The sequence below is a fragment of the Chelatococcus caeni genome, assembly GCF_014196925.1.
Lineage (GTDB): Bacteria > Pseudomonadota > Alphaproteobacteria > Rhizobiales > Beijerinckiaceae > Chelatococcus_A > Chelatococcus_A caeni.
This window is the reverse complement of the sequence record NZ_JACIEN010000008.1, coordinates 54790-111096: the sequence shown is the minus strand read 5'-3', so window position 1 is coordinate 111096 and position 56307 is coordinate 54790. Positions and strand designations below refer to the sequence as shown.

Annotated in this window: 51 protein-coding genes (2 of these 51 cut by a window edge); 25 read left to right on the top strand and 26 right to left on the bottom strand. The window is 69.2% G+C overall.

Features of this window, described 5'->3' with window-relative positions:
• The 13 genes from lptB to GGR16_RS23345 form a co-directional block, all read right to left on the bottom strand.
• A protein-coding gene (lptB, locus tag GGR16_RS23405; protein ID WP_019404258.1) for an LPS export ABC transporter ATP-binding protein crosses the window boundary here: on the bottom strand, positions 1-795 show its 5' portion. The gene continues 102 nt to the left of window position 1, outside the view; only the first 795 of its 897 coding nucleotides appear in the window; the start codon lies at positions 793-795; its stop codon lies off the left edge, out of view.
• A 37-nt stretch (positions 796-832) separates the two neighbouring features.
• Positions 833-1447 (bottom strand): LptA/OstA family protein, encoded by a 615-nt coding sequence (locus GGR16_RS23400; protein ID WP_183318519.1) that lies wholly within the window; start codon positions 1445-1447, stop codon positions 833-835.
• Positions 1444-2169 carry an LPS export ABC transporter periplasmic protein LptC gene (gene lptC, locus GGR16_RS23395; RefSeq protein ID WP_183318517.1) on the bottom strand — a complete coding sequence of 242 codons (726 nt, stop codon included), beginning with the start codon at positions 2167-2169 and terminating at the stop codon, positions 1444-1446. Before lptC ends, GGR16_RS23400 begins: the two co-directional genes overlap by 4 nt.
• A 183-nt stretch (positions 2170-2352) precedes the next feature.
• On the bottom strand, positions 2353-2967 hold the full coding sequence (locus GGR16_RS23390; RefSeq protein WP_183318516.1) for a ribonuclease D: 615 nt from the start codon (positions 2965-2967) through the stop codon (positions 2353-2355).
• 78 nt (positions 2968-3045) lie between these two features.
• Positions 3046-4359 (bottom strand): alpha/beta hydrolase, encoded by a 1314-nt coding sequence (locus tag GGR16_RS23385; protein ID WP_183318514.1) that lies wholly within the window; start codon positions 4357-4359, stop codon positions 3046-3048.
• Between the two features lie 104 nt (positions 4360-4463).
• Entirely contained in the window at positions 4464-4748 is a 285-nt protein-coding gene (locus GGR16_RS23380; RefSeq protein ID WP_183318512.1) for a hypothetical protein, read from the bottom strand.
• 9 nt (positions 4749-4757) lie between these two features.
• Positions 4758-5768, bottom strand: coding sequence for a WD40 repeat domain-containing protein (locus GGR16_RS23375; RefSeq protein ID WP_019404264.1), 1011 nt, complete (start codon positions 5766-5768; stop codon positions 4758-4760).
• Between the two features lie 193 nt (positions 5769-5961).
• The gene (locus GGR16_RS23370; RefSeq protein ID WP_183318510.1) at positions 5962-7011 is read right to left on the bottom strand and encodes a CobW family GTP-binding protein; all 1050 of its coding nucleotides are present in this window, start codon (positions 7009-7011) and stop codon (positions 5962-5964) included.
• Positions 7012-7154: 143 nt separating this feature from the next.
• A complete protein-coding gene (locus GGR16_RS23365) occupies positions 7155-8150 on the bottom strand; it encodes a metal ABC transporter substrate-binding protein (protein WP_183318508.1) in 996 nt (331 codons plus the stop codon).
• 40 nt (positions 8151-8190) lie between these two features.
• Positions 8191-9060, bottom strand: a complete 870-nt coding sequence (locus tag GGR16_RS23360) for a metal ABC transporter permease (RefSeq protein ID WP_019404267.1) — start codon at positions 9058-9060, stop codon at positions 8191-8193.
• Between the two features lie 6 nt (positions 9061-9066).
• The gene (gene aztA, locus GGR16_RS23355) at positions 9067-9840 is read right to left on the bottom strand and encodes a zinc ABC transporter ATP-binding protein AztA (RefSeq protein ID WP_019404268.1); all 774 of its coding nucleotides are present in this window, start codon (positions 9838-9840) and stop codon (positions 9067-9069) included.
• Between the two features lie 4 nt (positions 9841-9844).
• Positions 9845-10000 carry a hypothetical protein gene (locus GGR16_RS23350; protein ID WP_156332670.1) on the bottom strand — a complete coding sequence of 52 codons (156 nt, stop codon included), beginning with the start codon at positions 9998-10000 and terminating at the stop codon, positions 9845-9847.
• A gap of 364 nt (positions 10001-10364) precedes the next feature.
• Complete coding sequence (locus tag GGR16_RS23345) at positions 10365-11948, bottom strand: OpgD/OpgG family glucan biosynthesis protein (protein WP_019404270.1); 1584 nt, start codon at positions 11946-11948, stop codon at positions 10365-10367.
• 256 nt (positions 11949-12204) lie between these two features.
• Between GGR16_RS23345 and GGR16_RS23340 the strand changes: the two genes are divergently transcribed.
• The 3 genes from GGR16_RS23340 (at position 12205) to GGR16_RS23330 (ending at position 16065) form a co-directional block, all read left to right on the top strand.
• Entirely contained in the window at positions 12205-13167 is a 963-nt protein-coding gene (locus GGR16_RS23340) for a TAXI family TRAP transporter solute-binding subunit (protein ID WP_019404271.1), read from the top strand.
• A gap of 553 nt (positions 13168-13720) precedes the next feature.
• Positions 13721-15694, top strand: coding sequence for a TRAP transporter permease (locus GGR16_RS23335; protein WP_246373285.1), 1974 nt, complete (start codon positions 13721-13723; stop codon positions 15692-15694).
• A complete protein-coding gene (locus tag GGR16_RS23330; protein ID WP_063185547.1) occupies positions 15652-16065 on the top strand; it encodes a DUF1850 domain-containing protein in 414 nt (137 codons plus the stop codon). The genes GGR16_RS23335 and GGR16_RS23330 overlap by 43 nt, the downstream gene beginning before the upstream one ends.
• Before the next feature lie 11 nt (positions 16066-16076).
• Here GGR16_RS23330 and GGR16_RS23325 read toward each other — a convergent pair whose 3' ends face one another.
• Complete coding sequence (locus GGR16_RS23325; RefSeq protein WP_019404274.1) at positions 16077-16334, bottom strand: hypothetical protein; 258 nt, start codon at positions 16332-16334, stop codon at positions 16077-16079.
• Positions 16335-16550: 216 nt separating this feature from the next.
• On the opposite strand from GGR16_RS23325, the gene GGR16_RS23320 reads away from it, so the two are divergent.
• Positions 16551-17273 (top strand): DUF1045 domain-containing protein, encoded by a 723-nt coding sequence (locus tag GGR16_RS23320; RefSeq protein WP_183318506.1) that lies wholly within the window; start codon positions 16551-16553, stop codon positions 17271-17273.
• A gap of 43 nt (positions 17274-17316) precedes the next feature.
• Here GGR16_RS23320 and GGR16_RS23315 read toward each other — a convergent pair whose 3' ends face one another.
• Positions 17317-18861: a TRAP transporter large permease gene (locus tag GGR16_RS23315; RefSeq protein WP_183318644.1), complete on the bottom strand. Its 1545-nt coding sequence runs from the start codon at positions 18859-18861 to the stop codon at positions 17317-17319.
• A 29-nt stretch (positions 18862-18890) separates the two neighbouring features.
• On the bottom strand, positions 18891-19427 hold the full coding sequence (locus tag GGR16_RS23310) for a TRAP transporter small permease subunit (protein WP_019404277.1): 537 nt from the start codon (positions 19425-19427) through the stop codon (positions 18891-18893).
• Positions 19428-19629: 202 nt separating this feature from the next.
• On the opposite strand from GGR16_RS23310, the gene nthA reads away from it, so the two are divergent.
• Genes nthA through GGR16_RS23295 form a run of 3 tightly spaced genes read left to right on the top strand, consistent with a single transcriptional unit; the run spans position 19630 to position 21325 of the window.
• Positions 19630-20280 carry a nitrile hydratase subunit alpha gene (gene nthA, locus GGR16_RS23305; protein ID WP_183318504.1) on the top strand — a complete coding sequence of 217 codons (651 nt, stop codon included), beginning with the start codon at positions 19630-19632 and terminating at the stop codon, positions 20278-20280.
• The gene (nthB, locus tag GGR16_RS23300; RefSeq protein ID WP_019404279.1) at positions 20277-20942 is read left to right on the top strand and encodes a nitrile hydratase subunit beta; all 666 of its coding nucleotides are present in this window, start codon (positions 20277-20279) and stop codon (positions 20940-20942) included. The genes nthA and nthB overlap by 4 nt, the downstream gene beginning before the upstream one ends.
• Positions 20939-21325: a nitrile hydratase accessory protein gene (locus GGR16_RS23295; RefSeq protein WP_019404280.1), complete on the top strand. Its 387-nt coding sequence runs from the start codon at positions 20939-20941 to the stop codon at positions 21323-21325. Before nthB ends, GGR16_RS23295 begins: the two co-directional genes overlap by 4 nt.
• 6 nt (positions 21326-21331) lie before the next feature.
• Here GGR16_RS23295 and GGR16_RS23290 read toward each other — a convergent pair whose 3' ends face one another.
• Positions 21332-22357: a nickel/cobalt transporter gene (locus GGR16_RS23290; protein WP_019404281.1), complete on the bottom strand. Its 1026-nt coding sequence runs from the start codon at positions 22355-22357 to the stop codon at positions 21332-21334.
• Positions 22354-23004 (bottom strand): DUF1007 family protein, encoded by a 651-nt coding sequence (locus tag GGR16_RS23285; protein WP_245258955.1) that lies wholly within the window; start codon positions 23002-23004, stop codon positions 22354-22356. The genes GGR16_RS23290 and GGR16_RS23285 overlap by 4 nt, the downstream gene beginning before the upstream one ends.
• Before the next feature lie 313 nt (positions 23005-23317).
• On the opposite strand from GGR16_RS23285, the gene GGR16_RS23280 reads away from it, so the two are divergent.
• Positions 23318-26815, top strand: a complete 3498-nt coding sequence (locus GGR16_RS23280; protein WP_019404283.1) for an indolepyruvate ferredoxin oxidoreductase family protein — start codon at positions 23318-23320, stop codon at positions 26813-26815.
• Positions 26816-26822: 7 nt separating this feature from the next.
• Here the strand turns inward: GGR16_RS23280 and GGR16_RS23275 are convergent, their stop codons facing one another.
• Positions 26823-27236, bottom strand: a complete 414-nt coding sequence (locus tag GGR16_RS23275; protein WP_019404284.1) for a DUF2000 domain-containing protein — start codon at positions 27234-27236, stop codon at positions 26823-26825.
• A gap of 101 nt (positions 27237-27337) precedes the next feature.
• Between GGR16_RS23275 and GGR16_RS23270 the strand changes: the two genes are divergently transcribed.
• Complete coding sequence (locus GGR16_RS23270; protein WP_183318502.1) at positions 27338-28177, top strand: AraC family transcriptional regulator; 840 nt, start codon at positions 27338-27340, stop codon at positions 28175-28177.
• A 16-nt stretch (positions 28178-28193) separates the two neighbouring features.
• On the opposite strand, the gene GGR16_RS23265 is transcribed toward GGR16_RS23270, so the two are convergent.
• Positions 28194-28727 (bottom strand): isochorismatase family protein, encoded by a 534-nt coding sequence (locus tag GGR16_RS23265; RefSeq protein ID WP_019404286.1) that lies wholly within the window; start codon positions 28725-28727, stop codon positions 28194-28196.
• Between the two features lie 180 nt (positions 28728-28907).
• Between GGR16_RS23265 and GGR16_RS23260 the strand changes: the two genes are divergently transcribed.
• The 9 genes from GGR16_RS23260 (at position 28908) to GGR16_RS23220 (ending at position 38968) form a co-directional block, all read left to right on the top strand.
• Entirely contained in the window at positions 28908-29582 is a 675-nt protein-coding gene (locus GGR16_RS23260) for a Crp/Fnr family transcriptional regulator (protein WP_019404287.1), read from the top strand.
• 306 nt (positions 29583-29888) lie between these two features.
• Positions 29889-31856, top strand: coding sequence for an AMP-binding protein (locus GGR16_RS23255; protein WP_183318500.1), 1968 nt, complete (start codon positions 29889-29891; stop codon positions 31854-31856).
• Positions 31853-32656, top strand: a complete 804-nt coding sequence (locus GGR16_RS23250) for an ABC transporter ATP-binding protein (RefSeq protein WP_019404289.1) — start codon at positions 31853-31855, stop codon at positions 32654-32656. Before GGR16_RS23255 ends, GGR16_RS23250 begins: the two co-directional genes overlap by 4 nt.
• Before the next feature lie 10 nt (positions 32657-32666).
• Complete coding sequence (locus GGR16_RS23245) at positions 32667-33623, top strand: branched-chain amino acid ABC transporter permease (protein ID WP_183318498.1); 957 nt, start codon at positions 32667-32669, stop codon at positions 33621-33623.
• A gap of 13 nt (positions 33624-33636) precedes the next feature.
• Complete coding sequence (locus tag GGR16_RS23240) at positions 33637-34713, top strand: branched-chain amino acid ABC transporter permease (protein WP_019404291.1); 1077 nt, start codon at positions 33637-33639, stop codon at positions 34711-34713.
• 81 nt (positions 34714-34794) lie between these two features.
• Entirely contained in the window at positions 34795-36117 is a 1323-nt protein-coding gene (locus GGR16_RS23235) for an ABC transporter substrate-binding protein (protein WP_183318496.1), read from the top strand.
• A 125-nt stretch (positions 36118-36242) separates the two neighbouring features.
• The gene (locus GGR16_RS23230) at positions 36243-37082 is read left to right on the top strand and encodes an ABC transporter ATP-binding protein (protein ID WP_019404293.1); all 840 of its coding nucleotides are present in this window, start codon (positions 36243-36245) and stop codon (positions 37080-37082) included.
• 15 nt (positions 37083-37097) lie between these two features.
• Positions 37098-37727, top strand: a complete 630-nt coding sequence (locus GGR16_RS23225; RefSeq protein ID WP_026015497.1) for a LysE family translocator — start codon at positions 37098-37100, stop codon at positions 37725-37727.
• An 8-nt stretch (positions 37728-37735) separates the two neighbouring features.
• A complete protein-coding gene (locus GGR16_RS23220) occupies positions 37736-38968 on the top strand; it encodes a phenylacetate--CoA ligase family protein (RefSeq protein WP_183318494.1) in 1233 nt (410 codons plus the stop codon).
• Positions 38969-39274: 306 nt separating this feature from the next.
• Here GGR16_RS23220 and GGR16_RS23215 read toward each other — a convergent pair whose 3' ends face one another.
• The gene (locus GGR16_RS23215; RefSeq protein WP_183318492.1) at positions 39275-40801 is read right to left on the bottom strand and encodes a bifunctional metallophosphatase/5'-nucleotidase; all 1527 of its coding nucleotides are present in this window, start codon (positions 40799-40801) and stop codon (positions 39275-39277) included.
• A 206-nt stretch (positions 40802-41007) separates the two neighbouring features.
• On the opposite strand from GGR16_RS23215, the gene hemH reads away from it, so the two are divergent.
• The 3 genes from hemH (at position 41008) to GGR16_RS23200 (ending at position 43723) form a co-directional block, all read left to right on the top strand.
• Complete coding sequence (gene hemH, locus GGR16_RS23210) at positions 41008-42087, top strand: ferrochelatase (protein WP_019404297.1); 1080 nt, start codon at positions 41008-41010, stop codon at positions 42085-42087.
• Between the two features lie 151 nt (positions 42088-42238).
• A complete protein-coding gene (locus GGR16_RS23205; protein WP_026015498.1) occupies positions 42239-43246 on the top strand; it encodes an SPFH domain-containing protein in 1008 nt (335 codons plus the stop codon).
• Between the two features lie 15 nt (positions 43247-43261).
• On the top strand, positions 43262-43723 hold the full coding sequence (locus tag GGR16_RS23200; protein WP_026015499.1) for an NfeD family protein: 462 nt from the start codon (positions 43262-43264) through the stop codon (positions 43721-43723).
• Between the two features lie 18 nt (positions 43724-43741).
• Here the strand turns inward: GGR16_RS23200 and GGR16_RS23195 are convergent, their stop codons facing one another.
• Together GGR16_RS23195 and GGR16_RS23190 are read right to left on the bottom strand one after the other, a co-directional pair.
• A complete protein-coding gene (locus tag GGR16_RS23195) occupies positions 43742-44212 on the bottom strand; it encodes an aminoacyl-tRNA deacylase (RefSeq protein ID WP_026015500.1) in 471 nt (156 codons plus the stop codon).
• A gap of 204 nt (positions 44213-44416) precedes the next feature.
• A complete protein-coding gene (locus GGR16_RS23190) occupies positions 44417-45427 on the bottom strand; it encodes a KpsF/GutQ family sugar-phosphate isomerase (protein WP_019404301.1) in 1011 nt (336 codons plus the stop codon).
• A gap of 290 nt (positions 45428-45717) precedes the next feature.
• Here GGR16_RS23190 and GGR16_RS23185 point away from each other — a divergent pair, with 290 nt between their 5' ends.
• A complete protein-coding gene (locus tag GGR16_RS23185; protein ID WP_183318490.1) occupies positions 45718-47154 on the top strand; it encodes an outer membrane beta-barrel protein in 1437 nt (478 codons plus the stop codon).
• A gap of 409 nt (positions 47155-47563) precedes the next feature.
• Here the strand turns inward: GGR16_RS23185 and GGR16_RS23180 are convergent, their stop codons facing one another.
• Entirely contained in the window at positions 47564-48454 is an 891-nt protein-coding gene (locus GGR16_RS23180; protein WP_026015124.1) for a UTP--glucose-1-phosphate uridylyltransferase, read from the bottom strand.
• A 215-nt stretch (positions 48455-48669) separates the two neighbouring features.
• Between GGR16_RS23180 and galE the strand changes: the two genes are divergently transcribed.
• The 3 genes from galE to GGR16_RS23165 all read left to right on the top strand — a co-directional run bounded on the left by galE (position 48670) and on the right by GGR16_RS23165 (position 52333).
• The gene (gene galE, locus GGR16_RS23175; RefSeq protein ID WP_183318488.1) at positions 48670-49659 is read left to right on the top strand and encodes a UDP-glucose 4-epimerase GalE; all 990 of its coding nucleotides are present in this window, start codon (positions 48670-48672) and stop codon (positions 49657-49659) included.
• 100 nt (positions 49660-49759) lie between these two features.
• Positions 49760-51094 (top strand): lytic murein transglycosylase, encoded by a 1335-nt coding sequence (locus GGR16_RS23170; RefSeq protein ID WP_183318486.1) that lies wholly within the window; start codon positions 49760-49762, stop codon positions 51092-51094.
• Positions 51095-51136: 42 nt separating this feature from the next.
• Positions 51137-52333, top strand: coding sequence for an SGNH/GDSL hydrolase family protein (locus tag GGR16_RS23165; protein WP_183318484.1), 1197 nt, complete (start codon positions 51137-51139; stop codon positions 52331-52333).
• Positions 52334-52630: 297 nt separating this feature from the next.
• On the opposite strand, the gene GGR16_RS23160 is transcribed toward GGR16_RS23165, so the two are convergent.
• Both GGR16_RS23160 and gltB read right to left on the bottom strand, forming a co-directional pair.
• Complete coding sequence (locus GGR16_RS23160) at positions 52631-54055, bottom strand: glutamate synthase subunit beta (RefSeq protein ID WP_183318482.1); 1425 nt, start codon at positions 54053-54055, stop codon at positions 52631-52633.
• Positions 54056-54224: 169 nt separating this feature from the next.
• A protein-coding gene (gene gltB / locus GGR16_RS23155) for a glutamate synthase large subunit (RefSeq protein ID WP_246373275.1) crosses the window boundary here: on the bottom strand, positions 54225-56307 show its 3' portion. The gene runs 2618 nt beyond the window's last position; only the last 2083 of its 4701 coding nucleotides appear in the window; its start codon lies off the right edge, out of view — the gene reads right to left on this strand; it ends in the stop codon at positions 54225-54227.

Here is a 56307-nt window from a genome sequence, read left to right as displayed (position 1 = left end):
GTAGGCCCGGTCGATGAGGCCGAGCGTCTCGCGCACGTTGTGGTCGGTGATGAGCACGCCGATGCCGCGGCTGGTGAGGTGCCGCACGAGGTTCTGGATGTCGCCCACCGCGATCGGGTCGATGCCGGCGAAGGGCTCATCGAGCAGCATGAAGGACGGCTGGCCGGCGAGGGCGCGCGCGATCTCGCAGCGCCGCCGCTCGCCGCCCGACAAAGCGATCGACGGCGACTTGCGCAGCCGGGTGATGTTGAATTCCTCGAGCAGCGCGTCGAGCTCGCGCTCACGCTCGCGCTTGTCCCGGATGACGACCTCCAGCACCGCCCGGATGTTGTCCTCGACGGACAGGCCGCGGAAGATCGAGGCCTCCTGCGGCAGATAGCCGATGCCGAGGCGCGCGCGCCGGTACATGGGCAGGTGGGTGATGTCGTGCCCGTCGAGGGTGATGGTGCCTCGGTCGGAGGCGACGAGGCCCGTGATCATGTAGAAGATCGTGGTCTTGCCGGCGCCGTTGGGGCCGAGCAGGCCCACGGCCTCGCCGTTGCGCACGTTGAGCGCCGCATCCTGCACCACGGTACGCCCGCGATAGCTCTTCTGCAGGCCGCGCACGGAGAGAATGCCGGGGCCGCCATAGGCACCGTCCTCGCCCTCGTGCGAGCCGGCCGCATAGAGGGGGGCGAAATCGTCGGGGGCCTGGGGGCCGCCGAAGGGGGGCACGCCACCGGCAAACGGCTCGGCGGTCTCCAGCCCTTCCGGGCGGTGCGCGGCGCCGGCATGGCGCTTCAGGGAGAATTTCACGTCTGTGGTCCGTCCTCGGTCGACGAGCGGTGCGGCCTCAGCGGGGGCGCGCCGGCTTCTGCGGCTCGTTGCCGCCCGGCACGAACACGCCCTGCACGCGCCCGCCCGGCTTCGACTCGCACCGCGCGATGCTGGTGTTGAGGTCGTAGACGATGTGGTCGCACTGCTGCACGTTCTGGCCCTGGCTGAGCGCCACCTTGCCGGTCAGGAACACGCGGTTGGCCTGGCGGTCGAAGGTGGCGTTGTCGCCGGTCGCGGTCTGGTCCTTCGAGACCACCGTCACGGGCCCGGCGCATTCGAGCTTCTTGATGTTGTTTTCCGCCGGGGTGCCTCCGGCCTGCGCATCCGCCGGCTGGCCGGCGGCGGCCTGGTTGCCGCCGGTCTGACCGCCGCCCTGGGTGGCGCTCTGGTCGTAATGGACGACGAGCTGCGAGCAGCGCATGGTCGTGTCGCCCTGCACGGCGACCACGTTGCCCGAGAAGACGGCGCGCTGCTCCTTGTCGAAGATCTCGAGCCGGTCGGCGTCGATCTTGATCGGGTCCTTGCTGTTGCCGAGGCCGCCGAAGGGCGACGCGCTCTCCTGCTGGGCGAAGGCCGGGGCCGCCATCAGCGCAAGGGCAAGGAGGGCATAGGGCTGAAGCCTGATGGTCATGGACGGTCTTCTCGGTTGGATCCGGTCTCGGCGCCGCCGGTCGTCGGCGGGTTGGCTGCTTCGGGCTGGCGGGCAGCCTTGGCCTCGATCGTCGCCTGCACCCGTCCGGCGAAGGTGATGTGCTGCCCGTTGTCGGTGACGTCAAGCGTGTCGGCGGTAATGGTCGCGCCGGTGATGGCGACCTCGACCGGCTGCTTCGAGGTGACGGTGCCTGCCTTGAAGTCGACGGAGGCCGACTTGAGGCGTGCATCGTAGCCGCGCTCCGTCGTCACCCGCACGTTGCCGTCGAGCTCGAGCTGCTCGTTCTGGGAATCATAGAGGCCGCTGTCGGCGCTCAGATGCGCGCGTCCCTGATCCTTCAGCGTGACGTGGCCGTCGATGGTGGCGAGCTCGATGAGGTTGGGCTTGCGCGTGTCCTGGGTGGCGGCCGAGGCGGTGAGCTCGTAGGGCTGGGTGCCCTCGCGGAAGCCGCGCAGCTTGGGCGCGCTCATGGTGATCTTGGTGCCGGACAGGCTGACGGGGCCGAGCGACAGGCCGCCGATCGCTCCGAGCGGCGCGAGCAGGCTGATGCCGACGATGGTAAGGACGGCGAGAAGCGCGCCGACCGGGATCGCGCGCCGCAGGAAGCGCACCCGGCCCGAATGGCGCAGGGCCGCGCCATAGGCATCGCCCTCGCGCGCAACGCGGTGGCCGGTCCTGTTAGACGACACCCCGACGGACATGGGACAGGTTCTCACCCTCGCATGGCGAACGCGCAGCTGGGCGGATCATTCCAGCCCCGATAAGGCGCGCGATCGACGGCAATATCAAAACGCAAGATACCTCGGCATGCACGGCAATGCACGCCGAGGCAAGCCTCATGTAGTGATGCCGAGGCGCAAGGTCAAAGCTTTGTGCCAACCGGCTCACGAATGGGCGAAAATGTCGACTTCCGGCCAGCCCGCAAGATCGAGCCGCGCCCGCGTCGGCAGGAAGGCGAAGCACTGGCGCGCGAGCTCCGTGCGACCCTCGCGGGCGAGCAGCGCCTCGAGCTTGTCCCTCAATGCGTGGAGATGCAGCACGTCCGAGGCCGCATAGGCGAGCTGGGCCTCGCTCAAAGTCGGGGCGCCCCAGTCGGACGACTGCTGCTGCTTCGAGATCTCGACGCTGAGGAGCTCCCGCAGCACGTCCTTGAGGCCGTGGCGGTCGGTGTAGGTGCGGGTGAGACGCGAGGCGATCTTGGTGCAGAACACCGGGCCGGGCATGACGCCGAGATAATGCTCGATGACGGCGAGGTCGAAGCGGGCGTAGTGGAAGATCTTCAAGACCTTCTCGTCCGCGAGGAGGCGCGCGAGATTGTCCGGCCGCGGCCCGTCGGGGCGGATCTGGACGAGGTCCGCCGTGCCGTCGCCGCGCGACAGCTGCACGAGGCACAGCCGGTCGCGCTGGGGCACGAGGCCGAGGGTTTCGGTGTCGACGGCCACGGCGTCGCCGAAGTCGGCGTCGGCCGGCAGGTCACCGATGTGCAGGCGGATCGTCATGTCGCAGCGTCCTTCTTTCGCCCCGGGCTACCACCGCGCCTGCGGCAGGGCAAGGGGCCGGGAGAACGATGGCGACGGTCAGGGCGGCGGCAGTTCGGCCGCGGTGCCCCGCCTGTGGCCGGAGTTTTGCGGCACGATGAGGGTGCCGGTCGCCTCGGCCGTGTCGGAGAGCGAGCCGCCGAGGCGCTCGACGTGCGTGCCGTAGTTGCCGCGCGAGGTCTCGTCGAGGACCGAGACGGGTGCGCTGATGACGAGGCCGGCGGCGGTGCCGACCGTGCTCGCCGCACCCGCGGTCAGCTGGATGATGCGGTCGCCGAGCCCGACGCGCTGGTCCGTCATCGTCTGGCCGGCGACGAGGCGCTGGCCGATGATCTGCACGACCTCCGGGCTCTCGGCGAACTTGCCGTGGTTGAGCCGGTCGCCCGTCTGCAGCTTGGTGAGGTCGATGACGGTGATGCCGTCGCGTGGCAGGTCGGTGTGGTAGGGCTCCATCTCGGGGTCGATGGCGCCGAGCCGGGCCGAGCTGCCCCAGATCCGGCGCGAGACGGCGAGCGCCCGGTCGTCCTGCGAAACGAACAGGGTGACGTTGGGGCGCGGCGCCCGGATGGCGGCGAGCTGGGTGCGGAAGACGTCGACGTCCACGTCGGGGGCCGCCAGCATGACGTTGCGGATCTTCGGGGCCACGCGGCCGTTGCGGATGGCCATCTGGCGCAGCGCCTCCAGCGTCACCCAGTTGCCCATGGAATGGGCGAGCACCGAGATCTCGCCGACCGCCGGATCACGGGCGAGCGCGGTCAGCAGGGTTTCCAGCGCGTCGCGGGAATAGGTGCTGCTCTCGCGGTCGTAGCCGTAGGCGAGAATGCTGGCGCGCGACGGCCAGGTGAACAGCACCGGCACCACGGGCGAGCCCGAATCGTGGACGATCTGGGCGAAGCGGAAGACCGCGTCCTCGAAGCGGTTGTTGAAGCCGTGGATGAACACGAGCACGCGGCGCTTGGGCGTGCGCGCCACCGCCTTGTGGAACCAGTCGAGCGCCGCCTGGCGATCGAGCCTGTCGGCCCGTAGCGTGACGAAGTCGGTCGCGGGATTGCCAGGCACGCGGCTCGGCCATTGCACCTCGCCGGCGGTGCGGGCGCTGTCCGGCGGGATCGAGACGGTGATATTGGCGAAGGCCGGCTCGCGGCCACGCTCGCCCGTGAACATATCGACCGGGGTCTCGCCCGGGCTGCGGGTCGTGGCGACGATCATGTCGACGGTCGCGGTGCCCGGCGCCCGCTCGGCGACCGGCAACAGCACGCCCTTGGGCGGGCCGGCGCAGGCGGCGAGGCTCGCGCAGAGGAGAATGCCGGCCAGCGGGCTCAGCCATGACGCGCGCAAACCGCCAATGATCATTGCAAGACCGCTCCCCAACCCGCTGGCCCGGCATCGGCCGGCGCCGCAGCTTTGCCCGGCAGGGGCGGGAATGGCAAGGGACAGGGAGGAAATGGCCGATCGGCTCAGGCCTGCGGGGCTGTGGCTGCGGCGCCAAGGTCTTCGTCGGTCACCTCGGCGGCTGCCTTGGCGATCTTGAGCGCCCGGGTCCTGCGGCCGGGCTCCATGACGAGGACGACGGTCTCGAGGCCGGGGCAGGCGGGATCGGCGCAGACGATCTCGTTCACGGCGACGGTCGCCTCGTCGGAGAGGCAGAGCACGATGCGGGCCCGCTCCTTCAGGGCGGCGAGCGCGGCCTTGGCCCCGTCGTCGCCGTCCTTCCTGCCGAAGAGGCCGAAGCGCAGCGCCATGGCCGCTGCTCAGGGCAACGTGAGGATGCCGGCCGCCCCCGCGGCCGTGCCGAAGGCGAGGCGCTTGCCCTTGGCGTCCCAGGCGAGGGCCGTCACCGCCGCATCCTCCTGCGCTTCCACGCTCGCGCGGCGCACCAGCAGCTCCGTCGCGTCGGTGAGGCGGATGAGGAGGATGCAGCCGTCCTCGTAGCCGGCGGCGACGACGAGCGCGCCGGGGTGGAAGGCGACGCGCGAGACCTTGGCGTGGCGCACGCCGCATTCCCGCGGCGCGCGGCCCATCGGGCCGTCCTTGTCGAAGGGCCAGACGATGATGGCATCGGCGCCGGAGGTGGCGAGCCAATTGCCGTCGTGCGACCAGGAGAAGGAGCGCGTCTTGGCCGGATAGCCGGTCATGCGCATGTCGCGCCGGTCGGAGAGGCGCCAGCCGTGCAGGGCGTTCTCCTGCATGGAGGTGACGACGAAGCGGGCGTCCGGCGACCAGGTGACGCCGAGGTGCGAGCCCTTCCATTCGAGCTTTTCGGGCTCCGCGTCGGTGTTCGGGAACCAGAGGCTGACGGCATTGTAATGGGCGATGGCGAGGCGGTAGCCCTTCGGCGCGAACGCAAGGCCCTGGGCTGTCGATGGTGCCTCGAAATGGCGCAGGCGGCCCTTGCCGTCACGCGCCGTGACGCGCTTGCCGGCGCTCCAGGCGAGGGTGCCGTCGCGACCGGCGACGATGGCGTCGATCCAGCGGCCCTTCTCGTCGCCGATCTCCTCCACCGTGCCGTCGCCGGCGACGGCGACGATGCGGCCGTCGTCACCGCCGGTCACGAGCCGCCGGCCGTCGCTCGTCGCGACGAGCGCGGCCCCGTCCGGATGGGCCGCGACGCGTTTCTGGTCGTCGCCGGCGACGAGCAGCGCCGCGCCGTCGGCCAGTGCGAATGCGGTGGTGCCGCCGAGCCAGGCGAGGGCGGTGACATGCGCGCCGGCAGCGAGATCGGCGACATGGTCGGTGAGGGAGGAGATCGTCGGAGCGGCCATGGGATCTTTATGATCGAGCGTCGGTCGGAGACTCCCCTCCCCCTTGCGGGGAGGGGGTAGGGGTGGGGGTCGCGACGCAAGAGCACGACCGCCTGCGTGCTGCTCCACCCCCTTCCCTACCCTCCCCCACAAGAGGGGAGGGGACAAGAGGAGTCGTTCGGCAAGCCGGGGGAGCGAGCAATGGCCCGCCGCGTCACGCCGTACAGGCCAGGAAGCCCTCGCGGATCGCCTCCTTGTCGAGGTTGCGGCCGATGAAGACGATCTTCGACCGGCGCTCCTCGCCGGGCTTCCACTCGCGCTGCAGGTCCCCGTCGAGGATCATGTGCACGCCCTGGAAGACGAAGCGGCGCGGCTCGTCGCGGAAGGCGAGGATGCCCTTGGAACGCAGGATGTTCGGGCCTTCGCGCTGCACGAGGTCGTTGACCCACGGCAGGAACTTGTCGGGATCGACCTCGCCGTCGATGGTCAGCGCCACCGACTGCATGTCCTCGTCGTGATAGTGCTTCAGCCCGCCGTGATGGTGGTGGTGATCATGGTCGCAGTCCGGGCCGCAGGCATGGTCGTGGTCATGATCGTGGTGGTGATGGTGGTGGCCGTCGTCCTCGAGGAAGGCGGGCTCGAGTTCGAGAACGCGCTCAAGGTCGAAGGCGTTGCGGCCGAGCACCTGCGAGATGTCGACGGAGGCGCGCTCCGTCTTGTGGATCATCGCATAGGGGTTGATGGCGCGGATGCGGCCTTCCACCTCGGCGAGTTCCTCGGGCGAGACGAGGTCGATCTTGTTGAGGATGATGACGTCGGCGAAGGCGATCTGGTTCTTCGCTTCCGGCGCGTCCTTCAGCCGGTCGGTCAGCCACTTGGCGTCGGCGACGGTGACGACGGCGTCGAGCTTCGTCTTGTCGGAGACGTCCTGGTCCATGAAGAAGGTCTGGGCCACGGGCGCCGGGTCGGCGAGGCCGGTCGTCTCGACGATGATGGCGTCGAACTTGCCCTTGCGCTTCATCAGCCCGTCGAGGATGCGGATGAGGTCGCCGCGCACGGTGCAGCAGATGCAGCCGTTGTTCATCTCGAACACTTCCTCGTCCGCGCCGACGACGAGGTCGTTGTCGATGCCGACTTCGCCGAATTCATTGACGATGACGGCGAAGCGCTGGCCGTGCGGCTCCGTGAGGATGCGGTTGAGAAGCGTCGTCTTGCCGGCGCCGAGATAGCCGGTGAGGACGGTGACGGGAATCTTGTCGGCCATAGATGGGCTCCAAGGAACGCCGGGCGCAGCCCGATCCTGACGGACCCTGCCGCACGGGCGTGATCAGACCTCGCGAAAGGCGGTGCCCCGGATGCGGGGCTTTCCACCCCCTCCTAGCACCGCCGCCGGGCCGCCGTCGACCGTCACCGGGCGAGGGCGGCGTTCAGCGCCTTTATATTGTGCTGCATCATGGCGATGTAAGTCCCCGCCGCGCCGTTTTCATCCGACAGGGCATCCGAATAGAGGCGGCCGCCGATCTTGGCGCCGGTCTCCTTGGCGATGCGCTCGACGAGGCGCGGATCGGTGACGTTCTCGAGGAAGACGGCGGGGATCTTGTCGCGCTTGATCTGGCGGATGATGCGGCCGACGTCACGGGCCGAGGCTTCCGCATCGGTCGAGACGCCCTGGGGGGCGATGAAGGTGAGGCCGTAGGCCCTCGCGAAATAACCGAAGGCGTCGTGCGAGGTGATGACCTTGCGGCGGTTGCGCGGGATGGCCTCGACCGCCGCCTTGACCTCGGCCTCGAGCGCATCGAGCCTGGCGAGATAGGCCTCGGCATTGGCGGCATAGGCCTCCTTGCCCGCCGGATCGGCGGCGGCGAGCCCGTCGCGGATCGCCGCGACATAGAGCTTCGCATTGGCCACATCCTGCCAGGCGTGCGGGTCGAGCCCGCCATGCTCGTGGGCGTGCTTCTCGTCGTGTTCGTCGGCGTGGCCGTGTCCGTGGGCGTGGCCATGCGCGTGGCCATGACCGTGGCCGTCGTCCTCCATCTCCAGCGGCTTCACCTCGGCCGCGGCCTCGACGACCGTGGCCTTGGTGCCGGAGGCCTGAACCAAGCGGTCGATCCAGCCTTCGAACTTGAGGCCGTTGACGAAGATGACCTTGGCCTCGGCGAGGTTGCGGGCGTCGGCGGGCGAAGGGGAATAGACATGCGCATCGCCGTTGGGCCCGACGAGGACGGTGAGGTCGATGCGCTCGCCGCCGACCTCGCGCACGAGATCGCCCAGGATGGAGAAGGTGGCGACGACCTTCGTCTTCGAGGGCGCCTCGGCCTGCTGCGCGAAGGCAGCAGGAGCGAGCGGCAGCGCCAAGAAAGCGGCGGCGGTAAGTGCTGATATAACGTTGCGTCTGGTGCGCATGGTTGATCCTCCAGAGCCCGCCGCGGGGCGGCGGTGATTTTCAGGCTTCGAGATGTCGTCCCGGCACGAGGCGCCACAGGAGGCCGTCGACGGGGCCGACGAAGAGCGAGGCGATATAGGCGCCGCCCGCGACGAGGATGATGGACGGGCCGGCCGGCAGGCCGGTGTGGTAGGACAGGATGAGCCCGGCCGCGCCGGACAGCATGCCGACGAGCGTGGAGACGCCGATCATCACGGTGATGTCGCCGCTCCAGAAGCGGGCGCTCGCGGCCGGCAGCATCATCATGCCGACGGCGAGCAGGGTGCCGAGGGCGTGAAAGCCGCCGACGAGATTGATCACGACGAGCGCGAGGAAGGCGAGATGCGCGACGGCTCCCGCGCGGCTCACCGAGCGCAGGAAACCTGGATCGACGCATTCCAGCACCAGCGGCCGGTAGAGGACCGCCAGGGCGGCGAGGGTCACGGTGGCGATGCCGGCGACGAGCAGGAGCGTCGCATCGTCGAGCGCGAGCACCGTGCCGAAGAGGACGTGCAGCAGGTCGACATTGGAGCCGCGCAGCGAGACGAGCGTCACGCCGAGTGCGAGCGAGATGAGGTAGAAGGCGGCGAGGGCCGCGTCCTCCTTCAGCGCCGTCGTGCGCGCGACGAGGCCCGCGGCGAGCGCCACCGCGAAGCCGGCGGCGAGCCCGCCGATGGTCATCGCCGGCAGCGACAGGCCGTAGAGGAGGAAGCCGACGGCGGCACCGGGCAGGATGGCATGGGCCATCGCGTCGCCCGTCAGGCTCATGCGGCGCAGCATCAGGAAGACGCCGACCGGGCCGCCCGACAAGGCAAGGGCGGCGGCCCCGACGAGGGCCCGGCGCATGAAATCGAATTCCACGAAGGGGTCGATGAGAAGGTCGTAGAGCATCGCCGCTCAGGCCGCGTCGCGTGCGCAGATCGGCGCATGCGTGTCGAAGGCCTCGACGAGGTGGCGGGCCCGCAGCAGGTTCTCGGCCGTCAGCACCTCGTCCGTCTCGCCCCAGGCCACCGGCTCGCGCGCCAGCAGGAGCGTGCGCGGGAAGGCCTGGCGCACCATCTCCATGTCGTGCAGCACGGCGACGACCGTGCGCCCCTCGTCGTGCCAGCGGCGCACGAGGGCGAGAAGGTCCGCCGTGGTGCGGGCGTCGATGGCGGTGAAGGGCTCGTCGAGCAGGATGATGTCGGCATCCTGCAGCAGGAGGCGGGCAAAGAGCGCCCGCTGCATCTGCCCGCCGGAGAGCGTGCCGATGGTGCGCTTCTCGAAGCCGGTGAGGCCGACGGCGGCGAGCGCCTCCTCGATCCGCACCCGGTCCTTGCGGCCGATGCCGCCGAACAGGCCGGCGCGGCTCCACAGCCCGACGCAGACGAGGTCGTAGACGGTGATGGGGAAGCTGCGGTCGATGTCGGCCGCCTGCGGCAGATAGGCGATGCGGGCCTTGGCCCCGCGCGGCGTGCCGAGCGACAGGCGGATATGGCCGGACAACGGCGGCAGCGCCCCCACGATGCCCTTGAGCAGGGTGGACTTGCCGGCGCCGTTCGGCCCGACGACAGCCGTCAGGCTGCCGCTCGCCAAGGCGCCGTCGAGATGGTGCACGGCCGGATGCCGGTCGTAGCCGAGCGTCAGGTTCTCGAAGCGGATGGCGTCGCTTGTGCGCGCGGCATCGGTCATGGGCTCAATCCAGCACGGACAGGACGGCGATCCACAGCAGCACGAGCACCGCACCCGCGCCGGCAAGGCGCGTCAGCGCCGACATGCGCAGCAGCGACATGGTCGGCTGCGCCGCTTCGGCATGGTGATGGTGGTGGCGATGCGCGTGCGAATGCGTCATGACCATTGAATTAGATGTTCTACTATAACATTGCAAGCATGCGGGGCCGCGTCAGGGCGCCGCTGGGGAATGTTCCGGGGACATCATGGTTCGGCGCCCTCGGCGCGTTTCAAGCGCTGGATGCCGGCTCGCATTCCGCTCACGCTCCATGCGTCCGGCAAACGAGGCTGCGCTCGTCCGGCACGCGCTCCAGCCCCCCACACACCCTCGTGCCCCGGACGCACCGCAGCATGAAATGATGCGGTGCTGAGCCGGGGCCTATTCACACGGTGCCTTCGGCCGATCATGCGCTGGATCCCGGCTCGCATTCCGCTTCGCTCGATGCGTCCGGGAAACGGGGTTGTGCGGGGGGCCCCGCTGCCGCTCAGAACGGGTGGTACTGGTAGAGCCAGGTCTCGGTCAGCACCTGGTCGCCGAGCTTCAGGAAGCAGCGCATCTCGACCGGCTCGGTGCCCTCGACGGTGAGGTCGAACTGCACGCGCCAGTGGCCGGGCACGTCGTTGGGCAGGGCCTCGGCGAGGATGTAGGAGAAGCTGCCGCGCGAGGCCCAGAGCACGGGCTCGGGCTCCTCGCCGAAGGGAATGGTCGCGAGCGGCGGGCCGCGGAACTCGAGCATGAACTTGCGCACGCCCGCCGGGCGCGGCTGGCCCGGCTGGCCGCCGTTGCCGAGGCGCGTGGCGACGCAGCGGCCGAGGGTCGTCGGAAAGGGCTCGTCGGCGAGCCAGTGCAGGCGGTAGGAGAGGTCGTGGCGCGTGCCCGCCTTCGCAGGCTCGCGCGGCACCCACATGGCGACGATGTTGTCGTGGATCTCGTCGTCCGTCGGGATCTCGATGAGCTCGACGGCGCCCTTGCCCCAGTCGCCCTTCGGCTCCACCCACAGGCTCGGCCGCCGGTCGTAGAAGACGCCGTCGAGATAGTGGTCGAAGGCGCGGTCGCGCTGCAGGAGGCCGAAGCCGCGCGGGTTCTCGTCCTGGAAGGCGGAGGCGATGGTGCGCGGCGGATTGTTGAGCGGCCGCCAGATGTGCTCGCCGGCCCCGGTCCACAGGGCAAGGCCGTCGGAATCGTGGATCTCCGGGCGCCAGTCGACGGCCGTCGGCTTCACGGTCTCCGAGTACCAGTACATCGACGTCAGGGGCGCCAGGCCGAAGCGGGTGACGTCGCTGCGCAGGAAGAGCGTGCTGTCGATATCCATCAGCACGCCCTCGCCGCGCTGCATGACGAAGCGGTAGGCGCCGGAGATGCTCGGCCCGTCCAGCAGGCAGCAGACCGTGACCGTGTCGCTGCCGTCCGCCGGCGTGTCGAAATAGACGTGGGTGAAGGCGGGAAATTCCTCCGGCTTGCCGGCGACGGCCACCTCGAGCGCGATGCCGCGCGCCGACAGGCCGTACTGGTAGAGGGCGCCGATGGCGCGGAAGTAGGAGGCACCGAGGAAGGCGACCCAGTCGTTGCCGCGCCAGTCGCGCTTCGGATCGGTGCCGAAGCGGCTTTCCTGGAAGCGGAAGCCCGCGAAGCCCGATCCGGCCGGCAGTTCATGCGCCGGACTGTCCGCCGGCATGTCGAAATAGCGCTCGTCGTAGACGATCTCGCGCGCCTTGCCGTTGGCGACGACATGCATGCGCACCGGGCTCTGGAAGTAGCGGCCGAGGTGGAAGAAGGTGACGGGGAACTGGCCGGGCCCATCGGCGAAGAGCGCATAGTCGGGCTTGAAGCGGATCTTGCCGTGGGCGTCGTAGTCGATGCGCTCGAGGATGTCGGACGGCGGCGCCGGCGGGGCCTTGTAGGGGCGCTTGGCCATTGCTTCGGCCCGCGCCACGAGCGCGTCGAAGGAGAACGGTGCCTCGTTGCCGAACTTCAGGCCCTGGGCCGCGAGCGCGGCTGGGGCAAATCCCGTTGCCGCAAGGCCGGCGGTGGCGGCAGCGGAAGCAAGAAGCGTACGTCTGTCGATCATGCGTCGGGCGCTCGTTGTGGCGTCGTGGGTCGGGCTCTCAGGCCATGTGGTGCCGCGGTGCCGCCTTGTCATCCCCGCAAGGCGGCAACGGCATGATTGGGTTATCGCGGGGAAGATGGCGGGGGAATGGCGAAAACCGTGCGCTTCCGGCGCTGAAGACTTGAGCTTGCTGCCGTCGCCATGGATAACTCTGAACCCGATGGTGGCGCGGCCTCGCGAGGCCGCGTCCGCTCAACGCATTCCGGGAGGAGGGAAGATGCGTCGCTTCATGAAGACGATGACTGCAGGAGCTGCGGCACTCACGGCTGTGCTGATGGCTTCGAGCCTGCCGGCCCGCTCGGCCGAGTTCATCAACGTGCTCACCGGCGGCACCTCGGGCGTGTACTATCCGCTCGGCGTCGCCCTGTCGAAGATCTATGCGGAGAAGATCCCGGACACCCGGCCGTCGGTGCAGGCGACCAAGGCCTCGGTCGAGAACCTCAACCTGCTGCAGCAGGGCAAGGGCGAAATCGCCTTCGCGCTCGGTGACAGCGTCAAGCTGGCCTGGGAAGGCGATACGGAAGCCGGCTTCAAGGGCAAGCTCGACAAGCTGCGCGGCATCACCGCGATCTATCCCAACTACATCCAGATCGTCGCGTCCAAGGAATCGGGCATCAAGACCCTGGCCGACCTCAAGGGCAAGCGCCTGTCGGTCGGCGCGCCGAAGTCGGGCACCGAGCTCAACGCCCGCGCCATCCTGGAGGCGGCCGGCCTCGGCTACAACGATCTCGGCAAGGTGGAGTACCTGCCCTTCGCCGAATCGGTCGAGCTGATGAAGAACCGCCAGCTCGACGCCACGCTGCAGTCGGCCGGCCTCGGCGTCGCCTCGATCCGCGACCTCGCCGCCTCGGTCGACATCACGGTCGTGGAGATCCCGGCCGACGTGGTCGAGAAGGTCGGCGCGCCCTACATCGCCGGCACGATCCCGGCGGGCACCTACAACGGCCAGGCGGGCGACGTGCCGACCGCTGCGGTCGTCAACTTCCTCGTCACCCGCGAGGATGTCTCCGACGATCTCGCCTATGCGATGACGAAGACGATCTACGAGAACCTCGACCAGCTCGCGGCGGCCCACAGCGCGGCCAAGGCGATCAAGATCGAGGACGCCCTCGGCGGCATGCCGGTGCCGCTCCACCCGGGCGCAGAGCGCTTCTTCAAGGAAAAGGGCGTGTCCCAATAAGCCGTTCGACGGACGGCACGGTGGAAAAGCGGGCCCTGCGCCCGCTTTTTTCATGGCTTGTTTCGTGCTCCCCCACGCTGCGGCGATATTCGTTCGCGGCATCGGGCCCTTGCAAATTCGGCATGGGTGGTGTTGAGACGGCGCACGAAAACCGGCAGGCGCGGGCCGTGTCGGGAAGAAGGGTACTGGCGCTCTCCCACGGCCGCGGCACGCGCCGCGAACAGGGGCGGGTGCTTCGCTTCGGGAGTAGACAATGGCAGAAACGGCCGGCCGTGAGGCTGCAGCGACGGTGAACGCCGAACACGGGATGCCCGAGGGGTTCGGCGCCGGTGCGACGGCCCGGATCCTCTTCTGGATCGCCGTCGCGTTCTCCTTCTTCCAGATCGTCACGGCCTTCGGCATCCCGCTCGACCGCGATTTCCTGCCGGGCGTCGACCTCATCGTCGTCACCGGCGCCGTCTTCGCCCTGTGGGCCGTGAAGATCGCGGTCGATGCCGCGCGCGGCCGCCCGGTCGCCGAGGCGCTCTATGCCTTCGTGCCGCTCGCCCTGACGATGGTGCTGCTGTCGCGATTCGGCGGCGGCGTGCCGAGCCAGATCGTGCGCACCATCCACGTCGGCTTTCTCTGCCTCGTCGCCGGCGGCCTCCTCGCCATGCACCGCTCGCAGACGCCGTGGGGCCGCGCGATCGCCTGGGCGCTCGGCATCGGCGGCTTCCTCGTCGGGCTCTACCACTGGGTCTTCTATTTCGACCTCGTGGTGCGCGCGGGCGAGCTCATCCCGTCGGATTTCGTCGTCGGCATCGCCGCCATCGTCATCCTGTTCGTCCTCGTCTGGCGCGTGATGGGGCCGGCCCTGCCGATCGTGGCGGGGATCTTCCTCGCCTACTGCCTCTTTGGAAACTACCTGCCGGCGCCCTTCGACCATCGCGGCTACACGCTCGAGCAGGTCGTCGAGCACATGTCCTTCGGCACCGAGGGGCTCTATGCGGTGCCGACGGCCGTGTCGGCGACCTACATCTTCCTGTTCATCCTGTTCGGCTCCTTCCTGGAGCGGGCGGGGATGATTCAGCTCTTCACGGACGTGGCGATGGGGCTCTTCGGCGGCGCCCGCGGCGGTCCGGCCAAGGTGTCCGTCTTCTCCTCGGCGCTGATGGGGACCATCTCCGGCTCGGGGGTCGCCAATGTCGTCTCGACGGGGCAGTTCACCATCCCGCTCATGAAGCGCTTCGGCTACCGGTCCGCCTTCGCCGGCGGCGTCGAGGCGACGGCCTCGATGGGCGGGCAGATCATGCCGCCGGTCATGGGCGCGGTCGCCTTCATCATGGCCGAGACCATCGGCGTGCCCTATGCCGAGGTGGTGCAGGCCGCCGTCGTGCCCGCCGTCCTCTATTTCGCCTCGGCCTTCTGGGCCGTGCATCTGGAGGCCGGACGCTGCGGGCTCACCGGCATGCCGAAGGCGGAGCTGCCCAACGCCTTCAAGGCCTTCACCTCGAAGTGGTACCTGGTGCTGCCGCTGGCGGTGCTCGTCTACCTCCTCTTCGCCGGCTATACGCCTCTCTTCTCGGGCTCGGTCGGGCTTGCCCTCACGGTGGTGCTGATCCTCGGGGCGGCCGTCGCGGCCGGTCTCGTGCACGAGGTGGTGCGCGTCGTGTTCTGGGTCGGCCTCGGTCTTCTCGCCGCGACTTTCCTGATCTGGGGCGTCCTCGTCATCCTCGGCCTCGTCGCCGTCCTCGTGGTCGCCAGCCTCTTCGTGCGCGGCGGCGTCGAGACGCTGGCGGCGTGCCGCGACGCGCTCGCCGAGGGTGCCCGCCAGGCGCTGCCCGTGGGCCTCGCCTGCGCCGTCGTCGGCATCGTCATCGGCACGATGACGCTGACGGGCATCGGCACCATCTTCGGCAACTGGGTCGTGTCCATTGGCAAGGGCTCGCTCGCGCTGTCGCTGGTGCTGACGATGTTCGTGAGCCTGCTGCTCGGCATGGGCATCCCGACCATCCCGAACTACATCATCACCTCGTCGCTGGCGGCGCCGGCGCTGCTCGAGCTCGGCGTGCCGCTGATCGTCAGCCACATGTTCGTGTTCTACTTCGGCATCATGGCGGACCTGACGCCGCCGGTGGCGCTCGCCGCCTTCGCGGCGGCTCCCATCGCCAAGGACAACGGCTTCCGCATCGGCTTCCAGGCGCTGCGCATCGCGCTGCCCGGCTTCGTCATCCCCTACATGGCGGTCTACGATCCGGCGCTGATGCTGCAGCCGGTGGCGGGCCTCTCGGGCGCCGCCTACTGGCTCGACGTCAGCTACATGATCTTCAAGACCGGCCTCGCCATCGGCCTGTGGGGCATCGCCTCCATCGGCTACCTCTGGTTGCCGCTGCAGACATGGGAGCGCGTCGTCGCGACCATCGCCGCGCTGTCGCTCTTCGCGGCCTTGTCGATGACCGACGAGATCGGCTTCGCGCTCGCGGCCGTGGTGCTCGGCTGGCACTGGTGGCGCACGCGCCGCGGGGCACGGCCGGCCTCGGCCGCGTGAGCGGCCTGTGCCTCGCGGCGGCGGGGCTCGTCGTGCATCTCGGCACGGCCGCCCTGACGCTCGGCTGGACCCATTCGGTGGAAAAAACCGTGTGGGAGGAGGACTGGCGGCTGACGGAGCAGGGCCTCGTCATCGCGGAAGCGCGCGTCAAGGGTTCCGGCGCGGGCATGGACCCGGCGCCGGACGCCCGGCTGATCGATGGCTTCTGGCGCTGGACACCGTCGCTGCCGCCGCAGGACACGGTCGTCATGCGGCGCTCGCAGGCGGTGGCGGACTGGTATCTCTGCGTGGAAGGGGCGTGCAGGCCGCTCGAGCGGCTCGTGCCGCAGGCAGCCGATCCGGTGACGCTGCGGGCGTGCGACCGGCCCTGATCAGGCCATGATCAAGCCTTGTGGCCGCCGGCCCCGTGGGCACCCTCGGCTCGCGCGGCCTGGCGCATGAAGCCGACCATCGCCCACAGGCCGACGAGGGCGAAGAGGCCCATCAGCACATAGCCGACGGTCTGGCCGAGCTCGAAGATGCCGGCAATGGCCCAGCCGGCCGCGATGGCGACGGCGAACACCTCGGTGCCGACGAGCACGGCCACGCTGATGAGCGTGACGAGGGTGCGGGAGGTGCGGGCCTTCTGCGCTTCAGCCACTTCTGTCTTCCCCGTGCCGCGCGGCGGCTTCATGGTGACGTCACGGTCTTGGCACTACAGCATGGCGGCGGCGAAAGGCAAGAGGCCTCGGCTTTCGGCCTCGTCGCGGCGGCTGGCGAAAGAGCCCCGGCCGCTCTATGGCTTAACGGTGCACTCGCTCGCACGCCCGGCCGAATCGCCAAGCTCCCCGCAACCATTCCCGAAACGAGTGGTGAGATGTCATCCAACGGTTCGCGTTACGCCATCTATTTCGCGCCCCATTCCGACGATCCGCTGTGGCGTTTCGGCTCCGGCATCCTCGGCTATGACGGGGCGACGGGCGAGGAGGTGCCGCAGATCGTCCCGCGCGGCCTCGATGCGGAGGCCTTCCACAGGCTGACGGAGGAGCCGCGGCGCTATGCCTTCCACGCCACGCTGAAGGCGCCGTTCCGCCTGGCCGAGGGCCAGGCCGAGAGCGACCTCATCGCGGCTCTCGTCGACTTCGCCGAGGCGCGGCCGGCTTTCACCCTGCCGCGCCTCATCCTGACGGCCATCGGCCGGCGGCCGGCGGAAGGGGCGTTCCTCGCGCTCGTCGAGGCCCGGCCATCCGCGGAGCTCGCGCAGCTGGAGCGGGCGCTCGTCCCCGCCTTCGAGCCTTTCCGCGCACCAGCGAACGGCGACGAGATCGCCAAGCGCCGGCCGGAGACGCTCTCCGAACGCCAGCGGCAGCATCTCGAGACCTACGGCTACCCTTATGTGCTCGAGGAATTCCGCTTCCACATGACGCTGACCGGGCGCGTGCCGCGCGAGGACGTGGCGCGCACCGAGGCGGCGCTCGCCCTCGCCTATGCGGAGCACGTGCCGCCGGCGGACGTCCTCGTCGATGCGCTCGCCCTCTGCCGGCAGGACGGGGCGGGCGAGCGCTTCCGCATCGTCGGCCGCGCCGCCCTCGGCGCTTAGAGCCGGATCCGATCGGGTTGAATTAAGCCGATCAGTCCGGGCTCTAGCCGTAGAGCGCCCGCGGCAGGGCCGTCGCGAGCGCGGGGAACAGCCATAGGATGGCGAGCACGGCGAGCTGGATGGCGACGAAGGGCGCGACGCCCCTGTAGATGTCGGCGGTGCGCACCTCCGGCGGGGCGACGCCGCGCAGGTAGAACAGCGTCGGCCCGAAGGGCGGGGTGAGGAACGAGGTCTGCAGGTTCACCGCCATCATCACGCCGAGCCAGACGGGATCGATGCCCTCCATCTGCAGCAGCGCGGGGGCGACGATCGGCACGACGACGAAGACGATCTCGAGAAAGTCGAGGAAGAAGCCGAGGAAGAACATCACGGCCATGACGAGGAGCACCGCTCCCGCCGGGCCGCCCGGCATGGCCGAGAGGGCATCCTTGACGAGGTCCTCGCCGCCGAGGCCGCGGAAGACGAGGCTGAACAGCGTCGCGCCGATGAGGATGGCGAAGATCATCGCCGTCACGTCCGTCGTGCCGCGGGCGATGGTCTTGAGGAGCCCGTCCGTCGCAAGCCGCCAGAGGGCGTGGAGGAGGCCCGCCGCGACGAGCGCGCACAGCGCCGCCGCGATGAGGATGCCGGCGGACTGCCCCGCCGTCACGACCTCGCGCCCGAGGCGCAGGTCGACGAAGGCGGTGAGGACGAGGAGAGCGAGCAGCGCGGCGGCGGTGGAGCGCGCGACGAGGGCGCTCCTGCGCCCGCGTCGGTCGGCGGCGATGAGGATGGCGCCGACCGCGCCGACGGCCGCCGCCTCCGTCGGCGTCGCGACGCCGCCGAGGATCGAGCCGAGCACGGCGACGATGAGCGCCACCGTCGGCACGACCGCGCGCACGACGGTTGCGACCGGCGAGGGGCCGAGGTCGCGCGCCTCGGGCGGCAGGGCCGGCGCAAGCGCGGGCCGCAGCCAGGCGACGAGCACCTGATAGAGCACGTAGAGCAGGACGAGCAGCAGGCCGGGAACGACCGCGCCGGCGAAGAGGTCGCCGACCGACACGGTCTCGGGTGCGAAGTTGCCGAGCGCGAGCTGGGCGCTCTGGTAGGCCGTGCCGAGCTGGTCGCCGAGCACGACGAGCACGATGGACGGCGGGATGATCTGGCCGAGCGTGCCGGCGGCCGCGACGGAGCCCGCCGCCAGCGAGCGGGAATAGCCGTGGCGCAGCATCGGCGGCAGGGCCATCAGCCCCATGGTGACGACGGTGGCGCCGACGACGCCGGTCGTCGCGGCAAGAAGCGCGCCGACGAGGAAGATCGAGAGGCCGAGCCCGCCGCGCACGGCGCCGAACAGGCGGGCGCAGGTGTCGATCAGCTCCTCTGCGACGCGCGAGCGCTCCAGCACCACGCCCATCAGCACGAAGAGCGGGATGGCGACCAGCACGTCGTTGGTCATGATGCCGTAGATGCGCTGGGGAAATGCCTGCAGGAAGGCATAGGGTATCGCCCCGGTCATCAGGCCGATGGCGAAGAAGACGAGCGCGCAGCCCGCGAGCGCGAAGGCGACGGGAAAACCGGTGAGGAGCAGCGCGAAGGCGCTGCCGAACATGGCAAGGCCGAGGATGTCGTGGAGCACGCTCAACGCTCCCTGCCGGTTGTGAGCGCGGCGAGCGCCTTGAGCGCCATGGCGATGCCCTCAACGGCGAGAAGCACGGCAAAGGCGGGGATCAGGGTCTTGAGCAGGTAGACGAACGGCAGGCCGCTCGTCTCGCGCGAGCCTTCGAGGATGGCCCAGGAGCGCGTGACATAGGGCAGGGCGACGTCGAAGGTCAGCAGCGCCAGCGGTACGACGAAGAGGAGCGCCCCGAGCAGGTCGACGAGCGCCCGCGAGCGGGGGCCGAGCCGGCTGTAGACGACATCGACGCGCACGTGCCCGTCCCGCGCCAGCACAGCGCCCGAGGCCAGCATGAAGGTGGCGGCATGCAGGTAGATGACGCTCTCCTGCAGGGCGATGAAGCCGATGCCGAAGACATAGCGCATGAGCACGACGGCGAATTCGACGACCACCATCAGGATGGCGCACCAGGATACGATGTTGCCGATGGCGAGGACCGGCACCTCGAGCGCGGCGGCGAGGCGTGCGGGCAGTGGGCGTTCGGGCTGGGCGTTCGGCACGGGAACTCTCGTGCGGCAGGGAGCGGGACTTGAAAGCGAGGGACGTGCAGGCGAGGGACTAGGGGGGAAGCGGCCGCGGGTCAATCACCAACACGGGGGAAAGGCGGCGCGTGGGAAGGGGAGGCAGGACCGGAACGGGCTCGCTCCCCCGGCGAGCGGGCGCTATGATCGCCGCCGATCCTGCCCTTCGGTGCGAGGCGCCATGCACGAGCATTCCCACGGCCATCACCACGATGATCACGACCACGATCACGAGGGCAGCGAGCTCTCGCCCATGGCGCTGCGCGTCAGGGCGCTGGAATCGATTTTGGTCGAGAAGGGCTATGTCGATCCCGCCGCGCTCGACGTGCTGATCGAGACCTATGAGACGAAGATCGGCCCGCGCAACGGCGCGCGGGTGGTGGCCAAGGCCTGGGCGGACGAGGAGTACCGTGCCTGGCTGCGCACGGATGCGACGGCGGCGATCCATTCGCTCGGCTTCACCGGCCGCCAGGGCGAGCACATGGTCGCCGTCGAGAACACGGCGGAGGAGCACAACCTCGTCGTCTGCACGCTGTGCTCCTGCTATCCGTGGCCGGTGCTGGGCCTGCCGCCGGTCTGGTACAAGTCGGCGCCCTACCGCTCGCGCGCGGTCATCGACCCGCGCGGCGTGCTCGCCGATTTCGGCGTCACGTTGCCCGCGGCCACGCGCATCCGCGTGTGGGATTCGACGGCCGAGACGCGCTATCTGGTCATCCCCATGCGCCCGGCCGGCACGGAGGGCTGGGACGAGGAGGCGCTGGCGCGGCTCGTGACACGCGATTCGATGATCGGCACGGGCCTTGCCCGCACGCTTGAGGAGTTGCGGCCATGAACGGCGCGCAGGACCTCGGCGGCATGATGGGCTTCGGCCCCGTGGAGCCGGAGCCGGAGGACGTGCGCTTCCACGCTCCTTGGGAGAAGCGGGCGCTCGCCGTCACCCTCGCCGCCGGCGCCATGGGCGCGTGGAACATCGATGCGAGCCGGCATGCGCGCGAGACGCTGAACCCGGCCGACTACCTGTCGTCGAGCTACTACGAGATCTGGATCAAGGGGCTGGAGAAGCTGCTGCTCGCCCGCGGGCTGGTGACGGCGGAAGAGCTGGCGGCCGGCCGGGCGCTGGCGCCGGGCGATCCCGGCCAGCGCGTGCTGAAGGCCGCGGACGTGCCCGCCGTGCTCGCCCGGGGCACGCAGTACGACCGGCCGCCCGAGGCGACCGCCCGCTTCGCGGTGGGCGAGCGGGTGCGCACGAAGGTGATGCACCCCGCCGGCCACACGCGCCTGCCGCGCTATGCCCGCGGCAAGGTCGGCACCATCGCGCGCGTCAACGGCGTCTTCGTCTTTCCCGACACGCACGCGCACGGCAAGGGCGAGTGTCCGCAGTGGCTCTACACCGTCGCCTTCTCGGGCGCGGAGCTGTGGGGCGCGGACGGCGATGCGACGCTCACCGTCTCGATCGACGCCTGGGAGAGCTATCTCGAAGGAGCGGCGGCATGAGCGCTGCGGATGCACTGCTCGATGCCGTCTGCGGCATCACGCCGGTGGCGCGGGACGCGGACGGGCCCGTCTTCCGCGAGCCGTGGGAGGCCGAGGCCTTCGCCATGGCGGTGGCGCTCAACGAGGCCGGGCTCTTCACCTGGAGCGAATGGGCCGAGGCGTTGTCGCAGGAGATCCGCCGCGCGCAGGCGGCGGGTGATCCCGACCTCGGCGACAGCTATTACCACCATTGGCTCGCGGCGCTGGAGAGGCTCGTCGCCGAGAAAGGCGTCGCCGCGCCCGAGGCGCTTGCCGAGCGCTGCGCCGCCTGGGACAGGGCCGCACGGGCGACGCCGCACGGACGGCCCATCCTGCTCGAAAACGATCCGCTGGCCCCGGCGTGAGGCCGTTCAGCTCGGCGCGGCGCCGGCCCACAGGCCGGCGAGGAGGGCAAGGCCGAGCACGAGGACGAAGGCTCCGGCAAGGACCTCGAGCCCCCCGACGATGCGCGCGCCCGTGAGGCCGCGCCCGCCTGCGAGCCGCAGCGCGAGTGCCTTGGCGAAGACGGCGAGGGCCGCGAGCGCCCCGGTCGTCAGGGCCGTGCCGAGCGCCATGGCGAGCGTCGCGGCGACGCCGGCGGCGAAGAGGCCCTGCGACAGGGCGAAGACGAGGACGATGAGCGCCCCCGAACAGGGGCGGATGCCGGCGGCGATGGCGATGCCCGCCATCTCGCGCCAGTCGCGCATCCGGTCGAGCGCCTCCGGCGGGGGGATGTGCACGTGGCCGCAGTCGTCGTCGCAGGATGCGGCGCCGGCCTGCGGCAGGCCGATGGCGACGAAGCGGCCCGCCTTGCGCCACAGCACGGCGGCCCCCATCAGCGCGACCGCGGCGAAGCTCGCGAGTTCCACGAGGCGCGCGGTTTCGTTGATGGAACGCGCGGTGGCGTTGAGCGCGAGGGCGAGCACGGCGATGAGCGCGATGGCGACCAGCGCCTGCACGAGGGCGGCGGCGAAGCTGAGGCCGACGCCCCGCTTCAGCGAGCGGCCGCTGGCCACGATGTAGCCGGAGATGACGCCCTTGCCGTGGCCCGGACCGGCGGCATGGAAGACGCCATAGGCGAAGCCGATGGCGACGAGGCTCCAGAAGGCGGCGCCATCCTGTTTCATCGCCTGCACGGCGGCGGTGAGCTGGCGGTAGTACTGGCTCTGGACGGCGAGGATAAAGGCGCCGAAACCCGTCGGTTCGGGGGCGGCCTCGCGCAGGCCGGTGCCGAAGGGGTTGCGCGCCGGCGGCGCAGGTGTCGCGCTCCCCTGCAGGAGGTGGGCGATGAGCGCGAGCACGCCCGCGACCACCGCCACAGCGACGATCGCCACGACGAGCCGGCGCGCCACGAGGCGCGGCCCTGCCGTCGCTCCTGCCAGGCCGAGGCTCGTCACGGGCAGGCCACGAGCACGCGGTTGGCGAAATCGGCCCCGAAGGTCGAGTTCGCGCTGAGGTTCTCGAAGAAGCTCTCCGACAATTCCTGCATCTTGGCCGGATCCGGCGTCTTCGGGCGGGTGACGTTGGTCTTGCAGCCGCTCGGGCCGCCGGCGAGCCGCACGGCGTCATCGCCCTCCGCCATGGCGAAGGAGACGAAATAGGTCGGGTCGTAGACCTCGAGCGACAGCAGCTTGTCGGCGCGCGCGGGCTTCGCCGTGGGCAGCGTGAAGGTGAGCGTCAGGGCGCCGTTGTCGTAGGTAAGGCCGTAGTCCCTGGGGTCGGCGAAGGCGACCTTGGCGCCGTTCGCCTTGGCGACCGTGAAGTAGTCGTACTCGTTGAGGGATTCGACGTTGACCTCGGCGAGTTCCTTGAGCTCGTCGGGCGAGATCTTGCCGTCTCCGTCCTTGTCGAGGCCCTGCACGGCGAAGGCCGAATAGGCCGCGTCGAAGGTCCAGACGTGGCGCACGCCGGTCATCTCCCCCTTGCCGTCATAGAGCACCTCGCTGCGCGCCGTCACCCAGACATGCGGATGGGCGGCGGCGGGTGCTGCGGCGAGCACCGTGATGAGGGCCGCTGCGATCGCGGCGGCAGGGCGTTTGATCATCGGGGTCATGTCGCCGTCATTTCATCCGAGCGAGCGCAAAGCGTTCCGTCGAGCCTCGGTCGACAGGGTTAACCATTGCTTGCGATCTTGCACGCAGGTGCGAGAGCATCGCTTCCGTTTCTATCACATGTCGGTGCGAGTGGGGCGAAATGGAGGCGCCGGTGAGTTGGGAAGCGCCTCCAACTGGAACCATTCTCATCTCGTTGACGCGGATTCGGAATTATGTCAGCATTACTGACATATCGACATGGCCAAGACCGGGAAACAATCCGGCGGCAAGCGCGTCCGAGGGGGCGCCAGGAGGAGGATCGGCATGGGCCAGCCCGCCATTCCGCTTAGGGACGTGTCGCTCGACGACAAGTACGACCTGACGAAGAGCAGCGTCTTCATCACCGGCACGCAGGCGATCGTACGCCTCATGCTGATGCAGCGGGAGCGTGACCGGCGGATGGGCCTCCATACCGCCGGTTTTGTTTCCGGCTATCGCGGCTCGCCGCTCGGTGGCCTCGACCAGCAGTTCGAGCGCGCCAGGCGCCATCTCGACCCGGCGGGAATCGTCTTCCAGCCCGGCCTCAACGAGGATCTCGCCGCGACCGCCGTCTGGGGCACGCAGCAGGCCGAGATGCGCGGCGAGGGCAAATACGACGGCGTCTTCTCGCTGTGGTACGGCAAGGGCCCGGGCGTCGACCGCTCGGGCGACGTCTTCCGTCATGCCAATATGGCCGGCACGTCGAAGCATGGCGGCGTCGTCGCCATCATGGGTGACGACCACACGGCCGAATCCTCCACCGTGGCGCACCAGACGGAGTTCAACTTCGTCGACATGATGGTGCCGATCCTCAACCCGGCCGGCGTGCAGGAGCTGATCGACTACGGCCTCTACGGCTATGCGCTCAGCCGCTTCGCCGGCACCTGGGTGGCCCTCAAGGGCATGAAGGACACGGTGGAATCGACCGCCATCGTCGACGGCTCGCTGGACCGGCTCGACATCGTCCTGCCGGAAGACTTCGTTCTGCCGCCGGGCGGGCTCAACATCCGGCCCTTCGACAACATCCTCCAGCAGGAGGAGCGGCTGCACGAGTTCAAGCGCGAGGCCGTGCTCGCCTTCGTGCGCGCCAACAGGCTCAACCGCATCATCACCTCGGGTGGGCGCAACCCGAAGATCGGCATCGTCACCGTCGGCAAGAGCTATCTCGACGTGCGCCAGGCGCTCGAGGACCTCGGCATCGACGAGGTCCGCGCCAACGACCTCGGCATCCGCCTCTACAAGATCGCCTGCCCGTGGCCGCTCGGCCGCGCCGACCTGCTCGACTTCGCCCGCGGCCTCGACATGGTGATCGTGGTCGAGGAGAAGCGCTCGCTCATCGAGGTGCAGCTGCGCGAGGAGCTCTACGGCACGGCCGACCAGCCGATCTGCGTCGGCAAGAAGGACGAGGAGGGCAACTGGCTCTTCCCGGTCAAGGGCGCGCTCGACCCCAACGACATCGCCATCGCGGTCGGCGAGCGCGTTTTGCGCTACCACCCGAGCGAGGAACTCGCGGCGCGCGTCGCCCGCATCAAGGAGTTCCAGCGCGCCCTCAAGGAGGCGCCGGAGATCGCCAACCGCCTGCCGCACTACTGCTCCGGCTGCCCGCACAACAGCTCGACGGTAGTGCCGGAAGGCATGCGCGCCTATGCCGGCATCGGCTGCCACTACATGGTGCAGTGGATGGACCGGCGCACCGACGGCTTCACCCAGATGGGCGGCGAGGGCGCCAACTGGATCGGCGAGGCGCCGTTCTCCAAGCGCGGCCACGTGTTCCAGAACCTCGGCGACGGCACCTACAACCATTCGGGCATCCTCGCCCTGCGCTGGGCCATCGCGACGAAGACCAACATCACCTACAAGATCCTGTTCAACGACGCCGTCGCCATGACCGGCGGCCAGCACCACGAGGGCAGCCTCACGGTGGACATGATCGCCCGGCAGGTGCGCGCCGAAGGCGTCGAGCGCATCGCCCTCGTCTCGGACGAGCCGCACAAATATCCGGCGACCATCGCGTGGCCGGCGGGCATCACCTTCCACCACCGCGACGATCTCGAGGCCGTGCAGCGCGAGCTCGCCGAGATCCCCGGCGTCACCGCGCTCATCTACGACCAGACCTGCGCGGCCGAGAAGCGCCGGCGGCGCAAGAAGGGCGAGTTCCCGGATCCCGACAAGCGCGTCATCATCAACGAGCTCGTCTGCGAGGGCTGCGGCGACTGCGGCGTCAAATCGAACTGCGTCTCGGTGCAACCGCTGGAGACCGAGTTCGGCCGCAAGCGCCTCATCGACCAGTCGAACTGCAACAAGGATTTTTCCTGCGTCAACGGCTTCTGCCCCTCCTTCGTCACCGTGCATGGCGCGCAGCTGAAGAAACCGGCTCCGGCCAAGGTGAAGGAGAGCGCGGATGACTGGGGGATGCTGCCCGAGCCGGAGCTGCCGGACTTCAACGGCCGGCCGTGGAACATCATCGTCACCGGTGTCGGTGGCACGGGCGTCGTCACGATCGGCGCCATCCTCGGCATGGCGGCGCATCTCGAAGGCAAGGCCTGCGGCATGATCGACATGGCGGGCCTCGCCCAGAAGGGCGGCGCCGTCTTCAGCCACGTCCGGCTGGCCGAGAAGCCCGAAGACATCCACGCCATCCGCGTCTTCGCCGGCGAGGCGGACCTCATCCTCGGCTGCGACCTCGTCGTCACCGGCATGAAGAAGGTGCTCGCCGCCATCCGGCAAGACGGCACCACCGTCGTCGTCAACACGGCCGAGGTGCATCCGGGCGAGTTCACCCGCAACGCCGACTACCACCTGCCGAGCGAGCGCATCAAGCGGGCCATCGCGGCCGCTGCCGGCGAGGGCGTCGCCTTCGTCGACGCGACCGGCATCGCCAACGCCATCCTCGGCAACGCCATCGCGGCCAACATGTTCATGCTCGGCTTCGCCTACCAGCGCGGCAAGGTGCCGGTCTCGGCCGCGGCGCTGGAGAAGGCCATCGCGCTCAACGGCCAGGCGGTCGGGCTCAACAAGGCGGCCTTCCTGTGGGGCCGGCGTGCGGCGCTGGAGCCGGCGCGCATCGAGCAGCTCGTGGCGCCGACGCGCGAGGCGACGCCAGCCCGGCACATCTCGCAGACGCTCGACGAGATGGTGGAGCGGCGCGTCGACTTCCTCACCGCCTACCAGAACAGCGCCTATGCGGCGCGCTACGCGGCGCTCGTCGAGCGCGTGCGCGAGCGCGAGACGGCGGTGAAGCCCGGCGCGACGGCGCTGGCGACGGCGGTGGCGCGCTATCTCTTCAAGCTCATGGCCTACAAGGACGAGTACGAGGTGGCGCGGCTCTATACCGACGGCAGTTTCGAGAAGCAGGTGAGGGCGACCTTCTCCGGCGAGAACCTGCGCTACGAATTCCACCTCGCGCCGCCGATCCTCGGGCGCAAGGATGCCAAGGGCAACCCGAAGAAGACGAGCTTCGGCCCGCGGATGCTGCCCGTGTTCCGCCTGCTCGCGAGGCTCAAGGTGCTGCGCGGCACGGCGCTCGATGTCTTCGGCTATACCGCCGAGCGGCGCACGGAGCGGCAGCTGATCAAGGGTTACGAGGCGCTCGTCGCGGAGCTCACGCAGGGTCTCACGCAGGAGAACCACGCGCTCGCCGTCGCCCTCGCCTCGATCCCCGAGAAGATCCGCGGCTTCGGCCACGTCAAGCTGCGCCATCTCGAGGCGGCGAAGAAGGAGGAGGCCGAGCTCATCGAGCGCTGGCGCGCCGGCGAGCCGCCGCTCGCCATGGCGGCGGAATAGGCCGCGCTCACCGGTGCAGGCCGAGCCCCTTGAGGGCGCGGTCGACATCATTGCGCGGCCCGTGCACGGAAAAGCCCGCAAGATCGAGCTCCGGGCTCGGCACGGCGGCGACGGCGGCGCGGTTTGCCGCGTCGTGGCCCGTCGCGAACAGCTGCTCGGTGAAGACGGCGAGGCCGAGGCTACGCGACCAGGCCCGCTCGTAAGCGGCCTTGAGCGCAGCGCCGTCCGCGGCGGTCAGCACGACCACGGGCTGGCCGAACATCGACCAGTATTGCCGGCCCGAGCCGTCCCGATAGGGCTCCCCGATGGTGCCGGGCCTGCCGGCGGCGATGCCGCTCGCGAGGAAGGCGACCATGTTGAGCTTCTGCCAGACGGCGAGATCCTCGCGCACGGCAATGGCGATCTTGGTGTCGAACTTCATGTGATCCCGGCTCTCCTGCCTCTTCGTTGGGCTGTCGTGTCCAGGATCGTTTCCGGTTGCGCCCCGCGTCTTGTACGCTGGTGCGGCGAGGAGAGATGGTCTTGCAACAGGCAACTGCCGACGACTGGTTCCGAACACGGCGCGACGACACGCGCGGCGCCGAGGCGCTGCAGGCCGGCCTCAGCCGGCACGCCTACGGCCGGCACGCGCATGCGACCTATGCGGTCGGCTTCACGGAGCGGGGATCGCAGAGCTTCTGGTGCCGCGGCGCCCGGCACCGGACGCAGCCGGGCTCCGTCATCCTGTTCAGCCCCTTCGACCTGCATGACGGCCATGCGACGACCGACGCGGGCGTTGTCTACCGCATGCTCTATCTGGCGCCGGAGCCGTTATCGGCCGCGCTCGCCGAGCTCGGCCCCAGGCACGAGATCGGCTTCCGGGATGTGGTGGCGGAGGATCCGCCGCTTGCCGCCGCGCTTTTCGCCTATGCGCACGAGCTCGACGCTGGGGATGATCCCTTCGCGGCGGGGGAGCGCTACCTCGGGCTCGCCGCCACGCTCATGCGTCACGCCGGGCGGCGCGGCCGGGCGGAGGATGCAGGCCATGGAGCCATCGCCGGGCTCGCCGCGCGCATGCGGGAGGAGATGGCGGAGCGGCTGACGATCGAGGCGCTGGCCGAGGGAGAAGGGCTCGGGCGCTTTCAGCTCATCCGTGCCTTCCGGCGCCGCTTCGGCCTGCCGCCGAGCGAATATCTGCGCGCCATCCGCCTGGAGGCGGCCAAGGGCGCGCTCGCCCGCGGCATCCCGCCCGCCGAAGCGGCGGCGGAGGCTGGCTTCACGGACCAGGCCCACCTTACCCGGCTCTTCAAGCGCGCCTACGGTTTGACCCCGGCGGCCTATGCGCGGCAGGCCGGTGTGCCGCGCCTGCCGCGGCGCACCTGACCGTTGCGGTCTTGCGTCACTTGATCAGGGCGAGCGCTTCTTTGAAGCGCGGGTGCTCGCAATCCTGCAGCCATTCGAAGACGACCATCTCGCTCGTAACGATCTCGACGCCGTGGCGGGCGAGCCGGTCGAGGGCGGCGGCCTTGCTCGCCGGCTGGCGCGAGCCGATGGCGTCGGCCACGACGATGGGGGCGAAGCCGTTCATCTTGAGGCCGAAGGCCGTCTGCATGACGCAGACGTGCGCCTCCCAGCCGGCGATGAGCACGGTGTCGCGGTTCTCGTCGAGGGCATCCTGCAGTTCGCTCTGGCGCGAGGCGTCGAAGGCCGTCTTGGCGATGACGAGCTCCGGCAGGTCGCGCAGGGCTTCGATCGTCGGGCCGAGCCCCTGCGGGTTCTGCTCGCTGGCGATGACGGGCACGTCGAAGAGCCGGGCGGCGAGCGCGAGGCGCCGCGCCGCAGCGACCGTCTCCATGGCGCCTGAAATGGCGGGGGCGAGGCGGCCCTGAAAGTCGACGAGGAGAAGGCAGGAGCGTTCGGCTTCGATGATCATCGCAGGATGGTTCCCCCAAGGTTCACCCGGTTTCTGCCGCCAAGGTTCCATTCCCGACGAGGCTGGACAAGAGGACGAAAGAAGGGAGACGCAAGGCCGAGCCCCCGGGCGGCGCACGATGCTTCGCTTGGCCGGCAAGCCTCTCTATAGTGTGCCGGCGACGCGGCCACGGACAGTGTCTTGATCACGACCGAGCATCTTCTTTCCATTGCGCGCTGGGCGCATGATCTTTCCCCGGCCGAACGGGAGCGGGCGGCGAGGGGCATCGTCGAGCGCAGCTTTGCGCAGGGAGAGTATATCTGCCATCAGGGGGACCGCTTCGACAGCTGGTCCGGCGTCGTCAGCGGCCTCGTCAAGGTCAGCACGGTGTCCGACACGGGCAAGGCCGTCACCTTCACCGGCATGCCGGCGGGCGGATGGTTCGGCGAAGGCACCCTGCTCAAGGACGAGCAGCGCAAGTACGACCTCGTCGCCATCCGTGCGACGCGCCTTGCGCTGATGAACCGGGCGACCTTCCTCTGGCTGTTCGACAACAGCGTCGCCTTCAACCGCTTCCTCGTCCATCAGCTCAACGAGCGGCTCGGCCAGTTCATCGCCGTGCTCGGCTATGACCGCATGCTCGACGCGCAGGCGCGGCTCGCGCGCGGCCTCGCCTGGATGTTCAACCCGGTGCTCTATCCGAGCGTCGGCAGCTATCTCGACATCAGCCAGGAGGAGCTCGGGCTGCTCTCCGGCCTGTCGCGCCAGATGACCAACAAGTGCCTCCGGGCGCTCGAGGACGAGGGCCTCCTGAAGATCGAGCACAGCGGCGTGCGCATCATCGACCTGCGCCGGCTGGCCCGCTACGGCGAATGAGGCCGGATGCGAATCGCCGCACGATTTCTGCGGATCGCTCCCAGGTGATATTCGTTTTTCCGCACGGAATGCTGCGACGCCAAACAGGTCCCGCATGACGGCGGAACGGGACGAAATGGACAAAAAAGGCGGGGAAAACGGTCGGCACAAGCCGGCATCCCAGCCAACACGGGCCTGACTTGTCTGTCAAGCGGATGCTTGCGGAGATGCGGCCCTCCGCGCACTATTCGAGCATCAACGAGAGCCGGCAAAACCCGGCCTGTAGGGAAACGCCATGGCCGATGGGGCCGAAGGGAGGAACGTGCCGTGACAGCGGTCGATTCCGTGCGGGCGGACACTTTCGCCAAGCTTCTGGCGCACAACGCGGCGGTGCGCGGCGACCGGCCGGCCTTCCGCCACAAGGATCTCGGCATCTGGCAGACGTGGACGTGGGCCGAGGTGTACGAAAACGTGCGCTGCCTCGCCGTGGGGCTCGAGCGGCTCGGCCTCAAGCACGGCGAGGCCATCGCCATCGTCGGCGCCAACCGGCCGAAGCTCTACTGGACGGTGATGGCAGCCCAGATGCTCGGGGCGGTGCCCGTGCCCGTCTATGCCGACGCCGTGGCGGACGAACTCGCCTATGTCCTCGCCCACGCCGAGGTGAAGTTCGCGGCGGTGCAGGACCAGGAGCAGGTCGACAAGATCCTCTCCGTCTCCGAGCGCCTGCCCCTGCTGCGGCACATGATCTACGACGAGCCGCGCGGCCTGCGCGACTACGACCATACGCGTCTCCACCCGATGGCCGAGGTTATCGCGGAGGGCGAGGAGGCGCTGAAGGATCCTGCGGTCTCGTCATGGCTCGACGGCATCATGGCCGCCGGCAAGGGCTCGGACGTATCCATCATCCTTTACACCTCGGGCACCACAGGCCGTTCCAAGGGGGTCGTGCTGACCGCCGAGCGCTGCATCGCCGCGGCGCGCGACACGGTGACCTTCGACAAGCTGGACGAGAAGGACGAGGTGCTCGCCTACCTGCCGCTCGCCTGGGTCGGCGACCATTACCTCAACTATGCCCAGGGGCTCGTCGCCGGCTTCTGCATGGCCTGCCCGGAATCGGCCGAGACGGCGATGCAGGACCTCAAGGAGATCGGCCCGACCTTCTATTTCGCGCCGCCGCGCGTCTTCGAGCAGATCCTGACCCGCGTCATGATCCGCATGGAGGATGCGGGCGGGCTGAAGCGGCGCATGTTTCATTACTTCATCGGCGTCGCGAAGCGCTATGGCGAGAAGATCCTCAACGGCGAAGACGTGCCGCTCGGCGGGCGATTGCTCTACGGGCTCGGGCGGCTCCTCGTCTACGAACCGCTGAAGAACGTGCTCGGCTTCTCGCGCATTCGCGTCGCCTATACGGCGGGCGAGGCGATCGGGCCGGACCTCTTCTCCTTCTACCGTTCGCTCGGCCTCAACCTGAAGCAGCTCTACGGCCAGACGGAGGCCTTCCTCTACGTCACGGCCCAGCCTGACGGCGCCATCAAGCCGGACACGGTCGGCCCGCCGATGCCCAATGTCGAAATCCGCCTCTCCGAGAGCGGGGAGGTGCTGTTCCGCTCGCCGGGCATGTTCACCGGCTATTTCAGGGATGAGGAGAAGACCAGCGAGGTGCTGACCGAGGACGGCTTCATCAAGACGGGCGATGCCGGCTTCTTCGACCCCGCCGGCCACCTCAAGATCATCGACCGCGCCAAGGACGTCGGCAAGCTCAACGACGGCTCGCTCTTCCCGCCCAAGTACATCGAGAACAAGCTGAAGTTCTTCCCCAACGTGAAGGAGGCCGTCGCCTTCGGCCACGAGCGCGACTACGTCTCCTGCTTCATCAACATCGACCTCACCGCCGTCGGCAACTGGGCCGAGCGCAACAACGTGGTCTACGGCTCCTACCAGGAGCTCGCCGGCCATCCGCTCGTCTACGACATGCTCGAGAAGAACGTCGACGAGGTGAACCGCTCCCTCGCCGCCGAGCCGATGATGGCCGGTGCGCAGATCCGCCGCTTCCTCATCCTGCACAAGGAGCTCGATGCGGACGACGGCGAGCTCACGCGCACGCAGAAGGTCAGGCGCGGCTTCATCGCCGAGCGCTACGCGCCGCTCATCACGGCGCTCTACGACGGCTCGCGCGAGGCCGACATCACGACCGAAGTGACCTTCGAGGACGGCCGCAAGGGCACGATTTCGGCGCGCGTCAAGATCCGCGACATGCGGATCTATCCCGCCGCGGTGAAGGAGAAGGCCGCATGAGGGCGCCCGACATGGATGCCGGTGTCACGGCCGGCGACGTCCTGCTCGCCGTCGAGAACGTTTCCCTGCGCTTCGGCGGGGTCAAGGCCATCACGGATGTCTCCTTCGACATCCGCAAGGGCGAGATCCGCGCCATCATCGGCCCGAACGGCGCGGGCAAGACGTCGATGCTCAACGTCATCAACGGTTTCTACCACCCGCAGGACGGGCGCATCACCTTCAAGGGCAGGACGCGCTCGAAGATGCGCCCCTATGTGGCGGCGAGCCAGGGCATCGCGCGCACCTTCCAGAACGTCGCGCTCTTCAAGGGCATGACGACGCTCGACAACATCATGGCCGGGCGCACGCTGAAGATGAGGCGCGGCTTCTTCTGGCAGATGCTGCGGCACGGGCCGGCGATGGCCGAGGAGATCGAGCACCGCAAGGTGGTGGAGGAGATCATCGATTTCCTCGAGATCGAGGCCATCCGCAAGGTGCCGGTGGGGCGGCTGCCCTACGGCCTGCAGAAGCGCGTCGAGCTCGGCCGGGCGCTCGCCATGGAGCCGGAGCTGCTGCTGCTCGACGAGCCGATGGCGGGCATGAACCTCGAGGAGAAGGAGGACATGTGCCGCTTCATCCTCGACGTCAACAGCCAGTTCGGCACCACCATCGCGCTCATCGAGCACGACATGGGCGTCGTCATGGACCTGTCGGACCGCGTCGTCGTGCTCGAATACGGCCGCAAGATCGCGGACGGCGTGCCCGACGAGGTCAAGAGCAACCAGGCCGTCATCGACGCCTATCTCGGCGTGCCGCACTGAGGGCGTATTGATGGACATCCTGTACAACATCTTCATCGACCCCTTCGTGCAGATGGGCTCGGCGCCGGACCTTCTCGTGCAGACGCTGTGGGAGGGGCTCGTCTCGGGCGTGCTCTATGCGCTGATCGCGCTCGGCTTCGTGCTCATCTTCAAGGCTTCGGGCGTCTTCAACTTCGCCCAGGGCATCATGGTGGTGTTCGCGGCGCTGACCCTCGTCGGGCTCTACGAGGCCGGCGTGCCGGCCATCCTCGCGCTCATCCTGACCATCGGCGTGATGTTCGTGCTCGCCGTCGGCGTCGAGCGCATCGTGCTGCGCCCGCTCGTCAACCAGCCCGACATCATCCTCTTCATGGCGACCTTCGGGCTCACCTATTTCCTCATCGGCTTCGGCGAGCTCGTCTTCGGCGGCAACCCGAAGGTGATGATCACCGACCAGCTCTACCTGCCGCGCGGCTCCGTCGAGTTCGAGATGCTCGGCGGCTTCGTCAGCCTGCAGAAGATCGACATCACGGCGGCGGTCATCGCCTCGGTCATGGTGGCCTCGCTCGCCGTCTTCTTCCAGAAGACGCGCATCGGGCGGGCGCTCAGGGCGGTCGCCGACAGCCACAAGGCGGCGCTGTCGGTCGGCATCTCGCTCAACCAGATCTGGATCATCGTCTGGTTCACCGCCGGCATCGTGGCGCTCGCCACCGGCATCATGTGGGGCGCGCGCTCGGAGGTGTCCTTCGCGCTGCAGATCATCGCGCTGAAAGCCCTGCCGGTGCTGATCCTCGGCGGCTTCACCTCGGTGCCCGGCGCCATCGTCGGCGGGCTCATCATCGGCGTCGGCGAGAAGCTCGGCGAGTTCTACTGGGGGCCTCTGGTCGGCAGCGGCATCGAGAGCTGGCTCGCCTATGTCATCGCCCTCGGCTTCCTGCTGTTCCGGCCGCAGGGCCTGTTCGGCGAGAAGATCATCGAGCGGATTTGAGGAGGCGGCATCCGTGTTCTACCGCGAAGCAGGCCAGTTCAAGACGAACTATGCCGCAGACATGGCGGTCTTCCCGATCCTGCAGGACAAGATCGGCATCGCCCTCATCCTCACGCTCGCCCTCGTGGTCATCCCGCTCGCGGGCAACGCCTTCTTCCTGTCGGTGGTGATGATCCCGTTCCTCATCTTCGCGCTGGCGTCGATCGGGCTCAACCTCCTGACCGGCTACACCGGGCTCCTGTCGCTGGGCACGGCCGGCTTCATGGGCGTGGGGGCGTTCGCCTGCTACAAGCTGACGACGATCTTCCCCGGCGTGAACATCATCGTCTGGATCCTCACCTCGGGCCTGTTCGCCGCGGCCGTCGGCGTGTTCTTCGGCCTGCCGTCGCTGCGGATCAAGGGCTTCTACCTCGCGGTGGCGACGCTTGCCGCGCAATTCTTCCTGCAGTGGTGCTTCATCCGCATCCCGTGGCTCTACAACTACAACGTCTCGGGCGCGATCGAGGTGCCGACGCGGACCCTCTTCGGCATCCCGGTGACGGGCCCCAATGCCTCGCCCGAGATGCGCTACTACGTCGTCCTCGGCATCGTCATCCTGCTGACGTGGGTCGCCTCGAACCTCGTCCACGGCCGCATCGGCCGCTCGTGGATGGCGGTGCGCGACATGGACATCGCCGCCGAGCTCATGGGCATCAAGCTTTTGCCGACGAAGCTGCTCGCCTTCGCCGTCTCGTCCTTCTACTGCGGCGTCGCCGGCGCGCTGATGGTCTTCCTCTGGTACGGCGGCGCCGAGCCCGAGGTCTTCTCCATCAACCAGTCCTTCCTGATCCTCTTCATGGTGATCATCGGCGGGCTCGGCAGCCTCACCGGCTCCTTCTTCGGCGCGGCGCTCATCTACATCCTGCCCATCGTGCTGCGCGGGGCGCCCTCACTCGTCGGCCTCAACATCGGGGCCGCCACGGTCGAGCACCTGACGTTCATGATCGTCGGCGCGCTCATCATCTTCTTCCTGATCGTCGAGCCGCACGGACTGGCGCGGCTCTGGCAGACGGGCAAGCAGAAGCTCAGGGTCTGGCCCTTCCCCTACTAGCGCGGCAGGACCGGGAACGAGCCGGACAAACGGACGGGCGCCGCGTCGCAGGCGGGGCGCTTCAACGGGAGGAAACGAAACATGGTGCGCAAGCTTTCCACCATCCTGGCGACCGCGGTCGTGGCATCGGCGGCCTTCGCCGTGCCGGCCAAGGCGCAGGATTCGGTCTATGTGCCGCTGTTCACCTACCGCACCGGCCCCTTCTCGGGGTCGGGCATCCCGATCGCCAACGGCATGCGCGACTATCTCACCATGCTCAACGAGCGTGATGGGGGCATCGGCGGCGCCAAGCTCATCCTCGAGGAGTGCGAGACGGGCTACGACACCAAGAAGGGCGTCGAGTGCTACGAGGCGGTGAAGGGCAAGAACCCGGTGATGATCAACCCGTGGTCGACGGGCATCACCCTGCCGCTCATCCCGCGCGCGGCCGTCGACAAGATCCCGATCCTGTCCATGGCCTATGGCCTCTCGGCCTCGGCGGACGGCGACACCTTCCCGTGGATCTTCAACCCGCCGAACACCTACTGGGATGGTCTGTCGATGATCATCAAGTACATCGGCGAGCAGGAGGGCGGCCTCGACAAGCTCAAGGGCAAGAAGATCGGCTACGTCTATCTCGACGCGGGCTTCGGCCGCGAGCCCCTGCCGCTCTTCGACCAGCTGTCGCGCGACCTCGGCTTCGAGCTCAAGCTCTATCCCGTGCCGGCCGACAGCATGCAGAACCAGTCCTCGCAGTGGCTGAGCGTGCGGCGCGACCGGCCCGACTACATGGTGATGTACGGCTGGGGCGCCCTCAACCCGACCGCCGTGAAGGAAGCGGCGAAGATCAACTTCCCCATGGAGAAGTTCATCTCCATCTGGTGGCCGGGCGATGACGACCTGCGCTCGGCGGGCGCCGGCGGCAAGGGCTTCAAGACCCTCAACTGGCACGCGGTGGGCACGGACTTCCCGGCCCTGCAGGACATCCAGAAGCTCGTCGTCGACAAGGGCCTCAGCCAGGCGCAGAAGAACACCTTGGGCGAGGTGCTCTACAACCGCGGCGTCTACAACTCGATGCTGATCGCCGAGGGCATCCGCAACGCCCAGCAGATCACCGGCAAGAAGGTGGTGACGGGCGAGGACGTGCGCCGCGGCCTCGAGACGCTCGACCTCAACGAGGCCCGCCTGAAGGAGCTCGGGCTCGAGGGCTTCGCCGGCCCGATCAAGCTCACCTGCACGGACCACAACGGCCATCGCCCGGCCTTCATGCAGCAGTGGGACGGGGAGAAGTGGGTGAAGATCTCCGAGCCCATCGAGCCGATGGCCGACCGCGTCAAGCCGCTGCTCGAGGCCGCCGCGAAGGACTATGCCGAGAAGAGCACCGGCTGGCCGAAGCGCACGGAGCCCTGCGACAAGCAGTCCTGACGGAACGTCCGCAGCCTCGTCCCTCTCCCCTCGCGGGGGGAGGGGCAGGGGGCAGGACGAAACGTGACCTTCACCGTCCGCCCCCAACCGCTCCCGGAGGGCCAGGGGGGAACGAGGGAACCAGCATGAGCACCGCAGCCGCGCCCGCCGCCGAGGCGGCGACAGAGACGATCCTCTCGGTGAACAACATCGAGGTGATCTACGACCACGTCATCCTGGTGCTGAAGGGCGTGTCGCTCACCGTGCCGCGCGGCGGCATCGTCGCGCTGCTCGGCGCCAACGGGGCGGGCAAGACGACGACGCTGAAGGCCGTCTCCAACCTGCTGCGCGCCGAGCGCGGCGAGGTGACGAAGGGCTCGATCGAGTTCGATGGCGAGCGCGTCGACCGGATGACGCCGAACGAGCTGGTGCGGCGCGGCTGCATTCAGGTGATGGAGGGGCGCCACTGCTTCGGTCACCTCACCATCGAGGAGAACCTCCTGACCGGCGCCTTCACGCGGCGCGACGGAGGGGCGGCCATCCGGCGCGACATGGAGATGGTCTACGACTATTTCCCGCGCCTCAGGCAGCGCAAGAGCTCGATGTCGGGCTACACCTCCGGCGGCGAGCAGCAGATGTGCGCCATCGGCCGCGCCCTCATGTCCCGGCCGAAGATGATCCTCCTCGACGAGCCGTCGATGGGCCTGGCGCCGCAGGTGGTGGAGGAGATCTTCGAGATCGTGAAGGACCTCAACGCCCGGGAGGGCGTGTCCTTCCTGCTCGCCGAGCAGAACACCAACATCGCCCTGCGCTATGCCACCTACGGCTATATCATGGAGACGGGGCGCATCGTGATGGACGGCGACGCCGCCTCGCTGCGCGAGAACGAGGACGTCAAGGAGTTCTACCTCGGCATCGGCGAGGGCGAGCGCAAGTCCTTCCGCGAGGTGAAGAGCTACAAGCGCCGCAAGCGCTGGCTGATGTAGGAGCGAAGGATGGACGTGGTCGACACGGGGCGGATGGCGGCTTTCGCGCTGATCGCGCTCGGCATGGTGCTGACGCCGGGGCCGAACATGATCTATCTCGTGTCGCGCTCGATCACGCAGGGCTGGCGCGCCGGCGCCGTCTCGCTCGTCGGGGTGGCGGCAGGCTTCGTCTTCTACATGGTTGCGGCGGCCGTGGGGCTGACGGCGCTCGCGCTCGCGGTGCCCTTCCTCTACGAGGCCATCAAGTGGGCGGGGGCCGCCTATCTCCTCTATCTCGCCTGGCAGGCGGTGAAGCCCGGCGGCGCGACGCCCTTCGAGGCGCGGAACCTCGCGCCCGACAGGCCGGTCCGCCTCTTCGCCATGGGCTTCCTGACGAACCTGCTCAACCCGAAGATCGCGGTGCTCTACCTGTCGCTGCTGCCGCAGTTCGTCGATCCCGGAAAAGGCGACGTGCTGCTGCAGAACATTCTCCTCGGCTCGATCCAGATCGGCGTGAGCGTCAGCGTCAACATGCTCATCGTCGTATTCGCCGGCGCCATCGCCGCCTTCCTTGCCCGCCGGCCGCTGTGGCTCAGGGTGCAGCGCTACCTGATGGGACTGGTGCTCGCCGGGCTCGCCGTGCGGCTTGCGACCGACCGTCGCTGAGAGGACCGATGAAGGAATTCTACGACCATCGCGAAACGCGCGACCCCGCCGCGCGGGAGGCGGAGCTTCTCGCCCATCTGCCGACGCTCGTCGCCAAGGCGATGCAGGCGCCCGGCTGGGCCCAGCATCTGTCCGGCATCCAGCCGCTCGACATCACGAGCCGCGAGGCGCTGGCGAACCTGCCGGTGCTGCGCAAGTCCGACCTGCCGGCCCTGCAGAGCGCGGCGCCGCCCTTCGGCGGCTATGTCGGCGACGCTCCCGGCAGCTTCAGCCGGCTCTTCGCCTCGCCCGGGCCGATCTTCGAGCCGGAAGGGGCGCAGGCCGACCCGTGGCGCTCGGCGCGCGCGCTCCATGCCGCCGGGTTTCGCAGCGGCGACGTGGTGCTCAATACCTTCTCCTATCACCTCACGCCGGGCGGCTTCATCCTCGATTCCGGCGCGCGGGCGCTCGGCTGCGCGGTCATCCCGGCCGGGCCCGGCAATACCGAGCAGCAGCTGCAGGTCATCGCCGCCTATCGCCCCACCGGCTATACCGGCACGCCGGATTTCCTGAAGATCCTCCTCGAGGCGGCCGATGCGGCGGGGCTCGACACCTCCTCCTTCCGCCGGGCGGTGGTCTCGGGCGCTGCCTTCCCGCCGTCGCTGCAGAGGGCTTTCGCCGAGCGCGGCATCGACGGCTACCAGCTCTATGCGGTCGCGGAGTGCGGCGCCATCGCCTACGAGACGCCGGCCCGCGAGGGCCTCATCGTCAACGAGGACCTCATCGTCGAGATCGTGCGGCCGGGCACGGGCGATCCGGTGGCGGAAGGGGAGGTGGGCGAGGTGGTCGTCACCTCGCTCGACCCGCACCATCCGATCCTGCGCCTCGCCCTCGGCGACCTGTCCGCGATCATGCCCGGGACGAGCCCCTGCGGGCGCACCGGCCTGCGCATCAGGGGCTGGCTCGGGCGTGCCGACCAGACGACGAAGGTCAAGGGCATGTTCGTGCGGCCCGAGCAGGTGGCCGAGATCGGCCGCCGCCATCCGGAGCTCGGCAAGCTGCGCCTCGTCGTCACGCGCGAGGACGAGATGGACGTGATGACGCTGCAGGCCGAGACGGCCAATGCCGATCTCGTCGACGCGGCGGCCGTGGGCGAGACGCTGCAGGCCGTCGCCAAGCTGAAGGGCGGCGTCTCCCTCGTCTCGCCCGGCGCCCTGCCCAACGACGGCAAGGTCATAGCCGACGAACGCAAGTATGATTGAGAGGCAACGGCAGTCGGGAATAGGCAGGCGGCAGCGGGCGCCTACCGGATTGATTGCGCCTCCCTTGCAAAGGCGTTGGGTGAGGGATCCGAGCAGTCTTGATCCTCCCCCGCACGGGGGAGGTGGCGCTGCGAAGCAGCGACGGAGGGGGCACGCGGTCAACATAGACACGTCGTTCCCGTCCTCGACCCCACCCGTCTCGGTCCTTCGGACCGATCCACCCTCCCCTAGAGGGGAGGGATCCATCCATCGCGCTGGGGCGGCTGGTCCTAACTTCTGAGGCCGAAGGACGTCTCCCGGCCGCACCTACTGCATCACGATGCGGCCTTCGGGCTTGATGTCGATCGTGCCGAGCTTGCGGGCGTAGACCATCACGTCGTTCGCCATCAGCTTGCCGGCGACGTCGAGGTCGCCGCCCTTGACGCCGCTCGCCAGCATCGAATAGCCGTCGCCGCCCTTCAGCAGGAAGTCGTTGGTAGCGACCGTATAGGTCTTGTCGTCCTCGATGGGCGCGTCGCCGACCGTCACCGCGACGACGCGGCTGCCGGCGGGGCGCTTGGGGTCGACCGTCACGGTCAGCCCCGACACCTGCGGGAAGCGGCCGGCGCGCTGCTCCATCTGCGAGAAGCCGTTCTCCAGCGCCGCCTTCACCTGCTTGCCGGTGAGGCTGGTGACGACGGTGCGGTTGCCGAAGGGCATCTCGGTGAGGATGTCGCGGCGGGTCAGTTCGTGGCCGGCCGGATATTGCTTGTTGCCGCGGATGCCGCCGCCGTTGGTGATGGCGATGGTGGCGCCCGTCGCCTCGCGCATCGCATCCGCGATGAAATCGCCGATGGCGGTTTCGTGCGAGCGGACGCTCGCGGTGCGGCTGTCGAGCGGGGCGGCGAGCGTGGCGACGGCGATGTCGAGCTCCTTCGACAAGTCCGCCTCGTAGCGCGCAACGACCGCGAGCACCTCCGGATCGGGGTCGACGGCGCGGGAATCGTTGACGCGGAAGGTCGGCGTCCACGTCACCTTGCGGGCGCTGCCCTCGCCGCTCACGGAGGCGGTGAAGTCGATGGCGGTGACGTAATTGCCCTCCTCGTTCGATTCCACCATCACCGTCTTGCCGTCGAAGCCGATGGCAAGGTCGTGGTCGTGGCCGGTGAGCAGCACGTCGACGAGGCGCGAGCGCACGATCTCGTAGTCCATCGCCCGGTCCGTATGCGTGACCGCGACGACGAGGTCGGCGCCTTCCTCGCGCAGCTTCTTCGCCTCCTTGCGCAATGTCTCCATCACCGGCAGGAAGGCGAGGTCGCCTGGATCCGACATCTGCGGCACGTTCTCGAGGATGAGGCCGACGACGCCCACCTTGACGCCGCCGAGCTCGAAGACGGCGCTGTCCTGGTGGCCGGGCAGGGGATTGCCGGCGGCATCGCGCATGTTGGCCGCAAAGAAGGGGAACTCGGCCTCGCGCTGGCGGGCGAAATAATCCTCCTTGCCGAAGTCGAACTCGTGGTTGCCGGGCACGAAGACGTCCGGCTTGATCATGTTGGTCAGCGCCACGATGTGGGCGCCGTGGTCGAAGCCGGACATCAACGAAGGCGAGAAGCAGTCGCCGGCATGGCAGAAGAGCATGGGCACGCCGCGCGCCCGCTCGGCCTTGACGATCGCGGCAAGGCGCGGGAAGCCGCCGCGCCCCTTGTCCTCGTTCATCTTGTAGATGTCATTGACGAGCAGCAGGGTGAAGCTCGCCGGCGGCGGGGCGGCTTCGGCGCCGGTGGTCAGCGTGGCGGCGGCGAGGCCGGCGGTCACGCCGAGGCGCAGGGTCTGGCGACGGGAGATGGGGCTCATGGGGGGCTCCGACCGGTGGCACCTTGCGAGGAGAATGGCGCGGGCGCGCGAAAGCATGATGTCGGGCTGTGGAGCGGCCGGCAAGCGTCTCGACACGGCGGAGGCGCCCGTCTGCGGCGATCGGTCCGCCGGTGGCGGTTGCGCGTATACTGGACAGGCGGCGAAAGGCGTCTACATGAGGCCTGTCGCGCCTGTGCGAGCAACGAATGGAGAGCGATCCGGTGTCTTCGAGCGAAGCGGCATCCCGCGCTGTGCGCCTTCCTGCCGACCATCCGCCCGTCGCGGCGGGGCGCATCGGCGTGCTGCTGCTCAATCTCGGCACGCCCGACGCCACCGACTACTGGTCGATGCGCCGCTACCTCAAGGAGTTCCTCTCCGACCGGCGCGTCATCGAGACCCCGCGCATCCTGTGGTGGCCACTGCTCAACGGCATCATCCTGACGACGCGCCCCGGCCGCAAGGGCAAGGACTACGAGACGATCTGGAACAAGGAGCGCAACGAGTCGCCCCTGAAGACGATCACGCGTTCGCAGGCGGAGAAGCTCACGCAGAAGCTCGCCACCATGCCGGGCGGAAGTGAAGGTCGCTTCGTCGTCGACTGGGCCATGCGCTACGGCAATCCGAGCGTCAAGGAGCGCCTCGAGGCGCTGCAGCGCGAGGGCTGCGACCGCATCCTCCTGGTGCCGCTCTATCCGCAATATGCCGCCGCGACCACCGCCACCGCCTGCGACAAGGCCTTCGAGGCGCTGATGCAGATGCGCTGGCAGCCGACCATCCGCGTCTCGCCGCCCTATCACGACGATCCCGTCTATATCGGAGCGGTGGTCGAGAGCCTGAAGGCCGAGCTCGCCAAGCTCACCTTCGAGCCCGAGGTCATCATCGCCTCCTTCCACGGCGTGCCCAAGGACTACCTCCTCAAGGGCGATCCCTATCACTGCCAGTGCCAGAAGACGGCGCGGCTGATGCGCGAGGCGCTCGGCCTGCCGCCGGAGCGCTTCATCCTCACCTTCCAGTCGCGCTTCGGCCGGGCCGAATGGCTGCAGCCCTATACGGACATGACCGTGAAGGGCCTCGCCGAAAAGGGCGTGAAGCGCCTCGCCGTGGTCATGCCGGGCTTTTCGGCGGACTGCCTCGAGACGCTCGAGGAGATCGCCGGCGAAAACGCCGAGATCTTCCACGAGCATGGCGGCGAGCACTTCGCCGCCATTCCCTGCCTCAACGATTCGCCGGAGGGCATGCGCGTCATCGAGCATATCGTGACGCGCGAGCTCCAGGGGTGGGTCTGATCGCTCGCCCGGGCCGTCCCGGCGAGCGAGAGCCCGCTGCGGATTACGCGACCCTCTGTGCGACCGGTGCCGGTGCTTTCGCGGTCGCCGGCATGTGATATGTAGCCTCGCCGCGAGGCGCCATGCGGGGGGCGCGGTTCAGGGGGGCATCATGTTCGGCTTCGATATCTTCGTCATCGTCCTCGTCGGTCTCGTCATCCTGACGATCGCGCTCGGGGTGCGCACGGTGCCGCAGGGCTATGCCTATACGGTCGAGCGCTTCGGCCGCTACTCGCGCTCGCTCGGCCCCGGGCTCGGGCTCATCGTGCCCTATGTCGAATCCATCGGGCACAAGGTGAACATGATGGAGCAGGTGCTCGACGTGCCGAGCCAGGAGGCCATCACCAAGGACAATGCCGGCGTGAAGATCGATGCCGTCGCCTTCTTCCAGGTGCTCGACGCCCCGCGGGCTTCCTACGAGGTGTCGGACCTGTCGCAGGCGCTGCTGACATTGACGATGACCAATATCCGCACCGTCGTCGGCTCCATGGACCTCGACCAGCTGCTGTCGCACCGCGACGAGATCAACGAGAAGCTCCTGCGCGTCATGGATGCGGCCGCCTCGCCCTGGGGCGTCAAGGTGACCCGCATCGAGATCAAGGACATCCTGCCGCCCGCCGACCTCGCCGATGCCATGGCCCGGCAGATGAAGGCCGAGCGCGAGAAGCGGGCCAGCATCCTCGAGGCCGAAGGCGAGCGCCAGGCGCAGATCCTGCGCGCGGAGGGCGAGAAGCAGGCGCAGATCCTCGCCGCCGAGGGCCGCAAGGAGGCCGCCTTCCGCGACGCGGAGGGGCGCGAGCGCCTCGCCGAGGCCGAGGCGAAGGCGACCTCGCTCGTCAGCGAGGCTATCGCCCAGGGCGACCTCGCGGCGGCGAACTTCCTCGTCGCCGAGAAATATGTCGACGCGCTCAAGAGCCTCGCCGCGGCGCCCAACCAGAAGGTCGTGGTCGTGCCCATCGAGGCGGCGGGCGTCGTCGGCACGCTGGCCGGCCTCGGCGAGATCACCAAGACCGTCTTCGGCGAGGGCGGCTCCGGCACCGCCGTGGCGCGCCAGCTGCAGGCCTCGCGCCGCGGCAGCGTGCCCCCGAGCGGCGGGCCCGGCACTGCCGCCCCGGTCTGACGGGAGGCTCACGTGATCCGCGAGGCGATCATCGCCCTCGGCCCCTGGGCCTGGATCGTGCTGGGGCTGGTGCTCGTGGCGCTCGAACTCGCAGCGCCTGGCGTCTTCCTCATCTGGCTCGGCCTCGCCGCCATCGCGACAGGCCTGATCGATGCCCTGTTCGACCTCTCGTGGCAGGCGAGCGCCATCGTCTTCGCGCTGCTCTCCGTGGCGAGCGTCGTCGTGGGGCGGCTCGTCACCCGGCGCCGCGACGAGGGGTCGGCCGACCAGCCCTTCCTCAACCGGCGCGGTGCGGCGCTCGTCGGCCGCAGCTTCACGCTCGATGTTCCGATCACGGGTGGCGAGGGTCGGGTGCGGGTCGACGATACCGTCTGGCGCGCCGTCGGGCCCGACTGCCCGGCGGGCACGCGGGTGACGGTCACGGGGCTCGACGGCGCCAATCTCGTCGTCGCGCCACATGAGGACGGCGACGCCTGAGGCGCCGCCGTCACCCGCTTACTGCTGCAGGCAGATGCGGCCGTGGCGCGCACGGCCGGCGAGCTGGCGGAAGTCCCGGCCGGACATGTGGACGATCGTCTCGTGGTCGCCCGCTTCGAAATAGATGTCCGACAGGTCGGCCAGCATCTCGTCGACGATCATCGGCATGCCGTAGGCGGCGCCGAGCGGGGGAACCGCGCCGCGGGCGCAGTCCGGGAAGAGCCGCTCGATCTCGGCCTCGCGGGCAAGCTCGACCTCCTCGTCGAGCATCTCGCTGACGGCGCGCAGGCTGAGGTGCCGCGAGGCGGGCAGGACGGCCAGCATGTAGCCGGCCTTGTCCTTCAGCACGACCGCCTTGGCGATCATGTCGGCCGGCACGTCGCAGACTTTCGCCGTGCGCATCGAGGTGGCGGTGGGTTCGTGGCGCATGAGGTCATAGGCGACGCCGCTGCGCGACAGGTAGTGTTCTAGTCGTGGTGCGGTGGACATGACGCGTTCTCCCTTCGCGGGCGGGCCTTTCGCCCCGCTCGGGACCGACGCGTTATCCGTCACGGCCTTTCCGGACCCGTGACGATCCTGCTTCTCGCCGCGCCGCCCGACGGGCGGCCCCCCGGCTCCTGGCGGGGATCATATCGTCTGGTGCCGTGCGCGCAAAGCACGATCGGCGGGCAGGCGGGACGGGCCGGCCGGCTGTCAGGCGGCGCCGGCGCGCAGGAGATCGAGCACGTGGATGATGCCGACGGCGCGCCCGTCCTCGGCCACCACGAGGGCGCCGACCTTCGTCCGCTCCACCACCTCCAGCGCCTCGCCGACCAGCGTGTCGGGCGTGACGGCCTTGGGCGTGGGGTTCATCACCTCCTCGACGCGCTGGGCGAGGAGCGAGGGGTTCATGTGCCGGCGCAGGTCGCCGTCGGTGACGATGCCGGCGAGCCGGCCGTCGTCCTCGCTCACCAGCACGCAGCCGAAGCCCTTGGCGCTCGTCTCGACGATCGCCTCAGCCATCGACGTGCCGCGGCCGACGAGCGGCAGGCGCTCGCCGGTATGCATGATGTCGCGCACGAACTTCAGCTGGGCGCCGAGCTTGCCCCCCGGGTGGTAGACGCGGAAGTCCTGCGCCGAGAAGCCGCGGCTCTCGAGCAGGGCGATGGCGAGCGCATCGCCGAGGGCGAGCTGCATGGTCGTCGAGGTGGTGGGTGCGAGCCCGTTGGGGCAGGCCTCGCTCGCCTTGGGCAGGGCAAGGCACACGTCGGCCTCGCGGCCGAGCGTCGACTGCGCGCTCGATGTGAAGGCGATCAGCGGCACGCGGAAGCGCTTGGCATAGCCGATGATGTCGGACAGTTCCGTCGTCTCGCCCGACCAGGAGAGGGCGAGGATGGCGTCGTCCGCCTGGATCATGCCGAGGTCGCCATGGCTCGCCTCGCCGGGGTGGACGTAATAGGCCGGCGTGCCCGTCGAGGCCATGGTGGCGGCGATCTTGCGGCCGATGTGGCCGGACTTGCCCATGCCGGTCACGATGACACGGCCGCGGGCACCGGCGATCGCCTCGACCGCCGCCTCGAAGGGGGCGGCGAGATCGCCCCCGATGGCCTCGATCAGGGCCGCGAGCCCTGCCCGCTCGCTCGACAGCGTGCGCAGGGCCGAGGCCACGGCCGTGTCGGTCCTGCGCTGCGTCGTGCCGGGGTCGCGGGCGGCAAGGCTGCTCATGGTGTTCTTCCTGCTCTCGTCTTGCTCCTAGCGCCGGGCGCTCGGATTTCTCGTGGCGGTCTTAGCACGGTGAGTGGCGGCAGGCGACGTCGGCGCCGAAGCTTACCGGGCGTTAACCATGCCGCTTTAGCCTCCATTAACCACGCTGGCCATCCGCCGGAAAGAACCGTCACGGCGGCTGAGCCGCATCGCCTTTGCAGGAAAGCGACCACTTGCGCCAGGGCCCCTCCATTCCTTCTCGCCGGTGCGGCGGTGCGCCGCTGGCAACGTGCCTCGCCGCGGGCGCGATCATGCTCGCGGGGCCGGCCGCGCACGGCCAGGATGGTTCGTCGTTTTTCACGCTGCGCGGCACCGTGCAGCCCGATCGGGCCGGCGCCGGTGGGGGGCGGGTGTCGCTGCCAGGCGTGCTCGAAACGTCCGCCGGGGACGGGTCGCAGACGCCGCCGCCTTCGCCCGTCCATCGTCCGGTGCAGGCCCCCACCTCATTGGAGCAGAGCCCGCTGCGTCCGTCGCAGGTGCCGGTCGCGCGCCTGCCCGCGCCGCTCGACGCGCCGTCCGCGCCCCCGCGGCCAGGCGAGTTGGAGGAGGAAGATCCGTGGGCGCCGCTCGGCCTGCGCCTCGGCACGCTGACGGTCTTTCCGTCGATCGAGATCGACGGCGGCTACGACAGCAACCCCCGGCGCGAGAGCGGGAACGTGAAGGGAGCGACCACCGTCGTCACGCGCGGCGGTGTGGCCCTGCGGTCCGACTGGTCGCGCCATGAGCTCACGGGTCATCTGCGAGGTTCCTACTGGGCCTTCCCCACCCTCGAGAAGGCGGACCGGCCGGAGGCGGACGGGCGCCTCAACCTGCGCCTCGATGCCACGCGGGATACAACCATCAATGTCGAGGGGCGGGCGTCGCTGACGACGCAGCGGTCGGACAACCCCAACCTGCCGGGCGGCGTCGTCAACCAGCCGACGATCATCTCCTATGGCGCTTCACTGGGCGGCGCGCACCGCTTCAACCGGCTGACGCTCGGGGCAACCGGCGTCGTCGAGCGCAACGTCTATGGCGACGCCGAGTTCGCCGACGGCAGCCGCCTCGACCAGAGCTACCGCAACTACAACGAATATGGATTGCGGCTGCGGGCGAGCTACGAGGTGCACCCCGGCTTCATCCCCTTCGTCGAGGGGCTGATCGACCGCCGGCAGTACGACGAGCGGATCAATGCCGGCGGTTACGAGCGTTCGTCCAACGGGCTCGGGGCGCGCGTCGGCTCCACCTTCGAGCTCACGCGGCTCGTCACCGGCGAGGCGGCGATCGGGCATCAGGTGCGCAAGTACGACGATCCGCGCCTCGCGGACCTGCGCGGGCCCATCGGCGAAGTATCGCTGATCTGGCGGCCGACGGCGCTGACCACCGTCCGGCTGACGGGGGCGAGCAGCCTCGGCGAGACGACGATCGCCGGATCGAACGGCGTCGTGAACCGCAGCGCGACGCTCGCACTCGAACACGCCCTGCGCCGCAACCTCGTCTTCACGGCCTCGGCGACCCTCAGCGACAGCGACTACAAGGGCGTCGACCTCAACGAGAAGGGCTTTACCGGCCGTATCGGGATCGACTGGAAGCTGACGCGCTCGCTCGCGGTGCGCGCGGGCTTCACCCACGAGCGGCTCGACAGCACGGCGCCGGGAGACGACTACACCGCCAACATCTTCCTCGTCGGGTTGCGCCTGCAGCGGTGAGCTTCGCCGGGGGGGCGGGGTGCCGCCGCCTGCGGCGGCTGTCGACGGCCGGCCATACCAAGGGCTCCACGATCTGCCGCCGTCATGGTCAAGCGCATTGACCGCCCGCCCGTTCGCGCAGCGCGAAAGTGCGAGCGAGAAGCGCGTGCCTCTCCACCGTCACGGCCGGGCATGTCCCCGCCATCCCCGCCTTTCACCCCTGCGCGAGCGTCACGGCGTGGGTGCCCGCGACGAGCGCGGGCATGACGGCCGAGACAAGTTCGCAAATGGAATGGGGCGGGTAGCACAACCTCTCCGCCCGTCATGGCCGGGCTTGTCCCGGCCATCCACGCCTTTCAACCCCGCACGAGCTTCATGGCGTGGGTGCCCGCGACAAGCGCGGGCATGACGCTGGCGACAGGGGCTTCGCTCACCGTTTGGCGAGCAGCGCCTCGAGATCGCGGCGGTAGTCGGCGCCGAGCTCGGGGTTCGAGAGCGCATAGGCGGCGTTGGCGGCGAGGAAGCCGAGCTTGGAGCCGCAGTCGTAGATGTCGCCGTCGAAGCGCGTGGCGAAGAACGGCTGCGACTTCGACAAGGTGATCATGGCGTCGGTCAGCTGGATCTCGCCGCCGGCGCCGCGCTCCTGCCGCGCGAGCAGGTCGAAGATCTCCGGCTGCAGGATGTAGCGTCCCGAGATGGCGAGGTTGGAGGGGGCGGTGCCCTTGGCCGGCTTCTCGATCATCTGCGTGATCGGATAGACCTTGCCGTTGCCGATCGCCTCGCCGACGCCGGTGATGCCGTACTGGTGCGTCTGGTCGGCCGGCACCTCGTAGACGGCGATCATGTTGCCGCCCGTGGCGTGGGCCTCGTAGGCCTCGATCATCTCGGCGAGGCAGGGCCGCACGCCGAGGTGCAGCATGTCCGGCAGCAGGAGGGCGAAGGGCTCGTCGCCGACGATGTCGCGCGCGCACCAGACGGCGTGGCCGAGGCCGAGCGGCCCCTGCTGGCGGGTGAAGCTGGTCTGCCCGGGGCCCGGCAGGTCACGGCGCAGCTGCTCGAGTTCCCTGGTCTTGCCACGCGTCTCGAGCGTGCGCTCCAGCTCGAACTGGCTGTCGAAATGGTCCTCGATGACGCCCTTGTTGCGGCCCGTCACGAAGACGCAATGCTCGATGCCGGCGGCACGTGCTTCGTCCACCACGTGCTGGATGACCGGCCTGTCGACGACCGTCAGCATCTCCTTCGGCATCGCCTTCGTGGCGGGCAGAAAGCGGGTGCCGAGGCCTGCGACGGGAAATACGGCCTTTCGGATAGGCTTCTTCATGGAACCCCAGGGGCTGGAGGGCACAACAAGAAACACGGCCCGGCGCCCTCTCTTGCCATGGCCGTGCCCGCACGAGATGTTCGCCGATATTGACCGGCGAACGTGTCAATCGCGTAAAGCGATTGACGAATGAACGCAGCCGGTCTGTCAATAGTTCCACGGAGCCGGAGGGCCTGCGCCAGCGGGACGGCCTGGCGCAGGAAAGGGATGGGGGCATGAGCGTCCTGGTGACCGGCGGAGCCGGCTATATCGGCAGCCATATGGTTCTCGAGCTCGTGGAGGCGGGGGAGCGTGTCGTCGTGCTCGACGACCTCTCGACCGGCTTTGACGAGGCCGTGCCGCGCGAAGCCGTGCTGGTGCGCGGCGATGCGGGCGATCAGGACCTCGTCGCAAGGCTGATCGGCGAATATGGCATCGATGCGATCGCGCATTTCGCGGCCAAGATCGTGGTGCCCGAATCGGTGGCCGACCCGCTCGGCTATTACCTCGCCAATACGGGGAAGACCCGCAACCTCATCGAGGCGAGCGTGCGGGCCGGCGTGCGGCACATGATCTTTTCCTCGACCGCGGCGGTCTACGGCGACGTCACCGCCAACCCCGTGTCGGAAGACCTCACCCCGGCGCCGGTCTCGCCCTATGGCCGCTCCAAGCTGGTCAGCGAATGGATGCTGGCCGACACGGCCGTGGCGCACGACCTCAACCACGTCATCCTGCGTTATTTTAACGTCGCGGGCGCGGATCCCGCGGGCCGGATCGGGCAATCCACCCCGCGGGCGACCCACCTCATCAAGGTCGCGTGCCAGACCGCCCTCGGCCAGCACCCGGTGCTGGAGGTCTTCGGCACCGATTATCCGACGCCGGACGGGTCGTGCGTGCGCGACTTCATCCAGGTGTCGGACCTTGCCCGCGCCCATGTGGCGGCCCTGGCGCACCTCAGGGCGGGTGGCGGCTGCCTGACGCTCAACTGCGGCTACGGCAAGGGTTTTTCGGTGCTCGAGGTGGTGGCGGCGGTCAAGCGCGTGTCGGGCGTCGATTTCCCGGTGAAGCTCTCGCCACGCCGCGCGGGCGATCCGGCAGCGATCGTGGCGGATGCCTCGCGCATCCGCGCCCTGCTCGACTGGCAGCCCCGCTACGACGATCTCGACGTGATCGTCTCCCAGGCCCTTGCCTGGGAGAAGCGGCTCGCCCAGCAATCGGCGGCTTGAAGCCGTTCCGTCAACGATTTTGCAACCATATCGCGCGAGCTAGTGGAGTTGAGTGCGTATGCGTGGCGGCTTCGGCCGCGGTTCGAAACGGGGATCCGACATGCGGCATGGCAGCAGGGACGGTGAGACGAGCCTCGCGACAGGGAACGGCAGGAGGCGGGCGCTGCTTGCCACGCTCGCCGTCAGCCTCGTCCTCGGCTCCTGCGCCTCGGCGGACGTGATGTCCGTCGGCAGCATCACGCCCTATGCGCCGACCGAGCAGCGGGTCACCCCCGCGGCGCCGCGGACCCCGGCCAAGTTCTCGCGCGGCGAGGGGGCGCCATCCCCGTCCTTCCGCGCCTTCGTCTCCGCCCTGTGGCCGGAGGCCCAGGCCCGCGGGGTCTCTCGCTCCGTCTACGACGCGGCCTTCTCCGGCGTCACGCAGGACGAGAAGATCATCGCGCTCACGAAGAAGCAGGCCGAGTTCGTCAAGCCGGTGTGGGAATATCTCGCCTCGGCCGTGTCGCAGAACCGGCTCGAGCGCGGCACGCCCATGACGCGCCAGTGGGCCTCCACCCTCGACACCATCGAGCGCACCTATGGCGTCGACCGCAAGGTCGTCATGGGCGTCTGGGGCATGGAGACGAATTTCGGCGGCTTCACCGGCTCGCACTACGTCGTGCGCGCCCTCGCGACGCTGGCCGAAGCGAAGTATCGCGGCGACTATTTCCGCAACGAGCTGCTGACGGCGCTCGTCATCCTGCAGCAGGGGCACGTCAGCCCCGACCGCATGGAGGGGTCGTGGGCCGGCGCCATGGGCCAGACGCAGTTCATGCCGTCGAGCTTCATGCGCTACGCGGTCGACTTCACGGGCGACGGGCGCCGCGACATCTGGACCTCGGTGCCGGATGCGCTCGCCTCCACCGCCAACTATCTCAAGCAGCACGGCTGGCAGCCGGGCCTGCCGTGGGGCTTCGAGGTCAAGGTGCCGTCGGGCTTCCGCTACGGCCGGGACAAGAAGTCCTTGGCCGCCTGGGCGTCGGAAGGCGTGCGCCGGGTCGACGGGCGGCCGCTCTCCGGAGCTGGCGAGGCGCGCCTCTTCCTGCCGGCGGGCGCGCGCGGGCCTGTCTTCCTGGTGACGGCGAACTTCGACGTCATCAAGCGCTACAACAATTCCGACGCCTATGCCCTCGGTGTCGCCCACCTCGGCGACAGGCTCTATGGCGGCGCGCCGATCCAGACGCCGTGGCCCACCGACCAGGCGCCGCTCGCCAAGCACGAGCGGGAGGAGGTGCAGCGGCATCTCGCCAGCCGCGGCTACGACATCGGCGACGTCGACGGGCGCATCGGCTCCCAGACGCGCGACGCGATCTTCGCCTTCCAGGAAAGCCGCGGCCTTATCGCCGACGGCCATGCCGACAACCGGCTGTTGGCGCAACTGCGCCAGACGCGATAGCATGAATCCGGCCCCGGCTGCGGCCGGGGCGGGAAACGGGCGATGCCGGGACGCAGCCTCATCGTTGCCATTCTCGTTGCGGCGGGATGCATCTTCGCCGCGGCGGTCGCGCACGCCCAGCAGGATCCGCTGACGCGCTTCCTCAATAACATCTTCCAGCCGAAGCCGCCGCCGCAGATGGAGCAGGTGCCGCGGCGGTCGTCCCGGCCCGCAGCCGCCCGGCCGCGCCAGACGGTGCCGCGGGCGGTGCCCGAGCAGCGCGGCGTCGCCGAGCGCACGCCGCGCGTCGAGGTCGACACCTATGTCGTCGTGATGGGCGATTCCCTCGCCGAGCTCCTGACGGAAGGGCTCGCCGAAACGCTGGCCGAAGCCGCCGACGTCGCGATCTATTCGCGCGCCAAGGGCGACACGGGGCTCGTGCGCAGCGACTTCTACGACTGGCCCAAGGCGGTGCAGGAGCTCGTCGCCAATCCCGAGCGGGTGTCGATCGGCGTGATGATGATCGGCGCCAACGACCGGCAGGCCTTCCGCACCCCGGCGGGGGAGGTGGAGCACGGCACGGCCGAATGGCGAACGCTCTATACGATGCGCGTCGACGAGATCATCCGCACCTTCGGCGAGAAGCGGATACCGCTCGTATGGGTAGGCCTGCCGCCGATGAAGGGCGAGCGGCTGTCGGCCGACATGCTGGCCCTCAACGCCATCTTCCGCGAGCGCGTGACGGCGGCCGGCGGCCAGTATGTCGACATCTGGGAGGCCTTCCTCGACGCCGACGGACGCTTCTCGGCCTTCGGGCCCGATGTGAACGGCCAGAACGCGCGCCTGCGCACCAATGACGGCGTGCATTTCACCAAGGCGGGCGCGCGCAAGGCGGCGCATTTCGCGGCGCTCGTGCTGCGCCGGCTGATCGATGCGCACGGCGGCATCCAGCAGGCGCTGCTGCCGCTGCACGACGGCGTGCCCGGCCTCGACATGCGCGACCCCATCGAACGCATGATCGATGCCTCCATCCCGAGCCTGCCCGAGCCGAACGGCCTCATCTCCGTGTCGAGCAAGCCCGTGGCGGGGCCCATCCTGCCGCTCACGGCGCCGGACGCGGCGCCCGGCGGCATCCTCGTCTCGGCGCCGGCGGGTGCGGGCCAGGTTGACCAGCTCGCCGAGCGGGTGTTCATCCTCGGCGACGTGCCGCAGCCGAAACAGGGCCGGGTCGACGATTTTTCCTGGCCGCGGCGGCCGTAAGGGGGCTGATCAGGTCAACGGTTCCGATTGCAGAACCGTCATGCCCGCGCTTGTCGCGGGCATCCACGCCCTGAAAAGTCGAATGACCTCAAAGGCGTGGATGGCGACAGCAACGCGCATGCGCGTTGCGTCTCTTCAAAGTGCTGCAAGTCGGACAAGCCCGACTTGCAATGACAAGCCCGGCCATGACGGGGGAGAATGTCGCTCACGAAAGCCGGCTATCCGGCCCCATGCGCTGCTTTCCCTCGGGCGGGATCCTGCGGGCCGGAGCCCGCAGCACCCGAGCGGAAAGAATTCTCAGCGCGGCAGGACGGACGAGCCCGTCAGATATTCGTCGATGGCGCGGGCGGCCTGGCGGCCTTCACGGATGGCCCACACGACGAGGGACTGGCCGCGGCGCATGTCGCCGGCGGAAAAGACCTTCTCGTTCGACGTGCGATAGTCGCTCTCGCTGGCGGCGACATTGCCGCGCCTGTCGAGTGTCACGCCCGCCTGTTCGACCATGCCCTCAAAGACCGGGCTGGCGAAGCCGATGGCGATGAAGACGAGATCGGCCCTGAGGACGAATTCGGTGCCGGGAACCGGCACGCGCTTCTCGTCCACGCGGGCGCAGCGCACGCCGATGACGCGGCCCTTCTTGCCCTCGAGGCCGAGCGTCGCGACCTGGAACTCGCGCTCGGCGCCCTCCGCCTGGCTCGAGGAGGTGCGCATCTTCGTCGGCCAGTACGGCCAGACGGTGAGCTTGTCCTCCATCTCGGGGGGCTTGGGGCGGATGTCGAGCTGGGTCACCGAGAGGGCGCCCTGGCGGAAGGAGGTGCCGACACAGTCGGAGGCCGTGTCGCCGCCGCCGATGACGACGACGTGCTTGCCGCCGGCGAGGATGGGATCGGAATCGAGGAAGTTCTCGCGGCCGTTGCGGCGGTTCTGCTGCACCAGGAAGGGCATGGCGTAATGCACGCCCTCGAGCTCCATGCCCGGCAGCTGGGGATCGCGCGGGCGCTCGGCGCCGCCGCACATCAGCACGGCGTCGTAGGCCTTCGCCAGCTCCTCGAACGGCTTGTCGACGCCGATGTTGACGCCGTAGTGGAAGACGACGCCCTCGGCCTCCATCTGCGCCACGCGCCGGTCGATGTGATGCTTCTCCATCTTGAAGTCCGGGATGCCGTAGCGCAGCAGGCCGCCGGCACGCGGCTCGCGCTCGTAGACGTGCACCTCGTGGCCGACGCGGGCGAGCTGCTGGGCGGCGGCGAGGCCGGCCGGGCCCGAGCCGACGACGGCGACGGACTTGCCGGTGAGGCGCGCCGGCGGCTCGGGGCGGATCCAGCCCATCTCCCAGGCCTTGTCGGCGATCGCCTGCTCGATGGTCTTGATGGTGACGGGCACGTTCTCGAGGTTGAGCGTGCACGCCTCCTCGCAGGGCGCGGGGCAGATGCGGCCGGTGAACTCGGGGAAGTTGTTGGTCGAGTGGAGGTTGCGCGAGGCCTCCTCCCAGTCGTCGTTGTAGACGAGGTCGTTCCAGTCCGGGATCTGGTTGTGGACGGGGCAGCCCGTCGGCCCGTGGCAGAAAGGAATGCCGCAGTCCATGCAGCGGGCGGCCTGCTTCTGCAGGTCCTTGTCGTCCAGCGGCAGCGTGAACTCACGGAAATGCCGCACGCGGTCGCCGGCGAGCTGGTACTTCTGCTCCTGCCGGTCGAATTCGAGAAAGCCGGTTACCTTGCCCATCGTCTCGTCATCCAGTCGTTGCGCCGCCGACCCACCTCCCCCTTGCGGGGGGAGGTCGGCCGCGTAGCGGCCGGGAGGGGGTTCCTGCCCGGACCGCGGCCTCCCCACCCCGGCGCCCTGGGCGCCGACCCGTCCCCCGAAGGAGAGGGTGGACCGCGGTCCCATGTCCTTATTCCGCCGCCTGCAACGTGCGCAGACGCTCCATCTCGCGCAGGGCGCGCCGGTACTCGACCGGCATCACCTTGACGAATTTGGTGCGGTAGCCCGCCCAATCGTCGAGGATGGCCTTGGCGCGGGCCGAGCCCGTGTAGCGCAGGTGGTTGGCGATGAGCTGCATCAGCCGCTCCTCGTCGTGGCCCGACATGTCGGCGAGCACGTCGATGCGGCCCTTGTGCTCGAGGTCGCCGCCGTGGTGGTGCAGGCGCTCCATGAGCTCCTCCTCCTCCTCGACGGGTTCGAGGTCGACCATGGACAGGTTGCACCGCTTGGTGAAGGTGCCGTCCTCGTCGAGCACATAGGCGATGCCGCCGGACATGCCGGCCGCGAAGTTGCGACCCGTCGGGCCGATGACGACGACGACGCCGCCGGTCATGTATTCGCAGCCGTGGTCGCCCGTGCCCTCGACGACGGCGATGGCGCCCGAGTTGCGCACCGCGAAGCGCTCGCCGGCGACGCCGCGGAAGTAGCACTCGCCGGCGATGGCGCCGTAGAGCACCGTGTTGCCGACGATGATCGAGCGCTCGGGCACCGCCTTCGTCTCCGCCGGCGGCTGGACGATGATCTTGCCGCCGGAGAGGCCCTTGCCGACATAGTCGTTGGCCTCGCCCGTCAGGTGCAGCGTGACGCCAGCGGCGAGGAAGGCGCCGAAGCTCTGGCCGGCCGTGCCCTTGAGGTTCACCGTGATGGTGTCCTCCGGCAGGCCCTCGTGGCCATGCAGCTTGGCGATCTCGCCCGACAGCATGGCACCCGTCGTGCGGTCGACGTTGCGGATCGTCTCCTCGATGACGACCGGCGTGCCCTCGTCGATGGCTTCCCGCGCCTGCGCGATGAGCCTGAGGTCGAGCACGTCGTCGATCGGGTGCTTCTGGCGCTCGCTGTGGAAGACGGCGACGTCGGGGCCGACCTCGGGCCGGTGGAACAGGCGCGTGAAGTCGAGGCCCTTGGCCTTCCAGTGGTCGATGGCCTCCTTCTTGTCGAGGAGGTCGGTGCGGCCGATCATCTCCTCGATCCTGCGGAAGCCCATCTCGGCCATCAGCTCGCGCACTTCCTCGGCGACGAAGAAGACGTAGTTGACGACATGCTCCGGCAGGCCCTTGAAGCGCTTGCGCAGGACGGGGTCCTGCGTCGCCACGCCGACGGGGCAGGTGTTGAGGTGGCACTTCCTCATCATGATGCAGCCGGCGGCGATGAGCGGCGCCGTCGAGAAGCCGAACTCGTCCGCCCCGAGCAGCGCGCCGATGACGACGTCGCGCCCCGTCCGCAGGCCGCCGTCGACCTGCAGGCGCACGCGGCCGCGCAGGCGGTTGAGGACGAGCGTCTGCTGCGTCTCGGCGAGGCCCATCTCCCACGGGCTGCCGGCATGCTTGATAGAGGTCAGCGGCGAGGCGCCGGTGCCGCCCTCGAAGCCCGAGATGGTGATGTGGTCGGCCCGCGCCTTGGCGACGCCGGCGGCGACCGTGCCGACGCCGACCTCGGAGACGAGCTTGACCGACACATCGGCCGCCGGGTTGACGTTCTTCAGGTCGAAGATGAGCTGGGCGAGATCCTCGATCGAGTAGATGTCGTGGTGCGGCGGCGGCGAGATGAGGCCGACGCCCGGCGTCGAGTGGCGCAGCCGGGAGATGACGGCATCGACCTTGTGGCCGGGCAGCTGGCCGCCCTCGCCGGGCTTGGCGCCCTGGGCCACCTTGATCTGCATCATGTCCGAATTGACGAGATATTCGGTGGTGACGCCGAAGCGGCCCGATGCGATCTGCTTGATGGCCGAGCGCTTGGAGCGCCCGTCCGCCAGCGGCCGGAAGCGCGCGGCATCCTCGCCGCCCTCGCCGGTGTTGGACTTGGCGCCGATGGCGTTCATCGCCAAGGCCAGGGTCTCGTGCGCCTCCTTGGAGATGGCGCCGAGCGACATGGCGCCCGTCGAGAAGCGCCTGACGATCTCAGCCGCGGGCTCCACCTCCTCGAGCGGCACCGGCTGGGCGCCGCGCTCGGCGGCCGTCCGGATGCGGAAGAGGCCGCGCACGGTGCTGAAGCGG

Bases quoted from the DNA above. Each gene is read 5' to 3' on its own strand.
- GGR16_RS23400 (WP_183318519.1), bottom strand. From the start codon at position 1,447: ATGACCATCAGGCTTCAGCCCTATGCCCTCCTTGCCCTTGCGCTGATG.
- lptC (WP_183318517.1), bottom strand. From the start codon at position 2,169: ATGTCCGTCGGGGTGTCGTCTAACAGGACCGGCCACCGCGTTGCGCGC.
- GGR16_RS23390 (WP_183318516.1), bottom strand. From the start codon at position 2,967: ATGACGATCCGCCTGCACATCGGTGACCTGCCGGCCGACGCCGACTTC.
- GGR16_RS23385 (WP_183318514.1), bottom strand. From the start codon at position 4,359: ATGATCATTGGCGGTTTGCGCGCGTCATGGCTGAGCCCGCTGGCCGGC.
- GGR16_RS23380 (WP_183318512.1), bottom strand. From the start codon at position 4,748: ATGGCGCTGCGCTTCGGCCTCTTCGGCAGGAAGGACGGCGACGACGGG.
- GGR16_RS23375 (WP_019404264.1), bottom strand. From the start codon at position 5,768: ATGGCCGCTCCGACGATCTCCTCCCTCACCGACCATGTCGCCGATCTC.
- GGR16_RS23370 (WP_183318510.1), bottom strand. From the start codon at position 7,011: ATGGCCGACAAGATTCCCGTCACCGTCCTCACCGGCTATCTCGGCGCC.
- GGR16_RS23365 (WP_183318508.1), bottom strand. From the start codon at position 8,150: ATGCGCACCAGACGCAACGTTATATCAGCACTTACCGCCGCCGCTTTC.
- GGR16_RS23360 (WP_019404267.1), bottom strand. From the start codon at position 9,060: ATGCTCTACGACCTTCTCATCGACCCCTTCGTGGAATTCGATTTCATG.
- aztA (WP_019404268.1), bottom strand. From the start codon at position 9,840: ATGACCGATGCCGCGCGCACAAGCGACGCCATCCGCTTCGAGAACCTG.
- GGR16_RS23350 (WP_156332670.1), bottom strand. From the start codon at position 10,000: ATGACGCATTCGCACGCGCATCGCCACCACCATCACCATGCCGAAGCG.
- GGR16_RS23345 (WP_019404270.1), bottom strand. From the start codon at position 11,948: ATGATCGACAGACGTACGCTTCTTGCTTCCGCTGCCGCCACCGCCGGC.
- GGR16_RS23340 (WP_019404271.1), top strand. From the start codon at position 12,205: ATGCGTCGCTTCATGAAGACGATGACTGCAGGAGCTGCGGCACTCACG.
- GGR16_RS23335 (WP_246373285.1), top strand. From the start codon at position 13,721: ATGGTGCTGCTGTCGCGATTCGGCGGCGGCGTGCCGAGCCAGATCGTG.
- GGR16_RS23320 (WP_183318506.1), top strand. From the start codon at position 16,551: ATGTCATCCAACGGTTCGCGTTACGCCATCTATTTCGCGCCCCATTCC.
- GGR16_RS23315 (WP_183318644.1), bottom strand. From the start codon at position 18,861: ATGTTCGGCAGCGCCTTCGCGCTGCTCCTCACCGGTTTTCCCGTCGCC.
- nthA (WP_183318504.1), top strand. From the start codon at position 19,630: ATGCACGAGCATTCCCACGGCCATCACCACGATGATCACGACCACGAT.
- nthB (WP_019404279.1), top strand. From the start codon at position 20,277: ATGAACGGCGCGCAGGACCTCGGCGGCATGATGGGCTTCGGCCCCGTG.
- GGR16_RS23295 (WP_019404280.1), top strand. From the start codon at position 20,939: ATGAGCGCTGCGGATGCACTGCTCGATGCCGTCTGCGGCATCACGCCG.
- GGR16_RS23285 (WP_245258955.1), bottom strand. From the start codon at position 23,004: ATGATCAAACGCCCTGCCGCCGCGATCGCAGCGGCCCTCATCACGGTG.
- GGR16_RS23280 (WP_019404283.1), top strand. From the start codon at position 23,318: ATGGGCCAGCCCGCCATTCCGCTTAGGGACGTGTCGCTCGACGACAAG.
- GGR16_RS23275 (WP_019404284.1), bottom strand. From the start codon at position 27,236: ATGAAGTTCGACACCAAGATCGCCATTGCCGTGCGCGAGGATCTCGCC.
- GGR16_RS23265 (WP_019404286.1), bottom strand. From the start codon at position 28,727: ATGATCATCGAAGCCGAACGCTCCTGCCTTCTCCTCGTCGACTTTCAG.
- GGR16_RS23250 (WP_019404289.1), top strand. From the start codon at position 31,853: ATGAGGGCGCCCGACATGGATGCCGGTGTCACGGCCGGCGACGTCCTG.
- GGR16_RS23245 (WP_183318498.1), top strand. From the start codon at position 32,667: ATGGACATCCTGTACAACATCTTCATCGACCCCTTCGTGCAGATGGGC.
- GGR16_RS23235 (WP_183318496.1), top strand. From the start codon at position 34,795: ATGGTGCGCAAGCTTTCCACCATCCTGGCGACCGCGGTCGTGGCATCG.
- GGR16_RS23230 (WP_019404293.1), top strand. From the start codon at position 36,243: ATGAGCACCGCAGCCGCGCCCGCCGCCGAGGCGGCGACAGAGACGATC.
- GGR16_RS23220 (WP_183318494.1), top strand. From the start codon at position 37,736: ATGAAGGAATTCTACGACCATCGCGAAACGCGCGACCCCGCCGCGCGG.
- GGR16_RS23215 (WP_183318492.1), bottom strand. From the start codon at position 40,801: ATGAGCCCCATCTCCCGTCGCCAGACCCTGCGCCTCGGCGTGACCGCC.
- hemH (WP_019404297.1), top strand. From the start codon at position 41,008: ATGGAGAGCGATCCGGTGTCTTCGAGCGAAGCGGCATCCCGCGCTGTG.
- GGR16_RS23205 (WP_026015498.1), top strand. From the start codon at position 42,239: ATGTTCGGCTTCGATATCTTCGTCATCGTCCTCGTCGGTCTCGTCATC.
- GGR16_RS23195 (WP_026015500.1), bottom strand. From the start codon at position 44,212: ATGTCCACCGCACCACGACTAGAACACTACCTGTCGCGCAGCGGCGTC.
- GGR16_RS23190 (WP_019404301.1), bottom strand. From the start codon at position 45,427: ATGAGCAGCCTTGCCGCCCGCGACCCCGGCACGACGCAGCGCAGGACC.
- GGR16_RS23185 (WP_183318490.1), top strand. From the start codon at position 45,718: ATGCTCGCGGGGCCGGCCGCGCACGGCCAGGATGGTTCGTCGTTTTTC.
- GGR16_RS23180 (WP_026015124.1), bottom strand. From the start codon at position 48,454: ATGAAGAAGCCTATCCGAAAGGCCGTATTTCCCGTCGCAGGCCTCGGC.
- galE (WP_183318488.1), top strand. From the start codon at position 48,670: ATGAGCGTCCTGGTGACCGGCGGAGCCGGCTATATCGGCAGCCATATG.
- GGR16_RS23170 (WP_183318486.1), top strand. From the start codon at position 49,760: ATGCGGCATGGCAGCAGGGACGGTGAGACGAGCCTCGCGACAGGGAAC.
- GGR16_RS23165 (WP_183318484.1), top strand. From the start codon at position 51,137: ATGCCGGGACGCAGCCTCATCGTTGCCATTCTCGTTGCGGCGGGATGC.
- GGR16_RS23160 (WP_183318482.1), bottom strand. From the start codon at position 54,055: ATGGGCAAGGTAACCGGCTTTCTCGAATTCGACCGGCAGGAGCAGAAG.